The following is a 48,210-nucleotide window of genomic DNA, read 5'->3' as shown; positions in this document are numbered from 1 at the left end:
GGCGCGACGCGATCCGGCGCCGCAACCGCACGCGCGGGACCGCCCGGTGACGCCACACCCGGGTTCGCGACACTCGGGTTCGCGACACTCGGGTTCGCGACACTCGGGTTCGCAATCCCGGGGTTCGTCACACTCGGGCTCGCCACACCCGGGTTCGTGGCCCCCGGGTTCGCCACACCGGGATTCGCCACACCAGGATTCGCCACACCGGGATTCGCCACACCTGGGCTCGCGATACCGGGGCTCGCGACGGCGGGGCTCGCGACCGCAGGAGCGGCGACGGCGGGCGGAGCCACCGCGGGGGCGGAAGCCGGAACCGCGCCGGCTCGACCGCCGGTGTTCGGCGACACGTGCTCGGCCGCGTGCGCCGATGCCGCCGCGGGCGAAGTGCCCTGGGAGACGCCCGCGTGCGTGAGCACTCGAGCGACCAACAGCTCCAGCTGCAGGCGGGGCGACGTCGCCCCGGTCATCTCGTCGAGCGCCGCCACGACCAGATCGGCCGTTCGCGACAGACGCGCGACGCCGAACGCGGTGGCCTGACGCCCCATGCGCTCGAGCTCGTCGTCGGGAACGCCACGAAGAACCGCCGAGGCCCCCGCTCCGGTGGCGGCGACGACGATGAGGTCGCGCAGGCGCTCGAGCAGGTCGTCGACGAAGCGGCGGGGGTCTTGTCCGGTCTGGACGACGCGGTCCACGGCGGCGAAGGCACCCGCCCCGTCGAGCGCGGCGAACGCGTCGACGACCTCGTCGAGCAGCTCGGAGTGCGTATAGCCCAGGAGGGCGACGGCCCGCTCGTAGTTCACGAGCACGTGGCCGTCGGCATCCCGATCCGATCCGGCGATGAGCTGATCGAGCAGCGAGAGCGTGTCACGGGGCGACCCACCGCCCGCCCGCACGACCAGCGGAAGAACACCCGCCTCGACGGCGACGCCCTCGCTCTCGCACAGTTCTTGGACGTACTCGAGCATGGCCGCGGGCGGGACCAGACGGAACGGGTAGTGGTGGGTGCGCGAGCGGATCGTGCCGAGCACCTTCTCGGGCTCGGTGGTGGCGAAGATGAACTTCACGTGCGCCGGCGGCTCTTCGACGAGCTTGAGCAGCGCGTTGAAGCCCTGCTGGGTCACCATGTGCGCTTCATCGAGGATGAAGATCTTGAAGCGATCACGCGCCGGGGCGAAGATCGCCCGCTCGCGCAGGTCGCGCGCGTCGTCGACGCCGTTGTGGCTGGCGGCGTCGATCTCGACGACGTCGAGGGAGCCCCCGCCACCGCGCCCGAGCTCGACGCAGCTGTCGCACTCTCCGCAGGGGGTGTCGGTGGGGCCCTGCGCGCAGTTGAGGCAGCGCGCGAGAATACGGGCCGAGGTGGTCTTGCCGCAGCCGCGCGGCCCCGAGAAGAGATAGGCGTGGCCCACCCGGTCGCTGCGGAGGGCCGTCATCAGAGGCTCGGTCACCTGCGACTGCCCGATCATCTCGCCGAATGCCTGCGGGCGGTAGCGGCGGTAGAGGGCTGTCGTCACTCCCCCAGCCTACGGCGTGCCACCGACATCGCCGCTGCCGAGCTCCCCGTCCCGCCGTGTTCGCGTCCGGCTCGCTGCGGCGTCCGCCGCACGGCATCCGCGAGACTTCATCGCGTTGACGAACGGCACCGCCGCGTCAGGCGGGGAAGTCAGGCGTCCAAGCCCACCGCGATCGGCTCGTCGTCGCTGGATACCAGCGGGATCGCGGCCGTGACGATGGGCACGGATGCCGACAGGAGGCTCCCGTCCTCGCGGACCGACCCCTCGAGCTGACGGATCGACGGGCGACCCGGAATGATCGGCCCCTGACCGTGCAGGGCGACGCGGACGGTCTCGCCCGGCGCGACCGTGTAGTCCACACCGCGCACGGCGAACTCGACCGGCGCCCCCTCGTCACCCGCGTGCAGCGTGAGCGCGGCGGCCGTCAGGGTGATGTTCAGGCGCGTACCGTGCCAGTGCAAGACGTACGACAGCTCGGGCCAGTCCACCGGGAGACGCGGGTCGAAGGTGAGGCGACCGAAGTGGTCGCGCATGCCGCCGAAGCCGCTCACGAGCGCGGTCCACACGCCGCCCGCGGATGCCACGTGCACGCCGTCCGCGGCATTGTGATGCAGGTCGCCGAGGTCGACGAACGCCGCCTGCCGGAAGTACTCCAGCGCCAGATCCTGATAGCCGACCTCGGCCGCGAGGATCGACTGCACGACCGCCGACAGCGTCGAGTCACCCGTGGTCAGCGGGTCGTAGTACTCGAAGTCGGCGAGCTTCTCGGCATCCGTGAAGTGATTGCCCTGGAGGAACAGCGCGAGCACCACGTCGGCCTGCTTCAGCACCTGGTAGCGGTAGATCACCAGCGGGTGGAAGTGCAGCAGCAGCGGGCGCTGGTCGGGCGGGGTGTTCTCGAGATCCCAGATCTCGCGCTCCAGGAACACCGCGTCCTGCGGATGGATGCCGAGCGCCGGGCTGAACGGGATGTGCATCGCCTCGGCCGCCTTCTCCCAGCGGTCGGGCTCGGACGGGTCGAGGTTCATGCGGTCCGCCATGCGGCCGTACGCCTCGGGATCGTTCTCGGCGAGGTCACGGACCGTCCGTGCGGCGAACCGCAGGTTGAAGCGGGCCATGACGTTGGTGAAGAGGTTGTCGTTGACGACGGTGGTGTACTCGTCCGGACCGGTCACACCGTGGATGTGGAAGGCATCCTGCTCGCCGTCGTCTCCGTCGCTCGAGCGCCAGAACCCGAGCGTCGACCACAGCCGCGCGGTGTCGACGGCGATGTCCACGCCCTCGCGGGCGAGGAACTCCTCGTCGCCGGTGGCGCGGACGTACTTGGCCAGCGCGAAGGCGACGTCGGCGTTGATGTGGTACTGCGCGGTACCGGCGGCGTAGTACGCCGACGCCTCCTCGCCGTTGATCGTGCGCCACGGGAACAGCGCACCGGCCTCGTTCAGCTGGTGTGCGCGCTTGCGCGCCGCCGGGAGCATGAGGTACCGCATCCGCAGGGCGTTCCGCGCCCACTGCGGGGTCGTGTACGCCAGGAACGGGAGAACGTACACCTCGGTGTCCCAGAAGTAGTGGCCGCTGTACCCCGAGCCGGTCACGCCCTTGGCGGGCACCCCTTGCCCGTCGGCGCGCGCCGCGGCCTGCGCGAGCTGGAAAAGGCACCAGCGTGTGGCCTGCTGCAGGTCGGCCTGGCCGCCGATGCGCACGTCCGAGCGGTCCCAGAACGCCGCGAACCAGTCGATCTGACGCTTCACGAGTTCTGCGACGCCGGCGTCGCGTGCCCGGTCGAGCGTCCGGCGGCAGCGGTCGACGAGCTCGCCCGCTGGGACACCCCGAGAGGTGTGGTAGCTCACGAACTTGGTGATGGTCGTGGGAACACCGGCACGCGCCGACACCCGGAAGACGTTCTTGGCGATGTCGGGCTCGATGAGCTGGCGCGAGGTGTACGCGTTCTCGGTGTCGACCTCGTGGTCGGCGACGACGGCGAGCGTCATGCCCGACTCGGTGACTTCGTACGACAGCGCCGAGCGGGTGCCGTCCTGCCAGTACTCGCGCGGCTGCAGAACGCGGTCGGTGAGCTTCTCGGTCTTGCGGGGATCGAATCCCGAGGACGAGGATGCCATCGGCGAACCGCCGTAGATGCCCTCGCCGTCCTGACGGTTCAGCAGCTGGCACGCGACCGTGACCGGGGCGTCGGAGTTCAGCACCGTCACCGTCAGGCGCAGCACGACGAGGTGCTTCTCGTCGAACGAGACGAACCGCTCGTCCTCGATCCGCACCTCTTTGCCGGACGGGGTGACCCACAGGAGCGTTCGCCGCAGGATGCCCTGGCGCATGTCGAGAACGCGCTCGTACTCGCGCACGTCGGCGACATCGAGCGAAAGGGGCTCGTCGTCGACGTAGACGCGCATGACCTTGGCATCCGGGGCGTTGATGATCGTCTGCCCCACTTCGGCGAAGCCGTAGGCCTGCTCGGCGTGACGGATCGGGAAGGTCTCGTGGAACCCGTTGATGAAGGTGCCCTGCTCCTGCGCGAACCGTCCCTCGATGGAGTTGCCCCGCAACCCCAGGTAGCCGTTGCCCACGGCGAACAGCGTCTCGGTCACGCCGGTGTCGTCGACCGAGAATTCGGTTTCGACGAGGCGCCATTCGTCGAGGGGGAAACGATCGCGATCGATCATCGGGGGCATGCCTTCCGGTGCCGGGTTTCGGGTCAGTCGCGCGGGGCGACGGCTCAGTCTACGAAGGCCTGCAGGTCATCGACGACCACGTCGGCCCCGGCGGCGCGCAGGTGGTCCGCTCCGGCGCCGCGGTCGACCCCGACGACGAGCCCGAAACCGGCGGCCGACGCCGAGGCGACGCCGCTGGTGGCGTCCTCGACCGCCGCGGAACGCGCCGGGTCGACCCCGAGCATGCGGGCGGCCTCGGCGAACACGTCGGGTGCGGGCTTGGATGCGAGGTGGTCGCGTTCGGCGATGACGCCGTCCATGACGACGGGGAATCGTTCCCGGATGCCGGCGGCTTCGAGCACCTCGACGGCGTTCTTCGAGCTGGACACCACGGCGATCGGCGTTCCCGCCGCCTGCAGCACGTCCAGAAGAGCGACGGACCCGGGATAGGGCGCGATCCCCTCGGCACGGAGGATGCGCGAGAACACCGCGTTCTTGCGATTTCCGACGCCGCAGACGGTGTCGAGCGCGGGGTCGTCGGAGGGGTCGCCCCAGGGCACCTCGACATCGCGACTGCGCAGGAGGCTGGCCACGCCGTCGTACCGCTTCTTGCCGTCGACGTGCTCGAAGTAGTCGCGATCGGTGTACGGCGGCTCGATCCCCCACGCGGCGAACAGCTCGTCGAACATCTCTTTCCACGCGCGCATGTGCACCTCGGCGGTGGGGGTGAGCACGCCGTCGAGATCGAAGAGGACGGCCTCGAAAGAGGTCAGATCGGGCAGGGCACGGCTGTCGGTCACGGCGGGCTCCAGATCGTGAGGGCGGGACGCGCGGTCACGACGGTGCGCCGCTGTTCCAGCGTAGTGGCGGGGGACTTCGCCGGTCCGCTCACGACGCGACCGACAGGGTCTGGCGAGCGATCTCGAGCTCTTCGTTGGTCGGCACGACGAGCACCTCGACGCGCGATGCGTCGGACGAGATCCGGCGGATGCCACGCCCCCGCGCCTCGTTGCGCTCGGGGTCGAGTTCGACCCCCGCGAAGCCGAGGGTCGCGACGGCCTCGGCGCGCACGCGTGCGGCGTTCTCGCCCACACCGGCGGTGAACGAGATCACGTCGACGCCCCCCAGCTGGGCGAGGTACGCGCCGGCATACGCCCGGAGGCGATGCACGTAGACGTCGAAGGCGAGCTGCGCGGCGGGGTCTCCCGCGTCGCACCGGGCGGTCAGATCGCGCATGTCCGAGACGCCGGCGAGTCCGAGCAGACCCGAACGCTTGTTCAGCAGAGCGTCGAGGTCGCCGATCGACAGGTCGGCGCGCCGCGCCAGCTGGAGCAGCACCGCCGGGTCGAGATCGCCCGAACGCGTCCCCATGACGAGCCCCTCGAGCGGGGTGAGCCCCATCGACGTCTCGACCGACCGGCCCCCCTCGATGGCCGTCACCGATGCGCCGTTGCCCAGATGGAACACGATCTGGCGCAGCTCGGCGAGGGGTCGACCGAGGAACTGCGCCGCGGACTCGCTGACGAACTTGTGGCTCGTGCCGTGGAATCCGTACCGGCGGATGCGATGCGCCTCGGCGAGCTCTCGATCGATGGCGTACGTGTAGGCCGCAGGGGCGAGCGACTGGTGGAACGCGGTGTCGAAGACGGCGACGTGCGGCACATCGGGGAAGGCCTTCTTCGCCGCCACGATGCCGGCCAGGTTCGCCGGGTTGTGCAGGGGGGCCAGCACCGACAGCTCGTCGATGTTGATCTCGACGAGCGGCGTGATCAGGGTCGGCGCGAAGAAGCGCGCCCCACCGTGAACGACCCGATGTCCGACCGCCATCGGTGCGCGTTCCTGGAGCGAAGGTCCGTAGGCGGCGAACGCCTCGAGCATCACGGCGAAACCGGCGGTGTGGTCGGGGATCTCACGCTCGATGGTGGACGTGGCATCCGTCACCGCGGGTGCCGGACCGTCCGGATCCGTGAGGGCGCCGACGACGGTGTGCTTCGCCACTCCGCTCGGCTCGCCGATGCGCTCGACCAGCCCGGATGCGAGCACGCGTTCCTGCGCCATGTCGAGCAGCTGGTACTTGAACGACGACGACCCGCTGTTGACGACCAGCACGACGCTCACGCGGCACTCCCCTGCGCCTGGATCGCGGTGATGGCGATCGTGTTGACGATGTCGTCGACGAGAGCGCCGCGCGACAGGTCGTTGATGGGCTTGTTCAGGCCCTGCAGCACCGGGCCGATCGCCACCGCTCCGGCCGAGCGCTGGACGGCCTTGTAGGTGTTGTTGCCGGTGTTGAGGTCGGGGAAGACGAACACCGTGGCCCGGCCGGCGACCTCGGATCCGGGCATTTTGGCCTTCGCGACGGCGGCGTCGGCAGCGGCGTCGTACTGGATCGGGCCCTCCACCAGCAGCTCGGGCGCGCGCTCGCGCACGAGCGCGGTGGCCGCGCGCACCTTCTCGACGTCGGCTCCGGTGCCCGACTCGCCCGTCGAATACGACAGCATCGCCACGCGCGGTTCGATGCCGAACTGCTCGGCGGTGGCGGCGGAGGAGATGGCGATGTCGGCGAGCTGCTCGCTCGTGGGGTCGGGGATCACCGCGCAGTCGCCGTAGACGAGCACGCGGTCCGCGAGCGCCATGAGGAAGACGCTCGACACGACGGACACGCCCGGGGCGGTCTTGATGATCTCGAACGCGGGCCGGATGGTGTGCGCCGTGGTGTGCGCGGCGCCGGAGACCATGCCGTCCGCAAGCCCGAGGTGCACCATCAGCGTGCCGAAGTACGACACATCCGTCACGGTGTCGGCGGCCTGCGCGTACGTCACGCCCTTGTGCGATCGCAGCCGGGCGTACTCGGTGGCGAACTTGTCGACGTGCACCGCGTCGAAGGGGCTCAGGACCTCGGCATCCCGGATGTCGATGCCGAGCTCGATCGCCCGTCCGCGCACCTCGATGGGCTCGCCCAGGATCGTCAGGTCGGCGATGCCGCGCGCCAGCACGGTGGCGGCAGCGCGCAGGACGCGATCGTCGTTGCCTTCGGGCAGGACGATGCGGCGTCGGTCGCTGCGGGCGCGATCGACGAGGCCGTACTCGAACATCAGCGGCGTTACGACGCTCGGCCGCGCCACCCCGAGCTCCCGCGTCAGCAGCGCGGTGTCGACGTGTCGCTCGAACATGGCCAGGGCGGTGTCGTAGCGGCGCTGCGAGTCGGCGGCGAGGCGGCCGCGCGTGTTCATGATGCGCACCGCGGTGTCGTACGTGCCCAGGTCGGTGGCGATGATGGGCAGCGGCGACCCCAGACCGTCGATGAGGCGCACGATGGCATCGGGCAGCTCGAAACCGCCGTTGAGGACGACGCCCGCGAGCGACGGGAAGGTCCCCGAGGCGTTGGCCAGGAGCGTCGCGAGCAGCACCTCTGTGCGGTCGGCGGGGATGACGATGACCGCCGACTCCTTCAGGCGCGGCAGCACGTTGACCATCGACATGCCGGCCACGACCACGCCGAGCACCTCGCGGGTGAGCAGCTCGGGGTCTCCCTTGATGAGCTCTCCTTCGACCGACCGCAAGACGCCGCGCATGGAGGGGGCGATGAGGAAGCGGTCTTCGGGCAGGGCCCACACGGGCACGGTGCGGCTGCGCGGAGCGGCCGCGGCGTCGACCACGTGGCGGACCGACGACACGACCTCGTCCAGGGCATCCGGATCGGCGCGATTGACCACGACGGCGAACACTTCGGCGCGCTCGTGCAGCAGCTCCGGCATTGTCAGAGCGGCGATCTGCCCGACCTCCTGCGGGGTGCGGGCAACGGAGAGGCCCAGCGTCTCGCCCTGGCCCTGCTGCGCGCGGCCGCCGAGCACGAGGAGCACGGGCGCGCCGAGGTTGGCCGCGATGCGGGCGTTGTAGGCCAGCTCGGCGGGGCTGCCGACATCGGTGTAGTCGCTGCCGATGATTACGACGGCGTCGCACTGCGCCTCGACGGCCTTGTACCGCTCGACGATGCGCGCCAGGGCGGCGTCGGCGTCATCGCGCACGTCGTCGTAGGTGACGCCCACGCAGTCTTCGTACGCGAGGTCGACGCCGTCATGGTCGAGCAGCATCTCGAGGACGTAGTCGCGTTCGGCGGTGGAGCGGGCGATGGGGCGGAAGACGCCGACGCGCGGGGTGACGCGGCTGACGGCGTCCAGGACGCCCAGCGCCACCGTGGACTTGCCGGAATGGCCCTCGGCCGACGTGATGTAGATGCTCTGCGTCACGGCATCCAGCCTAGGCGGGGCGACCCGCGACACACCGGGGTTGCCTCGGCGTCGAGGGAATGCCTCGGCCTCCCGGGGATGCCGCTCCCGGGCATGAAAAGACTCTCCGCGCACCCGGTAGAGCCTGGTTACCCTTGCTACGTTTCCGTCCTGGGGGAGTTGGCCTGGATGCCGCCACGCGGAGAGCCGATTCGAGTCTACCCGACGCGCGTCAGGTCCGCAGCGCGAGCGCGGCGGCGCCGAGAAGCGGACCGTCGCCGTCGAGTCCCGACGGCACGACGCGGCAGCGGCGGGCGTAGTCGTGCACGGCGGCCGCCGACGCCGCCTCGCGGACCAGATCGATGTAGTCGTCGGCGACCCGCGCGAACCCGCCGGCGATCGCGACCGCCTCGAGGTCGCAGAGGGTCGCCGCCGCGGCGATGGCCTGCCCGACCGCCGCCGCCGACCGGCGGACCGCGGCGACCGCGATCCGGTCGCCGTCGCGGTACGACGCGGCCAGGTCGAGACCGGTGTCGCCGACCCACCCCTGCTCCTGCGCCCACGCCACGGACGCGGGCCCCGCGGCCACGGCCTCCAAAGTGGCCGCGGCAGCGTCGCCCTCGATCGTGCGTACGAACGTCTGCCCCAGGTGCCCCGCATTCCCGCTCGCGCCCGTGATCGGGCGACCATCGAGCACGAGCCCTCCCCCGACGCCCGTGGACACCACGATGGCCATCGCGTTGCGCGTCCCGACCAGCGCTCCCCGCCAGTGCTCCGCGAGCGCGATGCACGTCCCGTCCAGCGCGAGGGTGAGCGGACCGTCGACGAGCCCGCCGAGCACCTCGTCGATCACGAGGCCGCGAGCGTCGGGCAGGTTCAGTGGCGACACCGAGCGGGCGGGGAGGTCCACCGGGCCCGCGCTGCCGACGCCGATGGCCGCGACTCGCACGTCGGGGACCGCACCGAGCGCTGCTTCCGCAGCGGCGCGGATGTTCGCCGCAATGCCCGCGCGCGTGTTGTCCCGGCCGGTGGCGCGGCGCGCGACACTGGCACGGAGCACCTCGCCCTCTGCGGTGACCACGGCGGCATCCACCTTCGTTCCCCCGATGTCGACGGCGAGGACGGGCGCGACAGGGGACATTGTTCTCTCCTCGAATGGGCGACGATGCCCGATCCTAGAGCCGGGCGCGCCTGGGCACCTGCCGTGATCCGACCCCCGGCCGTCGCGCGCAGGTTACGATCAGGTCACGGCGGCCATGACGCTCCTCCGCCGCAGTGCGACACGAGGGATGCCATGGACGAGACGGTGACGCCCGAAGCGGCCCCGCGGTTGCGCCGACCCGACCCGCAGTCCTCGCGCGCCGACGGCGAGGCGCCCTTGACCGCCGAGTCGTTCGCCGCACTGACGGAACAGATCCTGGCATCCATGTCCCGCGTCATCGACGGGAAGCCGGACGCGGTCCGCAGCGCGCTCATCGCGCTGCTGGCCGAGGGACACCTGCTCATCGAGGACGTACCCGGCGTCGGCAAGACGATGCTCGCGCGGGCGCTGGCCGCGACGGTCGACGCCGACGTCCGCCGCATCCAGTTCACTCCCGACCTGCTCCCGGGCGACATCACCGGGGTCTCGGTGTTCAATCCCGTGCAGCGCCAGTTCGAGTTCACACCGGGCGCGGTGTTCGCGCACATCGTCATCGCGGACGAGATCAACCGCTCCTCCCCCAAGACCCAGTCGTCTCTCCTGGAGGCGATGGAGGAGCGGCAGGTCACCGTCGACGGCCGCACGCACGTGCTTCCCTCGCCCTTCCTCGTCGTCGCGACGCAGAACCCGCTCGAGATGGAGGGCACGTACGCTCTCCCCGAAGCGCAACGGGATCGGTTCCTCCTGCGCATCTCGATGGGCTACCCGGACTCGGCCGCCGAGGCGCTCATGCTGCGCCAGCGCGACACCGTGAACCCGCTCGACGCTCTCACCCCGGTGGTCACGGCGCGACAGGTGACGAGCATGATCGCGTGGGCTCGGGGAGTGCACGTCGCCCCCGCGCTCGAGGATTACGCCGTGGCCCTGGCCCAGAGCACCCGCAGCCACCCCGACATCCGGCTCGGCGCGAGCCCGCGCGCCACCCTGCAGCTCGTCCGCGCCGCGAAGGTGCGGGCGGCGCTGGACGGGCGCGCCTACGTCATCCCCGACGACCTCACCGCACTGTTGGCGCCGGTCTTCGCCCACCGTCTCATCGCGAACCGCTCGGCGGCGGGCGGCCGCGCGGGAGCGGTCGTCGTCGCCGACGCGCTCGCGGGCATCGCCGCGAGCGTCCGGGTGCCCCTGGCCCAGCGAGCGTGACCCGACCATGACGCAGCGCTGGCCGTTGACCCTTCGCGGCACCGGCGCACTCGCCCTGGCGGTCGTCTCGTTCGTCGTGGCGCAGAGGGCCGCGATCCCCGAGCTCATGTACTTCGGGACGCTCATGCTGGCGCTCGTCGTCTTCGCCGCGGCGAGCGCGCTGGTCGCGCGCCCGACGGGCGAGGTCACACGCACGCTGGCGCCCGAGGTCGCCGAAGTGGGCGGAATCACCGAGGTCCGGGTTTCGGTGACGCTCCGCACGCCCGTTCCGGTCCTGCCCGGTCGATGGTCCGACACAGTGCCGCCCGGACTGCGGGGGCGGGCCGAGGGGCCCTTCCCCGCGGCCCCGTCGACGCTGCGCCGGTCCGCCGTCCCCGTGACGTTGCGGTACGAGGTGGTGGGATCCGTTCGCGGGCCCTTCCTGATCGGCCCGCTGGTGGTGACGACCACCGACCCGTTCGGACTGATCCGTCGACGCATCCGGCTCGGTCGCGCGACGCCGGTCACCGTGGCCCCCACGATCGTCGAACTCGCCCCCCTCCCCTCGGCACCCGGCGAACCCGGCGGCACGCGTCAGAGCGCCGCCCTGCAGCTCGGCCAGGGTGCGGACAACCTCGTCGCTCGCCCGTACGCTCCCGGCGACTCCATGCGCCGTATCCACTGGCGGGCGACCGCCCACCGCGACACGCTGATGGTCCGCCAGGAGGAGCAGGAGTCGAGCCCCGCCGCGACGGTGGTGCTCGATCGCGCCCTCTCCCGGTGGTCCCCCGCGGCCGCAGACGCCCCCGGCGGCGACCCGGCGTTCGAGACAGCGGTGTCGGCGTGCGTCTCCGTCGTGGCGCGGCTCGTGCACGAGGGATACACCGTCGATGTCGTCGACAGCGATGGCGACCTCCTCGCCGAACCCGTCGAGGGCGGCGAGGATGCCGAGGTCCGCGGCCTCGCGGCATCCTTCGCCACTCTGCGCGCCCGGGTCGATCATCCGTCGCGCCGCGTCCTTCCGGCGTCGGCCGGCGCGATGCTCGGTCCCGTCGTCGTCATCACCGGACGACTGGATGCCGACGACGGGGCGAGTCTGACCGCCGGGGCCCCGCGATCGGGGCTGCCCGTGCTGCTGACGGTGGGCGACGGCCCGGCCGGCGCGACTCTGGGGAGCGCGGGCTGGCATGCGTCGATGCTGCGCCCGGGAGGCGACGTCGCCCGCGCGTGGGAAGACGCGACTCGACCGGAGACCGCTCGTGTCGGCGTCTGATCCGTCGAGCCCGTCCCCGGCTCGACGCCGGCGCGACCTGGCGCTGCTTTCGCTCGGTGTCTACGCCGGTATCGTGGCCGCCCTCCTCCCGGTCTTCTCCGTGATCGCGCCGGGTGCGTGGACCGTGGGCGCCCTCGCCGTCACGGCCGCCGTGCTCCTGTCCGGACTGGCCGTGCGCGTTCTCCGCCTCAACGCGCTCGTGGCCACCGTCGTCGAGCTCGGCGTCGGAGTGATCCTCCTGACAGCGATCTTCGGGCGCTCGACGGCCCTGTTGGGGGTGATTCCCGGCCCCGCGACGTTCGCGAGCGTCCCCTCCTTGTTCGCCGCGGCCTCCGAGGAGATCCGGCTGGGCGTCGCGCCCGTGGTGCCCGCCGCGGGGTTGGCGTTCGTCCTCGTCGCCGCGGTCGCCGGGCTCGCGGTCGTCCTCGACCACGTCGTCCTCACCGCACGGATGCCACTCCTGGCCGGGGTCGGACTCGTCGCTGTCTCTCTCATCCCGACGATCGCGATCCCTGCGGCCGTCGACGTGCCGGCGGTCCTCCTCCTCGCCGCCGCCGTGCTCTTCCTGCTGCGCATGGACGTCCGCTCCCGCACGCGCGCGGGGACGTCGGGACGCCGCGTGACAGCGCGCGCCCGGGGCGCGTCGGCCACGGCGATCGGCATCGCCGCGGTCGCCGTCATCGTGACGGTTGCAGCCGTTCCGTTGCTTCCGCAGCCCGCACTGCGGTTCGCCTCGGGAACGGGAACGGGTGCGGGCACGACCATCAACCCCAACCTCGAGCTCGGCAACGACCTGCGGCAGCCGAGGGAGGTCGACGTCCTCACCGTGACCACGACGGCGGCGACCGCACCGTACCTGCGAGCGGTCACGCTGTCGCGGTTCGACGGCGCGGTATGGGAACCCGATTCGGGCGACGCCGTGGCGGTGCCCGCCGATGGCCCCGTGTTCGACCCCGTCCCGGTCGACGGCGACATCGCCCTGGCCGACGCGACCACCACCGTCACGGTCGGTGATCTCGACAGCCCGTGGCTTCCCGTCCCCTACCCCGCCTCGACGGTGTCGGGCCTCGAGGGCGAGTGGCTGGGCATTCCCGAGAACCGCACGATCGTGTCGCGCTCGGGGTCGTCGCGCGACCAGGAGTACGCGGCCCAGGCGATCGTGCCGCGACCGACCCTCGAGCAGATCCGGACGCGCCCGGTCGGCGGCGACGAGCTGGGCGGGGCCGTGCGCGACCTGCCCGCCGATATGCCCGCGATCATCGGTGACACCGCCCGCTCCGTGACCGCGGGCGCGCAGTCGCCGTATGACGCCCTCGTCGCGCTGCAGTCGTGGTTCCGGAGCAGTCAGTTCCGCTACTCGCTCGAGGCACCGGTCGAGGCAGGGTTCGACGGCGCGGGCCTGGATGCCGTGGCGCAGTTCCTGCAGGAGCGCACCGGCTACTGCGTGCACTACGCCTCCGCGTTCGCGGTCATGGCGCGCACGCTCGACATGCCCGCACGCATCGTGGTCGGCTACCTCCCGGGCACCCGCTCGGGCAGCATCGAACAGGGGAACACCGAGTTCGTCGTGACCTCCAGCCAGCTGCACGCGTGGCCCGAGGTGTACTTCCGCGGCATCGGGTGGGTTCCGTTCGAACCCACCAACAGTCTGGGCGTGCCGACGAACTTCGTCTCGGGGACGACCGGCGGGGGCTCCGATCCGGCCGACACCCCCGATCAGCAGGATGCCGCGGCGCCCGAGGCGACGCGCACGACCGCACCGCAGCTCGACGATCCGGGCGACGCGGGTACCGTCACCGCCGGCCAGGACGGCACCGCGACCATGAGCCCGGTGACGGTGCTGCTGTGGGCGGTCGTCGTTCTCGCGCTCGGCGCCGCCGTGCTGCCGAGTGCGGTGCGCGCCGGGCAGCGCCGTTCGCGGATGCGCCGCGCCCGGGCCGGCGACGCGACCGCCGGGTGGGGCGAGCTGCGGGCCAGCGCGGTGGACCTCGGCATCCCCTCTCCCGACGTCGAGTCGCCGCGCGCGTTCGCCGCGCGGCTCATCGAGGAGCACGGCGCCGACGACACCGACGTCGATCTTCTGCGGGATGCCGTCGAGCGCGCCGTCTACGCCGAGGAGACGACCGACCCCGCGGCCGGTCCCGCGTTCGCCGACGCGGTCGCACGAGTGCGGGCGCGGTTGCGCGCGCGAGCGACACCGGCGCGCCGCGTGGCCGCCGCTGTGCTGCCGCGTTCGCTCACGATGCGGTCGGTCTCGACACCGGTCGCGACGCCCGAGCCGGTCGGGTGACGACTGCACCGACCAAAGAGCGTCGCCCCCGTCCGATGGATCGGGGGCGACGCTCTCTCTGTGGCGGAAGTGACAGGATTTGAACCTGCGAGGCGAGTTACCCCGCCTACATGGATTCCAGCCATGCTCCTTAGGCCGCTCGGACACACTTCCAACAGACGATCTTACACGGCCGCCGGCCTCGACCCGTCGGGTGCCGCCCGCGCTCAGGACAGGCGCGCCTCGAGCCCCGCTCGCACCTGCGCCCACTCGTCGCGGAGGATCGAGAAGTAGAGGGTGTCGCCGATCGAGCCGTCCGCGGCGACACGGTGCTGCCGCAGCAGCCCCTCGGGTCGGGCGCCCAAGCGTTCGATGGCGCGGGCGCTGCGCTCGTTTCGTGCGTCGCAGCGAAGGGCCACGCGACGCAGTCCCCACACGTCGAACGCGTGACGCAGGAGGAGGAGCTTCGCAGCGGGATTCGTCCGCCCGCCCTGGAAGCGGCGGCCGTACCAGGTGGTGCCGATCTCGACGCGACCCTGCGCGGGCGCATGGTCGTAGAACGTCGTCGAACCACGTGCCTCGCCCGTTCCCGCGTCACGGACCGTGAAAGCCAGAACGCCCGGCGTCGCGTTCTGCCGCTCGATATGCGCCGCGTACGCCGCGACCGAATCCGGCCAGGGCGTCGTCATGCCGCTCCACAGCTGGGGATCGGTGAGCGGCCAGAGATCACCCGCGTCGTGCGGGCGAGCCGGGGCCAGACGTACGCCGTAGTCGGTCAGCTCGGTGTCGTGGCCGGTCATCGCGCGGCCAACTGGGCCAGGAACTCGTCGGCGGCGTCGAGCTGACGGCGGAGCCCATCGCGCCGCTCGGCGGCCTCGCGACGGATTTCGCCGAACCGCGTCCTCAGGGCTGGATCGTCAGGCGAGGAGGCGAGGCCGTCGACCACGGCCAGCAGCTCGCCCATCTGCTCGAGCGAGTAGCCGAGCGGCTTCATCCGGCGGATCAGCAGCAGACGGGACTCGTCATCGGCGGTGTAGAGCCGGAATCCGCCCTCGGTACGCGCCGACGGACGCAGCAGACCGATCTCGTCGTAGTGGCGGAGCGTGCGGATCGAAAGACCCGTCCGCTCGGCGAGCTCGCCGATCTGCATGGGCCGCACCCGGTCGCTGGCATCCATGAATCGGCACGCCTCTCGTCACGATGGAGTTCCGGGCCGCGACCGCGGCCCCCTCGATTGTCCCTCATCCTCCGCCGGATTCCCGCGGCCGACGCCCTCGCGGAGCTCCTCGCGCTGCTTCTCCCGACGGCGGCCGATCGCCTCTGCACCCGGGGGCTTCGCAGGTGGTTTCGATACCCTTCGACGCAGCGATCATCCCGGCCGCGCTCGCGGCCGGGCCCTCGACACGGCGGCGCTTTCTCGCATCCTGCACCGCCGTTTCGAGCATCATCCCCAGGGAGAAGGAACCCCCGTGACCACGCAGCGGCGCACCATCGCAGCCGACGACCCCGACAGTCCGTACGCCCGGGTCAGCCCGAGCGCACCGAACCCGACCGAGAACGGCGGCACCCGCTGATGGGCGACCTCGCTCTCAACATCGCCCTCGTCCTCGTGTTCGTGCTGGTCGGCGGCGTCTTCGCCGCCACCGAGATGGCGCTGGTCACACTTCGCGAGAGTCAGATCAACACGATCGCGGCGCGCGGGCGCCGCGGGCAGAAGGTCGCCGGCCTCGCTCGCAATCCGAACACGTTCCTCTCGGCGGTTCAGATCGGTGTGACCGTCGCCGGTTTCGCTTCGGCGGCCTACGGGGCCACCTCCCTCGCACCGTCCGTCGCCCCCCTCTTCGAATCGCTCGGAGTGGCGGCACCCGTGGCGCTCACCATCTCGACGGTGTTGCTCACGCTCGTCATCGCGTACCTGTCGCTGGTGCTCGGCGAACTCGTCCCCAAACGCCTGGCGATTCAGCGCAACGCGCAGTTCGCCTACGTCGTCGCCCCCGTCCTCGACGGGTTCGCGACCATCATGCGCCCCGTGATCTGGCTGCTGTCCGTCTCCACCGACGCCCTGGTGCGGTTGTTGGGCGGCGACCCCCACAAGACCGCCGACGAGATGACCGACGACGAGCTGCGAGACATCGTGGCGACCCACCAAGGCCTCCCCGACGACGAACGGCGCATCCTCGACGACGTGCTCTCGCTGCGGGGGCGCCAGATCAGCGAGGTCATGCGACCCCGCCCCGAGGTCGTGGCGCTCGATGAGACGGCGACGGTCGGCGAGGCCGTGACGCAGGTCCACGATCTTCCGTTCTCGCGTTACCCCGTCGCCGACAAGTCGATCGATGACATCGTCGGGTTCATCCACGTCCGCGACCTGTTCGAGGCCGCGGCGGACGACGCCGGGGGTTCCATCCAGCGGCTCGTCCGGCCGATCCCGTACCTGCCCGCCACCGCGCGAGTCCTCCCGACGCTGACGCGCATGCGAGCGGACGGCCACCAGATCGGCGTCGTCGTCGACGAGTACGGCGGCACAGACGGCATCGTCACGCTCGAAGACCTCGTGGAAGAGGTCGTGGGGGAGATCTTCGACGAGTACGACACCGCTGCGGATCCCGCCGCGGGCGACGAACTGGACGGGCGCCTGAATCTCCAGGACTTCGAGGAGGCGACGGGCCTGGCGCTCCCCCGCGGCTCCTCCGACACCATCGCCGGATTCATCACGGAGCAGCTCGGGCGACTCGCGGTCGTGGGCGACACCGTGGACGTCTCCGACGCCACGATCCAGGTCACCGCGCTCGACCGTCGACGCATCGCCGCCGTCCGCGTCGCACGTCACCCGAAGGGCACAACGACGGCATCGTGAGCGGGTCGGCCCGCCGGCCCATCCTCCGCACGAGGCGTGTGCCCGGGAGCCTCCCCACACGACCCCACGTCGCCGCACGCGTAAACCTCTCGTTACGGTAGAGTTGCCCGGTCGCGACCGCGGCTCTCTCTGTCCCCCCACTCCCCGGAGTCCCCGTGACTGACGTCCCCGCGCGCCCGCGCCCGGAACCCACCGTGTTTCAGGCCCTGCGTTCGCCACGCCTTCTGACCCGCGAGGCCCTCGCCGGTCTCGTCGTGGCGATCGCGCTCATCCCCGAGGCCATCGCCTTCTCGATCATCGCGGGGGTGGACCCTCGCCTCGGACTCTTCTCGTCCTTCGTGATGGCCGTGGCCATCGCCTTCCTCGGCGGACGGCCCGCGATGATCAGCGCCGCGACCGGTGCCATCGCGCTCGTCATCGCTCCCGTGGCACGGGACCACGGCGTCGACTACCTGCTGGCGACCGTGATCCTCGGCGGCATCCTTCAGGTCGTCCTCGGACTCCTGGGAGTCGCCCGCCTCATGCGGTTCATCCCGCGCAGCGTCATGGTCGGCTTCGTCAACGCGCTGGCGATCCTCATCTTCGTCGCTCAGGTGCCGCAGCTCATCGGCGTGCCGTGGATGGTCTATCCGCTGACGGCCGCGGGCCTGGCGATCATGTACCTGCTTCCGCGCGTGACCCGCGCGGTGCCCGCTCCCCTGGTGGCGATCGTCCTGCTGACCGGAGCGGCGGTGGTGTTCGGCATCTCCGTGCCCACCGTGGGCGACCAGGGCGCCCTGCCCGAGAGTCTGCCCGCTCTCCTGCTGCCGAACGTGCCCCTGACGGGTGAGACGCTGGCGATCATCTTCCCGTTCGCCGCCGCGATGGCGATCGTCGGATTGCTCGAATCCCTGATGACCGCGGCTCTCGTCGACGACATCACCGACACCCCGTCCTCGAAGAAGCGGGAGTCCCTCGGTCAGGGCGCCGCGAACGTCCTGTCCGGTCTGTTCGGCGGGATGGGCGGCTGCGCGATGATCGGCCAGACCATGATCAACGTCCGGGCCTCCGGGGCACGCACCCGCATCTCGACCTTCCTCGCCGGCGTGTTCCTGCTCGTTCTCGTGCTGGTCTTCGGCGAGGTCGTCGCGATCATCCCGATGGCGGTGCTGGTCGCCGTCATGATCGTCGTTTCCGTCGCGACCTTCGACTGGCACAGCATCCGCCCCGCCACCCTGCGCCGGATGCCGGTGAGCGAGACGATCGTGATGGTGGCGACCGTCGCCGTGACCGTGTGGACGCACAACCTCGCCATCGGTGTCGGAGTCGGTGTGCTCGCCGCGGCGGTCCTCTTCGCCCGCCGCGTCGCGAGCCTCACCGTCGTTCACCGCGAGGTCGAGGGAGGAGTCGCCCGCTACCGGGTCGAGGGGGAGCTCTTCTTCGCCTCGAGCAACGACCTGACGACGAAGTTCGCCTACCATCGCGACCCCTCGCGCGTCGAGATCGACCTGTCCGCGTCGCACGTCTGGGATGCCTCGACGGTCGCCGCTCTCGACGCCGTGCAGACCCGCTACGCCCGGCTGGGCACGGCGGTCGAGATCACCGGCATGAACGACGCGACCTCGCGCTTCCATGAGCGCTTGAGCGGTCGACTCGACGGCGGCCATTGACCGCCGCCGAGACGTCAGGACCGCAGGGTCGTCGACGGAGTCTCTCCGAACTCACCCCGATACATCGCGGCGAAGCGCCCGAGGTTGGAGAAACCCCAGCGGGCGGCGATGGCCGCGACCGTGTCGACGGACGGGTCGGCGTGCCGCAGCTCTGCGCGGGCGGCATCCAGCCGCACTCGTCGGACGTACTGCATCGGTGTGCGCCCGGTCGCGGTACGGAACGCGTACTGCAGACCGCGCGGAGACAGTCGCGCCGCCTGCGCGATATCGGCGAGCGCGATGGGGCCGGTGGCATGCGCCTCGATGTACGCCTTCGCCCGGCGCACGGGAGCCGGGAGCGGCCGGGCCGGACGCCCCGCCGCGAGCGCCTCGGTGAAGCTGGATGGAAACGCCATCAGAGTCGCCTCGAGCAAGAGCGAACGCACCTGGTGCTCGATCAACGGCGTGCGCTCGGGGGCGCGGAGAAGGACGTCCCGCCCGTACTCCCACGTTCGCGTCCAGTAGCGCAAGCGCTGTTCCGAAAGCGGGGCGTGGCCGGTGGGACGCACGCGCAACGTGTCGTCACCGGTCAGCCGTCGTGCGGCCTCGTCCACGTCGGCACGGGCGAACGACATCACCGTCCCCGCGATGCGACCCGAGAAGGCGATCTCCACCGGCCGGTCGACCACCAGGAACGGTACCGTCGTATCGACCCGTTCCTTCCGATAGGTCGCCCGAATACGCGGACCGGCGATGCGGCCGACGATCATCTGGTCGCCCGGGTCGGTGTCGACCACCATCATCGAACCGATCGTGTAGTCGCAGAATCCGAAGCCGGTGTCGGCAACACCGTGGAAGACGAACGCCGGTTGGATGCCGTCCGCGCGAGAGATACGGGTGCCCGGGAGAACGGTCTGCCACATCTCCTCTACTGTCGCGACGTCTCTGGTCTCCACATGCGTATGCTCCACGCAGGATTTCTAGATTCGCGTTGCGATTTGCGGATAGACCATTGCGCCGTGCGGTGATCTGTGGCATGGAATCGGTTCCATGCGCGGCGAAGATGCGTTCCCCGCTCGTGGGACCCATAATCGAAAAGCCTCCGCCGCCCCCGCGGCACGACCGATGGGACATTCCATGCCCTACCGCACGATGACGACGCTCCAGTCGTGGATCGATGACTTCCGCGCGCTCGGATACGACGACGCCGGGATCCTCCGTGTGATCCCGCAGGACGGCGAGGACGAGTCGGACACCGGCCTGATCGCCGCGCAGCTGCGCAGCGTCTCGACCACGTTCTATGTCGCGCCGGAGACCGAAGCGGGATCGACCGGCTGGGCGGTGACCTTCGAACCGCGCGAGAACGCCGCCCCCCTGGGCTCGGCGCGCGTCCTGGCGCTCTCGGGCGAGCTGGCGATGCTCTCGGCGTTGTGCACATTCCTCCAGGCGCGCGCCGAGGCGTTCGTCCACTCGCGCGCCTGAGCGCTCGCCGCAGGGGCGGAGGGGCGCTCGCCGCTGACGCGGGTCAGCGGGATGCCGCGCCGGCCGCTGTGAGACGTTCCAACGCCGCGGCCACGATGCGCGCCTCACCGGGGTCCATCGTCGCGATCGCCGACTCGACCGCGCCGTCGAAAGCCCGCAGGGCCGACCACGGTGGCGCGTCCAGATCCACGGTCGCCGTGATGTGGTTCACCCGCCGGTCCACCACGTCCAGTTCGCGCTTCACCGCACCGCGCTGGACAAGACGGTCGATGAGGGTCGTCACTCCCGCGGATGTGATGCCCAGATGGTCGCGCACGTGCGACGGACGGGCTCCGGGGTTCTGGGCGACGAAGAGCAACGCCTTGGCGTCGAGTTCGTTCAGCGACAGAGCTCGACGAGCCTCCGCGGCAGCGGCGCGACGCGCCTCGTCGTAGGCCAGAAGCGCACGACCCAGCTCGGAATCCGCGTCGGACGACGTCGGGGCGTCGAAGGAATTCTGCACGAGCCCTGATCGTACTCATGCCGTGACACCACCGTTGGCGCGCACGGCCGCGATCCGCACTTTCTCCGGCCTGAGAGCGCGCAATGACGGCCGATGCGCGCGTTGCACGCAGGATCGCCGTGCGCAAGGGTCGCGCGCCGCGGGCCGGATCGGGCCTAGACCGGGGAGCCCAACAGCACGACGGAAGGAGCGACCATGTCGCAGTTCAGCGCGTCGCACGACGGAGGCGCAGACGCGGGCGCGAAAGCGCAGACCGCCGCGCACGAAGCAGCCGGGGTCACGACGACAGCCCGGGACGAAGCCGCCGGGGTCGCACGGACCGGCAAAGAGGAAGCCGTCGCCGTGGCCAGTGAGGCCAAAGCCCAGTTCTCAGAGATCCTCAGCCAGACCGGGCGCGAACTGTCCGATCAAGCGGCGAGCCAGCAGCAGCGCCTCGCGGCGGGCGCGTCGACTTTCGGCGACGATCTGTCGCGGATGGCCGACGCGGACGAGGGGTCCGGTCTCGCCGGTGATCTTGTGCGCCGCGTCGCCGCGCACGCCTCGAGCGCCGGTGAGTGGCTGGCCGATCGAGAGCCGCAGGAGCTTCTGCGGGAGGTGCAGTCGTTCGCGCGGCGCCGTCCCGGAGCGTTCATCCTCGGCGCGGCCGTCGCGGGTCTCGTCGTCGGCCGACTGAGCCGGGCACTCGCGGCCGGGGCGACCTCGACCGCATCGACCTCCGGCGCGTCCGGTTCCGCCACGGGCACCCCGCCGAGCGGTCCGCGGTTCGCCGACGCCGATGCCGACGCGCGCGTCTCGGAGGGCATCGCGGGCGACACGCCCGTCTACAGCCGCTCGGCGCACCTCATCGACGGAAGCGGAGACGAGGTGCGCGATGACCGACCCGACACCGTCTGAGCAGCGCGCCGCGACTTCGTCTCTCGGCGAGCTCGTCGGCGAAGTCACGCGGGACATGTCGACCCTCATGCGCCAGGAGCTCACGCTCGCCAAGGCGGAGCTGAAGGATTCGGCATCCAAGTCCGCGAAGGGAGCCGGTCTCCTCGGTGGCGCCGGGTACGCCGCGGGGATGATCGTGCTCTTCCTGTCGCTCGCCCTCTGGGCGGCACTGGCCCAGTTGATGGGCTATGCCTGGGCCGGGGTCGTCGTGGCCGTGGTGTGGGCGATCGTGGCCGGCATCCTGTTCGCGGTCGGTCGCAGCGAGTTGAAGAAGGTCGAGGGTGCCCCGGTCACGGCCGAAACCCTCCGAGAGATCCCGGACGCATTCACCAGAAACGAGGAGAACCGATGACCGATTCACCGGAAGCCATCCGCGCCGACATCGAGCGCACCCGCGAGACACTCGGCTCGGACGTCGACGCCCTCGCCGACAAGGTGACGCCGTCGAAGATCGTGGACCGGCAGAAGAACAAGGTCCACCGCGCCATCGGCGACCTGAAGGACCGTCTCATGGGAGCGGCCGACGACACCGCCTCGGGCGCATCAGGCCTCGCCCACGGCGCGACCGACGCCGTCCACGGCGCCGCGCACGACGCGAAGGCGAAGGCCAAGGGCAACCCCCTGGCCGTCGGCCTGGTCGCGTTCGGCGTGGGTCTGGTCGTGGCCTCGCTCATCCCGCCGACGCGGGCGGAGCGTGACGCCGCGGCGACCGTCAAGGAGAAGGCACAGCCGGTCGTCGACCAGGCCAAGGATGTCGCCCACGAGATCGTCGACGACCTGAAGGAACCCGCGACCGAAGCGGCCACGGCCGTCAAGGACCGGGCCACCGAGGCCGTGCAGCATGTCAAGGACGAATCCTCCTCGGCGGCGGAGACGGTGCGCGACCAGGCTCAGGAGGCCGGCGACAACGTGCGCCAGTCCTGATAGACACCGCGGGACGGGGCACCGGGCTCGTTCCGTCCCGCGGTCCTGATCCGACGCGTCGGTCCTTCCCCCGAGGACCGGCGCGTCGGTGTCGTTTTCGAGACGTACGCGTTCACGCAATGGTCTTCGCGGCGTAACCCGTTACCGGGGGTGGACGCCTCAGCATGGGGAAACCGCATCCGCGGTGAACGATCCGGCACCGCACCGCGGCGCCCCTCCCCGGAAAGCGACCGCGATGACCCGACCCGTGCGTGTGTTGTCCCTCTACGAGGGGTTCTTCGCCGGAGGAGCCCGCATCCTCCACTCCGACGTGGTGGCCGGCCTTGCCGCCGGCGGGGGCCAGGAACACCGGGTGCTCTCGCTCACCTCCGCCGCCCGCCGGGACGCCTCGTTGCAGGACGCGCGAGACGACGCGCGGTTTCGGGCGCTTCGCGCCGCCGGAGTGACCATCGACATGTTCGATCGCGTGGCCGGCGACCAGCCGATGACCCCCGAGTCCTTCAGCCGGGCCGAGCTCGAGCACGCCGCCGCCGTCATCGCGGATGCCGACATCGTGCTCTCTCTGAAGGAGCAGCCGTTGAGTCTCATCGTCGCGCTGGACCGGGCCGGGATGCTCCCCGACCGCCCGACCGCCGCGTGCCTGCACCGCTCGGACCCCACCCACTCCGGCCCGGCCCTCGGCTGGCTCGTCGACGCGGGCGCGTCGGGAGCGGTGTCGGCGACGATCTCGTGCGCGGCGTCGACCTCGCACGCGTACGCGCGCGCGGGGGTGTCGACGACCCACGCGTGGGTGATCGACAACGGCATCGACACGCGGCGGTTCCGCCCGGGAACCCGGGCGGAGCGACGCCGCATCCGGCTCGGCCTCGGCATCCCCGAGTCGGCACCGGTGGTGATGCTTGCGGCGCGCTTCGATGCGATGAAGGACCCCGGGCTGTTCCTGGACACCGTCGCACGGCATTCGCGGCGACACCCCGGGTCCCACTACGTCCTGTGCGGTTCGGGCATGACATACGGCAACCCGGGGTTTGCGAGCCTCGTGGCGCAAGCGGGAATCGACGCGAGCGTGCCGGTGCACGCGCTCGGTCTGCGCGAGGACATGCCCGCGCTCTATCGCATCGCCGACGTCGTGGCCCTGACCAGCGCCTTCGGAGAGGCCTCGCCCCTGTGTCTCGCCGAGGGGGCCGCCTCCGGTGCGATCCCGGTGACCACCGATGTGGGCGACGCGGCGCGCGTCGTCGCGGGCTTCGGCATCGTGACTCCGCGGGATGCCGACGCGGTCTGCGCCGCGTGGCAGGAGGCCCTCTCCCATCGCCCGCGGCTGCGCTCGGCAGCCATCGCGGCGCGGGGTCGCCTGGATCGTCGGCGGATGATCGCCGACTACCGGGGCGCGATCGAAGGGCTCGTCCTCCCCGAGGTGATCGCCGCCTGACACCCCGCGTGCAGGCGCCTCCTCGCGACGCGGAGGCTGTCAACCCTCGTGCGTGTTCGCGCCGGAGCGGGTGAAGTCGGAAGACCCCACCCCCCAGGAGGACGATATGGCTCAGCAGCCCGCTCAGCAGCAGGACGTGCCCGGTACGGACCGGGCGATGGATCCCCGACCCGACTACGGCGAGGACAGCTATCGCGGGTCCGGACGACTGGAGGGCAAGGTCGCCCTCATCACCGGCGGCGACAGCGGCATCGGCAAGGCCGTCGCCCTCGCCTTCGCCCGCGAAGGAGCCGACGTCGCGATCGCCTACCTGAACGAGCACGAGGATGCCGAAGAGGCCCGCCGGTTCGTGGAGGACGCGGGTCGTCGCGCCATCCTCCTTCCGGGTGACGTCTCGGATCCGCAGCACTGCCGCGACCTCGTCGCCCACACCGTCGACCAGCTCGGCGGGCTCGACGTTCTCGTGAGCAACGCGGCGTTCCAGATGAGCCACGAGACCCTCGAGGAGGTGTCGGACGACGAGTGGGACTACACCTGGGCCACCAACGTCAGCGCGTACTTCCACCTCGTCAAGGCGGCACTCCCTCATCTGAAGGAAGGGGCCTCGATCATCGGGTCCAGCTCGGTGAACTCCGACATGCCGAACCCGACGCTCCTGCCGTACGCCGCCACGAAGGCTGCGATCGCCAACATGACCGCCTCACTCGCGCAGCTCCTCGGCGAGCGCGGCATCCGGGCCAACAGCGTTGCCCCGGGGCCGGTGTGGACGCCGCTCATCCCGGCCACCATGCCCGAGGAGGCCGTCGAGAGCTTCGGCGAGCAGACGCCGATGGGCCGGGCCGGGCAGCCGGCCGAACTGGCGCCCGTCTACGTCCTGCTCGCCTCCGACGAGGGCAGCTACGTTTCGGGAGCACGCGTCGCCGTGACCGGCGGCAAGCCGATCCTCTGACCTCGACCGCGGGCGTCCCTCGCTCAGCCGAGGGGCGCCCACGCGGCGACGGCGATGACCACCATGACCAGCAGCGCCACCGCGGCTTGCACGCACATCAGCACCGCGAAGATGTAGCCCTGGTACGAGCCGCGGCGCCCGGTCAGCCCGTTGACGGCGATCGCCGCGAAGATCGCGACCTGGAAGGCGATCCCGATCCACGCCCACGCGGCGACGACCGGGATCGAGAACGCGAAGAGGACGACGGCCACGAGCGCCAGGAGCCCGGATGCCACGATCCACACGCGCGGCGTCGGTCGGCGAACGGCATCCTGATGGGTCACGCGGGCGGGGTCGACATCGCTCATGGGGGCCTTCCGGTCGGTGGCGAACGGCCACCGTACGGTCGATGCGCCCTCAGACCCGACGGGGTTGACACCCGGGACGACGGTCTCGGCACCATAGACGGCAGGGGCGGGTGACACCATCCCCGCCACCGACCGGCCGAAGCATGCCTACAGTGAGGCATGACCGCGAGCATCCTCTCGATCGGCACGGCCCTGCCCCGCACCCGTGTCGCCCAGTCGGCGCTGCGCGACCTGTTCGCCGCCCAGCCCGGATTCGATCGGCGCAGCCAGCGCCTGGTGGGCGCCGCGTTCGACGCCGCGGCCATCGACACCCGCCACACCGTGCTGCCGCAGCTGGCCGGCGCGGAGTCGGAGGGAGGACTCGCCGCACGAGACGGCGACGCGCTGCTGATGCCCCCGACCGGCGCGCGCAACGACGAGTACCGCCGCACCGCCCCCGCCCTCTTCGCCGAGGCCGCCCGCGGCGCGATCGCCGGGTCGGGGCGCGACGCGGCGGCCGTCACGCACGTCGTGACCGTCTCGTGCACCGGCATGTTCGCGCCCGGGCCGGACTACCTTCTCGTCCGCGATCTGGATCTCTCGCCGAGCGTCGAGCGCTATCACCTGGGCTTCATCGGATGCGCCGCCGCGATTCCCGCCCTGCGCCTGGCGGCCCGTATCGTCGCCGCCGACCCCGACGCCGTGGTCCTCGTCGCGGCAGCGGAACTGTGCTCCCTGCACTGGCAGACGTCGTCGCATCCGGATCAGATCGTCGCCGCGTCGGTGTTCGCCGACGGGGCCGCCGCGGCCGTCGTCGCCGCCGCGGAGGACGGCCGCGCTGGTCTCGACCTGGAGGATTTCGCCACGTTCGTCACCGACGAGGGCGAGAAGGACATGGCGTGGACGGTCGGCGACTCGGGATTCGAGATGACGCTCACCCCCGAGGTGCCGCGGATCATCGGGCGCGAGATCGCCGCGATCGCCGCCGACGTCCTGGGCGATCTCGCCGAGGTCGACGCGTGGGCCGTGCATCCCGGCGGGCGGAGCATCCTCGACCGCGTCGAGTCGGCGCTCGCCCTGGATGCCGCGGCGCTCGCCCCCTCGCGGGAGGTGCTGCGCGCCCACGGCAACATGTCCAGCGCCACCCTGCTGTTCATCCTGCGCGATCTCCTCGCCGACGCGGACCGCGTCCACGGAGACAGGGTGGCGGCGTTGGCCTTCGGACCCGGTCTGACGGTGGAGGCGGCGCGCCTCGTGCTGCGTCGCCCGGTGGCATGAGCCGCGGGGCCTGGCGAGGCCTGGCGCATCGCGACACCGGTCTGACCGAGCTGATGGACGACCCCGCGTGCGACCCCGGTATGCTCGCGGCGACCTATCGCCGATTCGACGTCGTCAATCGCGCGGTGTCGGCGTGGGGCGCGGTGTATCGGACCCGGCTGCGTCCGCGCCTGCGGGCCCTGGACCGCCCGGCGCGCGTGCTCGACCTCGGGTGCGGTGGGGGCGACGTCGTCGTGCGCCTCGCGACGCTGGCCGCACGCGACGGTCTCAGCGTGGAATGGGTCGGCGCCGACCCCGACCCGCGAGCACTCGTGTCCGCGCGCGAGCGCGAACGGCCGGGGGTGCGGTTCGTCTCGCGCGGTTCGAGTGAGCTGCTGGCCGCGGGCGAGCGTTTCGACATCGTGCTCTCGAACCACGTGCTCCACCACCTCGACCCCGACCAGCTGCGGGCATTCGCCGACGATTCGCGGGCCCTCGCCCGCTCCGCCGTGCTGCACGCCGACATCGCGCGCGGGCGACTGGCGTACGCGCTGTACGCGGTGGGGATCACCCCGCTCGCATCGGGCACCTTCCTGCGCACCGACGGTCTGCGCTCGATCCGTCGCAGCTACCGGGCCGACGAACTCGCGTCCGCCCTCGGGGCGCCGTGGCGCGTGGAGACCCCGGCGCCGTTCCGCGTGCTCGCGCTCGCGCCGGGAACGGCGGACGCGCCGTGATCGACGCGCTGGTGGTGGGAGCGGGTCCGGTCGGCCTCGCGCTGTCCGCCGACCTTCGTGCGCGGGGGGTGGAGGTGGAGATCGTCGAGAAGCGGCCCACCGCGGACGGGGGAACCCGGGCCATCGGCATCCACTCCCCCGCCCTCGCTCTGCTCGAGAATTCCGGAGCCACCGAGGAGCTGCTGCGGCACGCCGTCCGGATCCGCCGGGGCGAGGCTCGCGCCGACGGCCGGACGTTGGCGGCGATCCGGTTCGATCGGCTGCGGGTGCGGCATCCGTATGTCGCGGCGCTGCCCCAAGCGGACACCGTGGACGTCCTGACGCGCCTGGCACCGCCGGTGCGCCGGGGCGTGCGGGTGACCGCCATCCTCCAGGACGGTGCGGCGGTGCGCGTACGCACCGCGGGACCCGACGGCGACGACGAACGGCGCGCGCGCGTGGTGATCGTGGCCTCGGGCTGGGCGGGCCGAGACCTCGTCTTCCGGCCCGGCGCGGTCCGAACGCACCACTACCCCGACCGGTACGCGATGGTCGACGTCGCCGCCCCGGGCGAAGCCACGGCGCTGGTGCATCTCGAGCGCGCCGGCGTGGTGGAGTCGTTCCCGCTCCCCGGCGGGCGGCGGCGACTCGTGGCGTGGGCCGGGACGAGCGAACTCGCGGATGCCGCCGGCTTCCTGCACACCGCGCTCCGAGAACGCGTCGGCGTCGAGGTGGATACGACGGGAGCGACGACCTTCCGCGTCCGGCGGGCGGTGGCGCCCGCGCTGCGGCGGGGGCGAGTGATCGTGGTCGGCGACGCCGCGCACGAGGTGAGCCCGATCGGCGGTCAAGGGATGAACCTGGGCCTTCTCGACGCGCTGACCCTCGCACCTCTGCTGGTGCGGTGGATGCGAGGCGGCGAGCCCGAGGGCCTCGCGGCGTGGGAGCGAGGACGGCTGGCCTCGGCGCGGCACGCGGCTCGGTTGGCGTTCCTGAACACGATGCTCGGCCGCGGAGCGTCCGTCGCCGCACACGCGGCGCGCTCCACAGCGCTGCGCGCCGTGCTCAGCGGGCCGGGCGGCGGGGTGTTCACCCGCGCGTACGCGATGGGCTTCGACGCGGCAGCGCGCCGAGGCGGCGAGTCGGGACGCCCCGGCCAGGGCTGATCACGTCACGACGAGCTGGGCCGCCAGCAGCAGGGCCGCGAGCATGGTGAGCCGGAACACCGCGCGCCCCGGTGTGCGCGACAGGGCCAGAACGATCGTGACGCCGGCGACCGCCACCACCGCGACGAAGAACACCGCGGCCACGACGCCCCCGCCCGCGCCGAGGAACACCGCGACGCCGCCGACGACGATGCCGGCCGCCGCAAGGACGACGCTCGCGCGGGCCCCGAGGCGGTGAGGGAGCCCCCGGACGCCGGTCGCTCGATCGTCGTCGAGGTCGCGCACGACGTTCGTCAGGTGCACCGCGGCCCCCAAGGCCGCACCCGCGAGGGATGCCCAGGGCGCGGCGAGGGCGGGCTGAGGCAGCGACAGCGGCGCGAACGACGGGAACAGCCCGAAGCTGAGGAGGAAGGGCGCGATCGAGAACGGCGTCGACTTCATCCCGGCGTTGTACGCCCACGCCGAGGCCAGGGCGATGGCGTGGGCGGCGACCAGGCCCGCACCCAACGGCGCTGACAGGACGACAGCCAGGACCACGGATGCCACCGCCACCGCCAGCGCACGCTCCGGGGTGAGCGCTCCCCCGGCGACCGGCTTGTCGGTGCGGCCCACGGCGAGGTCGCGGGCGGCGTCGATCGCGTCGTTGGAGAGACCCACCGAGACCTGCCCGGCGAAGACGGCGACCACGAGCAGCCCCAGCCGGCCGGGCTCCAGTCCTGCCGCGACGCCGAGAGCGAGCGACAGGGTGGTGACCACGAGCGTGGGCCCGGGGTGGGTTGCGCCCCACAAGGACCGCACCAGGGAGGGTTTCGCGGACGCGTCGGACACGATCCGACGGTATCGCCTCGAGAGCGCACCACGGCGGACCGGCGCCCCGCCGCCGGAGTACCGCAGGGTCACTGCGGACCGGCCGCCCGCGCCTCCGCCACGGCGCGTTCGATCCCCCGTGTCCAGGCGTCACCGTGCCCGGGAAGCACCGTCTCCGCCCCGGTCTCGGCGAGGGCGGCGAGCACGGCGAGCGCGCCCGCGCTGTCCGCCGTGGCCGCGCGGGCGACGGTGCGCGGCCCCCGCCGGCCCGTGTAGGGGTCGAGGGTGACGAGGGCGTCCCCGGTGAACAGAACCCCGCGATCGGGCAGATGGAATGCCACGTGTCCGTGGGTGTGCCCGGGCGTAGGGATCGGGACGAGTCCGCCGAGCACCGGTGTCTGCGCGCGGATGTCACCGCGCACCTCCGCCCCGCGCACGCGGAGGGCGCCCGCCCGCGCCATCCGGAACAGGTGAGGCAGTCCCCTCGGGTGCCTCAGGGGGTACAGCAGACGTGACGCCTCGCGGTCGTACCGGTAGGGATGGCGCACGAGGCTCGCGTCGGCGGGGTGCACATGGACCGGGACGTGATGATCCGTCTGCAGCCGTGTCACCACGCCCACGTGGTCGAAGTGCCCGTGGGTGAGATAGACCGAGATGAGATCGTCGGGCGAGAGCCGCCTCGAACGCAGCGCGTCCAGCACGAGCGGCCACATCCGCGGCAGTCCGGCATCCACGAGCACCGCGCCGTCGTCGGTGTCGACGAGGTAGCAGTTCGTCACCGCACGGGTGATCTTGAGCACCCCGTCGGCGACCTCGGAGATCCCGTCGTGCGACGTCGTGTCGGTGGGTGCAGTGTCGTCGTCGGCCATGCGGTCACTGTGGGTCGTGGCGGAGTCGGCGCCCACGGGGTTGCGCGCCTCACGGAGGCCCTGTACCCGGGCGACGGACCGAAGCAGCGCGCACCGGGTCCTCGGTGGTGGCACGTCAACCCCGGGGGCACCGGGTGCACCCGCGCCTATGGTCGCGGCATCCCGCACATCGTGCGCACCCGAGCTCGAGGAGCCCCATGAACCAGGTCGTCGTCATCACCGGAGGGTCGCGCGGCATCGGGCGGGCCACCGCTATGCGATATGCGCGCCGCGGTGCCCGGCTCGTGCTGATCGCGCGGGATCCCCTCGCGCTCGACACTGCGGCCGCTGACTGCCGCCGGCTCGGAGCAGACGTCCTGACCCTCGCGCTGGACCTGTCCCGACCGGGGAGCGCCGAGCGAGCCGTGGATGCCGCGATCCTCCGGTTCGGGCGGATCGATGTCTGGGTCTCGGCGGCGTCGGTGTTCTCGTACGGGTCGACCGAGGACACCCCCGATGACGTACGCGATCGTGTGATCGAGACGAACCTGCTCGGCCCGATGCGCGACGCCCGGGCGGTGATCCCGCATTTCCGCGCGCGGAGCGCGGGGACGATCGTGTTCGTCGGATCCCTCTTCTCCCAGGTCGCGGGAGCATACGTCGGCCCGTACGTCGCGGCCAAGCACGGGCTGCTCGGTTTCGCGCGTGCCCTACGTCAAGAGATGCTCGGGCACCGTGGCATCCGGGTGCGCATCGTGCTGCCCGCGAGCATCGACACCCCGATCTATCGGCGCGCGGCCAACGTCACCGGCCGCACCCCGTACCCGCTCCCGCCGGTCGTGTCGGCGAAGCGGGTCGCGCACGCGATCGAACGCGCCGCCCGCGGTCACCGTCGGGAGGTCTCGGTGGGAGCGGCGCAGTTCGTGGCGCGCCCCCTGCGGTTTCTCGCTCCCCGGCTGTACGACCGGGCGATGCGTCTGTTGCAGCGCGCGCTCGGATTGCGTCGCCGTCCCGCGCCCGTGACCACCGGTGCCGTGCTGGTGCCCCTGCAGGACGCCGGTGCGGTCAGCGGCGGATGGCGGCGGTTCCCGCGCGGCAGACGGTGACCGGTGGGACGCGCGCGAGCGCCCGCCCCACCCGGTCCCGTCAGGCCGTCTCGAAGCCCTCGCGCTGCGTCTGCTCGTCGGCGACGCGCACACCCCAGCGGTAGGAGAGCTTGCCGCCGAGCCACCCCGACACCGACAGTCCCGCCGCCGCGATCAGGCTCAGCAGGAAGGCGACGAGGGGGATGCGTCCGGCGTCGAGCAGGCGCACGACCAGACCCAGCGTGAACAGCACGATCGCGGTGGTGTTCAGCACGAGGTGGGCGAGCGCGGTGCGGTGCGCCGCCGTGCGCTTCTCGATCCGCGACATGTCGAGGAGTCCGAGCACCGCCGCGGCCACGGCCCCGACGAGGCCGATCGCAATGAGCAACCGCGAGCCGGCGGCGAACGCGGCGGGCTCGTCGGCGGCGAGGCCGACGAGGTCGAACACGAGGCTCGACGACCACGCCCCGATGGGGATCGTGACCGCGATCGGATGGAACGGGTGCCCGTAGGGGCCGGCGACGATCGAGCGCGGCCGTTTGGCCGCCCGCATCGCCGGAAAGCTCGCTCCGGTGCGCTCGTGCCCGGCACCGAGACGCTGGTCGGCGTCGGCGCCGGGCTGTTCCGGCCCGCTCATTCCTTGTGGAGCGCGTCCTGCGCGCGGCCGGCGAGCTTCTCCACGGTGTTGGGGAGCTCGGTGGTGCCGTAGAACCGCACATCGGGGTGCGTGGGCGGCGGCATCGGCACGCCGGGTTCGGGAGACGCGAGGTAGGTGAACTCGCCCTTTCCGTCGGGCGTCGGTCCCGAAGCCCAGCGCCCCTCGGCGGCCGCAGCCCCGTCGGAGAAGTTGATGTACTGGTACGACACGTCGCGATCCTCCTTCTCGAGCGGGAAATTGCTCGGCACCGGGAGGCTCTCGTACCCCTCCTCCTGCAGCTCGGCCGCAGCAGCCGCCCACTGGTTCTGGTGCATGGTGTCGCGGGCGAGCAGGAAGGCGAGCAGGTCCTTCACGCCGTGGTCGTCGGTCTGGTGGTAGAGGCGCGCGACCTGCACGCGTCCCTGCATTTCGGCGTTCGCGTTGGCCGTGAAATCCGCGAGCAGGTTGCCGCTGGCCGTGATGAAGCTGCCCTGCCACGGGTTACCCATCGAATCGACCGGCCGAGCGCCGGCACCCGCGACGATGCCGTGCTGGATGTCGGTACCGCCGACGACGGCGGCCACCGTCGGGTCCGCCTGAACGGCCTCCTCGGTGATGCCGAGCGGCGATTTCTCGAGCAGCTGCGCGATCATGATCGCGAGCATCTCGACGTGCCCCATCTCTTCCGCACCGATCCCGAACACGAGGTCGCGGTACTTGCCGGGCATGTGCATGTTCCACGCCTGGAACTGGTACTGCATCGCGACGGAGATCTCGCCGTACTGTCCGCCGAGCACCTCCTGAAGCTTGCGCGCGTAGACCGCATCCGGCTTGTCGGGGGTGGCCTTGTGCTGGAGTTCTTGCCGGTGGAAGTACATCGCTCTCCTTCGTCGTCTCCGGATGCCGTCCAGGGGCCGCAGCATCCGGGGCCCACCACACCGCGGTGCGCGGGGGTCCGGCACGGGGGTTGCGGCGGCGGTCCGACGGGAGCACAATCGCGCGACGAACTCTTGGCACTCTCCCTACGAGAGTGCTAATCTGATCGCAAGTTGAGTCACACAGACTCAACCTATGACCACCTCCGGATCCGACATCCGGACCGATCGAAAAGGAGAAACGACCATGGCCGCTTACGACCCATTCCGCGACCTCGACCGCCTCGCGTCGACGCTCCTCGACGCCCGACGCGGAGGACCCCGCCGCATGCCGATGGACCTCTATCGCGACGGCGATCACTACGTGCTGTCCGCCGATCTCCCGGGCGTGGACCCCGGCTCGGTCGACATCGATGTCGACGGCCAGCTGCTCACGATCCGGGCCGAGCGGACGCTCGCCGCCGGGGAAGGTGTGAAGTGGATCACGCGCGAGCGCGAGACCGCCTCGTTCGTTCGCCAGCTGAACCTCGGCCAGGGCATCGACACGGATCGAATCAGCGCGTCGTACCGCAACGGAGTGCTGTCCGTGACGATCCCGGTGAGCGAGAAGGCCAAGCCGCGCCGTATCGCGGTGTCCACCGACGACTCCGACGACGTGATCGCTGCGCACGAGAGCGCTCCGCACCCGATCGAGCAGTGAGCACGAACGACGAGGGGGCACCCGACACGGGTGGCCCTCTCGTCGCGTGCGCGTCCTTGTCAAGGGTCTCGGTGATCGCGCCCCTCGCCGCCAGAGTGCCGGGGTGTCCGTCACCTCCTCCTCCCCCGTTCTCTCCGACGCGGAAGGGGCGGACGATTCACCACCCTTCCCGCCACGCGGCCCGGTGAGCGCCGCGATCCTCCAGCACCTGTGCGGCGGCATGCCGACGGCCCACACCGCCCTCGCCGACGCCGCCGTGGAGGCCTCGCCCGACGTCGCCGCCGACGACGATCTGCAGCTCGCCCTCTTCGCGCTCTACGCCTCGGCCTACGGATCGATCCCGGCGTTCGCTCCCGATCTCGAATGGGACCCGTCGCTCGTCGCGACCCGTCGCGTCATCGAGCGGGCCTTCGAAGCGACACTCCGCGATCGCGTGGCCGTCCCCGAGACGCCGGCGGCGACGGCGGACGCCGTGGCCCGCTGCCTCTTCGCCCTGACCGCCGCCGACACCGGCCCGAGCCTCTCGCGCTACCTCGCGAAAAAGGCCACCCTCGACCAGGCGCACGAGCTCCTCGTGCATCGCACGGTCTACACCCTGCGGGAAGCCGACCCCCATTCATGGGCTATCCCGCGGCTGACGGGGCGACCCAAGGCGGCGCTCGTGGAGATCCAGTCCGACGAGTACGGCGGCGGCAACCCGGAGCGCGTGCACGCCGAACTGTTCGCGCGCGCGGTCCGCGGCGCCGGACTCTCCGACGCCTACGGGGCCTACATCGACGACGTTCCCGCCGTCACCCTCGCCTCCCACAACACGATGTCGATGTTCGGGCTCAATCGCCGGCTGCTGGGAGCGATCGTCGGTCATCTCGCGGCCTTCGAGATGACGTCGTCGATCCCCAATCGCCTCTACGCCGAGGGGTTGCGGCGCCTCGGTTTCGGCGACGACGTGTGCGCGTACTTCGACGAGCACGTCGAAGCCGACGCGGTGCACGAGCAGATCGCCGCGCGCGACCTGGCCGGCGCACTCGCGGAGGATCGCCCCGACCTGCTCCCCGACATCCTCTTCGGCGCCGCCGCGTGCCTCGACGTCGATGGCAGGGTCGGCCGTCATCTGCTCGACGCGTGGTCGCGCGGGGAGTCGTCCCTGCGGCCCGAAGAGGGTCGATGATGGCGGATCCGGCCCGCATCACCGCCTATCCCGACGGCCCGCTCCTCGTGCGCGGAGAGGTCGACCTCCGCGACGCCGCGGGCCGGCCCATCCCCCAGAACCGTCGCACGGTCGCGCTGTGCCGGTGCGGCCTGTCGACGATCAAGCCCTTCTGCGACGGGACGCACAAAGCCGCAGGATTCCGCACGGACGACTGATGCGCCTCGCGGCGGAGTACGTCCTGCCGCTTCGGTGGAGCGACGACGACGCGATCGGCGACCTCACGGACTACCTCGGCGAACTGGCGGGCTGGATCGACGTCACGGTGGTGGACGGGTCCGACGCGCCGCTCTTCGCCGCCCATGCCCGCGCCTTTCCGGGACTCGTCCGACACGTGCGCCCCGCCCTCGCGCACGGCGCCAATGGCAAGGTGCGCGGCGTCCTGACGGGTGTGGCCGTGGCCCGGCACGAGCGGATCGTCCTCGCCGACGACGACGTCCGCTACGACCGGGCGGGCCTGGATGCCGTGGTGTCGGCACTCGCGGATGCGCACCTGGTCGCTCCGCAGAACGTGTTCGATCCGCTGCCCTGGCACGCGCGATGGGACACCGGCCGCACGCTGCTCAACCGCGCTTTCCACCGCGATTACTCGGGCACGTACGGCATCCGGCGCTCCGTGCTGGAACGCACGGGCGGGTACGACCCCGATTGCTTGTTCGAGAACCTCGAGCTCGAACGCACCGTCCGCGCCGCCGGGGGCGTCGTGCGGCTTCGCCGTGACGTGTTCGTCGCGCGGCGCCCGCCCACGCTGTCGCACTTCCTCGGACAACGGGTGCGGCAGGCGTACGACAGTCTCGCGCAGCCACCTCGTCTGCTCCTCGAGCTGACCCTGCTCCCGACCATCGTGGCCCTGCGCCGCCGACGCGGGGTTCTTCTGCTGATCGCGCTCGGCGTCGTGGCCGCGGCGGAGGGCGGGCGCCGACGCGCGGGCGGTCGGGGCGTCTTCCGCCCCTCCGCGGCCCTGTGGGCGCCGGTGTGGGCGATCGAGCGGTCGGTGACGAGCTGGATCGCCGTCGGCGCGCGCGTACGGGGAGGGGTGCGTTACGCCGGAACGCGTGTCGCGCGCGCGGCGACGCCGCTGCGCGTCCTCCGCCGCCGCCACTCCCCCGGCGGCCCGTCCCGGAACGCAGGGCCGGTCAAGAGCGGGATCGCGGCGGACGGCGGCTAGATCGCACTCAGAGGTCTTCGGGGGCGAGGTCGCCCTGACCTTCTTCGCCCAGCTCCACGACGCCGGGGTCCTCCCCCTGCGAGTCCGTCCCCGTGGACTCGGGGTGGACATCCGCGAGGGGGATGTCGCTGTCGTCGGCGGGGATCTCCGCCGGGTCCGCTCCTGTCGCCGTGGCGGGATCAAGGTCCGCGGGGTCCGCACCCTCGTCGAGCGCGGTCGTGGCATCCCACTCCGCTTGCGCCGGATCCAGCGACGGGTCCGGCTCGATGGACGTGTCGCCGTCGCGGAGGGGCTGCACGCCGGTCACCGCATCCGGAGCCTGCGGAACGGTCGGGTCCGAGGAGACGGGGTCGATCGAAGCGTCGCTCATGGCGGAATCCTTTCGTCGTCCGCGATGCGGTATCGCGGGTCGCCGCGTCGGCGACTCCTCCATCCAACGGCGGTACTCGCAGCGTTCCCGCCCCCTTGACACCGCCTGGACCCGCCCCGTACTCCCGTGCTTTCGCTCCGAGGCCGAACCCTGGCGCGCGGCGTCCGACCGCACGTTGGACCCGCGAGCCGGAGGCAAGATATCCCGGATGCCACGGCGGTCGAGGCCGTGGAGGAGGGTCATATGGGGGAAGTCCTCACCGTACGCGCGACGGGCGCGAACGATGTCGAAGCGGTGTGGCGGCAGTTCGTTCCGGGCGCACGTCTGGATCACGTCGACCCCGACCGGGTGCGCTTCGACTGGTCGTCGATCGACTCCGGAACGTTCTCGCTCGTCCAGTACTCCCTCCGGGCCGACGTCCGCTCGTCGGTGCAGCTGGACGATCAGATCATGGCCTGCCAGCTCGCCGCCCTCGATGCCCGCTTGCGGGCGGAAGGTCGCGACATCGATCCGCGGCAGCCCTGGCTCACCGGCGACGGGCCGATGCGCGCCCGCTGGAGCGGCACCGGCAAGGTGCGCGCATTCCTGTTCGACCGCACGTCCGCCGAGCGAGTGGCTCGCGCCGTATCGGGCGACGACCGTCTCGTGCTGCGGACGCTCGACTCGGTCGCGCGGGACCGGATGCTCGCGTCGCAGTGGGAACGCAGCTTCGGGTACGTGGCATCCGCCCTCGTCGCCGGTCACGAGCATCCGCTCGTCGCGGCGGAACTCGAGCGGCACGCGCTGCTGTCCACCCTCTCGGTCTTCTCGACCACCTACGGGGAAGCCCTCGATCACGCGACCCAGCGGGCCGCCGCACCGCGCACGGTGCGTCGGGCCCTCGCCTTCATCGATTCGCACGCGCATCGACCGATCACCATCGACGACGTCGCGACGGCGGCGGGGATCTCCACGCGCGGCCTTCAGCACGCCTTCCGCCGAGCCTTGGGCACGACGCCGTCCACCCATTTGCGAACGGTGCGCCTGACCGCGGCTCATCGCGACCTCGTGAGCGGCACCGACAGCGTCGGCGACGTCGCCCGCCGGTGGGGCTTTTCCAGTCCGTCACGATTCGCGAAGTTCTACCGCGACATGTACGGCCGAAACCCGGGCCAGACGGCACGGATGTTCTGACTCTCTTCGCATTCGGTGCCGTCGTGACGCACGGCGTCTGCGAAGTCGCTCCGGGATGCGAACGCCGGGCACAGTGACGAAGACCGCCAACGAGGAGACCGCGCCATGGGGAAGTTCATCTACGAGGGCACCGTTCGTACAGACTTCGACGATCGCCTTCTCGCCCACCTGCAGATCGTGGTGGGCAACAAGCTGCGCCGCGGAGAACCCTTCTACTTCCAGTGGAAGGACGATGTCAGCACCGGGGGCGGCCGCACGGCGGTCTGGATCCACCCGCGATCGAACATCGTGTTCAAGTTCCACGGGGGCCGCCCGCCCGCGCTGAACCGCAGTTGGCTGGAAGCGCTCATGACGATGGCGAACTCCCCGAGCGGGCTCTACGTCGTCCCCGAGCCGCCGGAGGATGCGGGATCCGCCGACTCGTTCGCCTGAGCCGCTGTCAACCCGGTCGCCGGTGCGGCGCGGGCGGGGTTGGCTGAGACAAACGGAAGGATGCCGCATGCCGCACTCGCCCACCTCGGGTCCGCACATCGTGGTGATCGGGGGCGGCAACGCCGGGCTCTCGATCGCTGGGCGCCTCACTCGCGCACGGCTCGGTCACGTCACGGTCGTCGAACCCCGCACGCAGCACGTGTACGCGCCGCTGCAGTCGCACATCGCCGGAGGCACGGCACGCGCATCGCTCGCCGTCCGCCCGCAGGGCGACGTCACGCCCCCGGGCGTGCGATGGCTGCGTGACGAGGCGTTCACGGTCGATCCGGAGGCCCGACGGGTTCACCTGGTGTCGGGCGGGCACCTCGACTACGACCAGCTGATCGTCGCGGCGGGTCTGCGGCTGGCCTGGGAACAGGTGCCCGGTCTGCCCGAGGCGATGGATCGCCCCGAGGGCGTGTCGAACTACACGCTCGATCTCGCCACCCGGGCGTCGGCGGTGCTGCGCGACCTGCGCCGCGGCACGGTGGTCTTCACGCAGCCCGCCGAGCCGGCCTCGTGCGGCGCGGCCGCACAGAAGCCCCTCTACCTCGCGTGCGACTGGTGGAGGTCGCTCGGCGTGCTCGACGACATCCGAAAAGTGCTCGTCCTTCCAGACCCGGTGCCCTTCGGTGTTCCCGACGTGGACCGCGAGCTCCACCGCGTGCTCGACCGGTACGGCGTCGAGGTGAGGTACTCCCGCGAAGTGCGCAGCGTGGACGCCGACGCTCGCACCGTCACCATCGGCCAGGGCGATGACGAGGAGACCCTCTCCTACGACGTCCTCCACGCCGTACCGCCACAGCGGGCGCCCGAGTGGATCGCGGGCAGCGGCCTGTCCGCGGACGACGACCCCCACGGTTTCGTCGACGTCGATCCCGAGACCCTGCGGCATCGCCGCTACGCGGACATCTGGTCGCTCGGCGATGCGGCCCGCGTCGCGACGCGCCCGTCGGGAGGAGCGATCCGTCCGCAAGCCAAGGTGCTGACGAAGAACCTGCGCTCCGCGCTCCGCGGTCAGGCGCCCAGCGCCCGCTACGACGGGTACAGCGTCGTCCCCTTCACCGTCTCACGCGGGACCGTCGTCTTCGCCGAGTTCGACCGGTGGGGTCGCCCGCGACCGACGATCCCCTTCTGGCGCTCCCTCTCGCGCGAGCGGCGCTCGACCTGGATCGCCGATCGCCGCATTCTGCCGTGGGTGTACTGGCACCTGATCCTGCGCGGACGCGCCTGAGCGACGCGGGGCCTATAGGCCACTCGGGCCGATCCCTCAACCCCCGGGGGTTACCGGGTCAGACGCGCGAAGACTGGGGGCAGCCCCGGATCACACGAAAGAGGAGATCATGGCCCAGGTCATCGAAACCATCGACGTCAACGTCCCCGTTCGCGTCGCGTACAACCAGTGGACGCAGTTCGAGGAGTTCCCGCACTTCATGAGCTTCGTCGAGTCCATCACGCAGAAGACCGACACCCTCACGCACTGGAAGGTCAAGATCGCCGGCGCCGAGCGCGAGTTCGACGCCGAGATCACCGAGCAGCACCCCGACGAGCGCGTCGCGTGGAACAGCGTCGGCGGCGAGGAGAACCACGCCGGCGTCGTCACCTTCCACCGCCTATCCGACGATGAGACCCGCGTCACGGTGCAGATCGACTGGGACCCCACGGGCCTGCTCGAGAAGGCCGGCGCCGTCTTCGGGGCCGACGACCACTCGGTCAAGAAGGATCTCGCCAACTTCAAGGAGTACATCGAGTCGCGCGGCGCCGAGTCCGGCGCGTGGCGCGGCGACGTCAGCTGACGCCGACCTCCTCGAGAGCCGGGTCCGCCCTTCGGGGCGGGCCCGGCTCTTTCGCTGTCAACCCCCTCGGATTATCCGAGAAGCGGTTCTTACCTTCCTCCGTTGCCCACTTCTCGGTGGGTCGAGAGAAAGGTCTCGCCATGGCATCCCCCCGACGCCTTCTGCTCCCCCTCGCCTTCGCGTGCGTCCTCGCCCTCGGCGGCTGCGCCGTCGGCACCGGTGGCGCCGACGACTCCGGCGCCGACTACGACTCCGGTGCGGAGCTCGACGGGACACTCACCGTCATGGGATTCGGCGGCGTCGACGAAGTCGCCACCACCCGCATGGACCTCGCCAAAGAGGCCCTGAGCGGCGTCGAGGTCTCCCTGGTCGAGGGCGAACTCGACATCCAACAGTTCCTGTCCGCCATCGCCAGCGGCCAGCCGCCGGAGATCATCTACGCCGATCGCAACCAGATCGGTTCGCTCGCCGCGCGCGGGGCGATCATCCCCCTGGACGCCTGCATCGAGGGTGAGGGCATCGACACGTCGCAGTACGTGCCCTCGGCGATCGCGCAGGTCACCCTCGACGACCGCATCTACGGCATCCCCGAGTTCAACGGCATCCAGATCACCATGGCGAACGCGGACCTGCTCGCGGGCGCGGGGCTCGACATCTCCGCGGTCAACGGCTCGGACCGGGATGCCATGACCGCCGCCAACCAGGCCCTGATGCGCCGCGAGGGCGGACGGCTCGATGTCATCGGCGTCGACAGCAAACTGCCGGAGTTCCTTCCCCTGTGGGCCAAGGCCGGCGGCGCCGATCTGATCTCGGAGGACGGCCGCACGGCGCAGCTGGACGACCCCGCCGTGGTGCAGGCGCTGGAGTGGGCCGTGGGCATCTATGACGCGCAGGGCGGGTTCAGCGCCGTGAAGGCGTTCCGAGACTCGGCCGACTTCTTCGGGGCGGGCAACCAGTTCGCCACCGGCGTTCTCGGCGCGATGCCGATGGAGCAGTGGTACGTCAACATCCTCAACGACGTCTCACCCGACGCCCCCCTCGTGTTCGACACGGTTCGCGACAGCGAGGGAGAACCGCTCGCCTACGCCTCCGGCTCCACGTGGGCCATCCCCGCCGGCAGCGACAACCCCGAGGCCGCGTGCCGCTGGGCCCGCGTGATGACCTCCGTCGACGCGTGGCAGGCCGCCGCCGACGCCCGCTTGGCCGCACGCGAGGCCGAGGGCAAGCCCTTCACCGGCATCCTCACCGGAAACGCCACCGCCGACGCCCTCGTGCGCGAGAAGGTCACGGCGACCACGGCCCCCTGGAGCGACGCGGTCGACGCGATGTACGAGGCGAACGACCACACCTTCTCGCTCCCGGCGAACCCCGCCGACGCCGAGTTCACCCAGGCCTGGCAGGACGCCGTCAACGCGGTGCTCAACGGGCAATCCACGCCCGAGGATGCTCTCGCGAGCGCGCAGCAGACGGCGCAGAAGGCGCTGGACGATGCGTGGGCCGAGATCGAGAACCGCTGAGGTGGCCACGACCGCCCCGGCCGCCCGCGACCTGACGCGCGAGCGGTCCCGCCGGCGGGCCGCTCGCCGGAACCTGCGCTCGGCCCTGCTGTTCCTCTCGCCGTGGATCGTCGGCTTCTCGGTCTTCACGGCGTGGCCACTGCTCTACAGCGTCTACCTCTCGCTCACCGACTACGACGTGATCCGAAACCCGCGCTTCGTCGGCCTGGACAACTACGCCCAGCTCGCCGAAGACCCCAAGGTGCTGCAGTCGCTCGGCAACACCGCGTTCTACACGCTGGTGCAGATCCCGCTGTACATCGCCGTCGCGCTGGCTCTCGCCCTGCTGCTGAACCGGGCGGGTCGCCGGGCGGGCCTGTTCCGCACGCTGTTCTTCCTGCCGAAGATGACGCCGCCGGTGGCCGTCGGCATCCTGTTCCTGCTGCTGTTCAACGGGCAGAACGGGCTCATCAACAGCGCTCTGCGGGTCGTCGGGATCGACGGGCCCGCGTGGACGACCGATCCCGCGTGGATCAAGCCGGGGCTCATCCTCATGAGCCTGTGGACGGTGGGGTCGTCGGTGCTGATCCTGCTCGCCGCACTGCAGAACGTCCCCGTCGAGCTCTACGAGTCTGCACGCCTGGACGGCGCCGGCTTCTGGCGACAGTCCTGGAGCGTCACGCTGCCCCTCATCAGTCCCGCCCTGTTCTTCATCGTGGTGGTCAACACCATCGCGGGTCTGCAGACCTTCGACGAGGCCTACACCGCGTTCTTCGGCGCCGGGAACGGCACCTACAGCAATGACGCCGCACTCTTCTACGTCATCTACCTGTTCCAGCAGGCGTTCGAATTCCTCCACATGGGGTACGCCTCGGCGATGGCGTGGCTGCTTTTCGCCCTGATCCTTGTGGTCACCGGCATCCAGCTGCTCGTCTCGCGCCGCCTGGTCTACTACGAAGGGGGCCAGCGATGAGCCGGACCGTCCCGATCACCGCCCCGGGAGACCTCCACGAGCCCGAGCGGCCGGCGGCGCACGCGCCGCGCGCGATCGTTCGCAGCAACCCGTCGGCGTCGGCGCGACGCCGTGCCCGCGTCGTGCGCGTCCTGGTCATCGCTGCACTCTCGGTGCTGGGCGTGGTGTTCACGTATCCGTTCGTGTGGCTCGTGAGCGCGTCCTTCAAACCGCGCGGCGAGGTGTTCGACAATCGCCTCATCCCCGAGACGTTCACGCTGGGCAACTACGCGGCCGTCTGGCAAGAGGCCCCGCTCGCGCTGTGGTTCGCCAACACCGCGATCGTCACGGTTCTCGCAGCGGTGACCGTCACGCTCTCCAGCGCCATGGTCGCGTGGGGGTTCACGTGGTTCCGGTTCCGCGGCCGAGGGGTGCTGTTCGGTTTCGTGCTGGCGAGCATGATGCTCCCGGGGGCGGTGACCATGATCCCGACGTTCCTGATCTGGAACTCGCTCGGGTTCGTCGGCACGCTCGTACCGCTGTGGGCGCAGAACCTCTTCGCGAGCGCGTTCTACGTCTTCCTGTTGCGGCAGTTCTTCCTGGGCCTTCCGCGGGACTTCTTCGACGCCGCGCGGGTGGACGGGGCGTCCCAGTGGGCGGTGTTCTGGCGGATCGCGCTCCCGATGGCCCGCCCCGCCCTCGCGGTGACCCTCGTGTTCGAGGTGCAAGCGGTCTGGACCGACCTCATGCGCGCGCTCATCTACCTGCGTGACTCGTCGACCTTCACGATCCCGCGGGGCCTGAAAGCGATGGTGGATGCCTTCGGCTTCAGCGGCCAGTGGAACTGGGAGATCATCGTGACCGCGAGCGTCATCGCCACGGTGCCGATGATCCTCGTCTTCTTCGTCGCGCAGAAGCAGATCATCCAGGGCGTCGCGTCGACGGGTCTGCGATGACGCCGCGCCCGGTCAAGCCGAGGCGCGGCGTCGACTCACCACTGCGGGTGGATCTCGGCGCGCAGACGACGGTCGTACACGTCGCGCACGAGCGTGTCGAAGGCGTCGAGGTCGAAGCCCGCCTCGAGCAGATCGGCCGCGGCGGCATTCGCGGAAGCCTGCTCCGCCGACCGGGCGCCGGGGATGACGGAGGTGACGCCCTCGCGCGACGCGATCCAGGCGAGGGTCGCCGCCGGCAGCGAAACGCCCTCGGGAAGAGCCGCCTTCAGTTCGTCGGCCGCCGCGACACCCTCGGGGAACGGCACGCCCGAGAACGTCTCACCCTTGTCGAACGCCTCGCCGTTGCGGTTGTAGGTGCGGTGGTCGTCTTTGTCGAACGTCGTCTGGGCGGTGTACTTCCCGGACAGCAGGCCGCTGGCGAGCGGGACGCGCGCGAAGACCGCGACGCCCTTCTCGGCAGCAGCCGGCAGCACCTCGTCCAGGGGCTTCAACCGGAACGGGTTGAAGATGATCTGGAGGTTGGTCAGGTTCGGCCGCCGCAGCGCCGACATCGCCTGGTCCATCGTCTCGACGGACACGCCGTACGCGGCGATCACGCCCTCGGACACCAGCTGGTCGAGCGCGTCCCAGGTCGCGTCGTCGTCGATGACCGCCGACGGGGGACAGTGGAGCTGAACCAGGTCGAGCGTGTCCTGCGTGAGCAGACGACGCGATCGTTCGGTCCACGCCCGGAAGTTCTCCATCGTGTAGTTCTCGGGCACCTGGTCTTCGCGGCGACCCATCTTCGTCGCGACGGTGATGCCGCCCGCCCCGGACTGCTGCAGGAACGCCCCGATGAGCTCCTCGGAGCGGCCGTCGCCGTAGACGTCGGCGGTGTCGAACAGCGTGACGCCCGCGTCGGCGGAGACCCCGAGAACCCGCAGGGCGTCGTCTTCGCTCACCCCGCCCCAATCCGGACCGAGCTGCCAGGTGCCGAGACCGATCGCGGAGATCTCGCGGCCGGTACGAGAGAGGGGGCGCTGCTGCATGGCGGTTCCTTTCGGGGATCGCACCGAGCCTATCCAGACCGTCCCCCCTCGGGGGCGATGAGCCCCGCAGAGCGAAAGGACACCCCATGAGCGACACCTCTCTCGACGAGGCCGTGACGAACCTGGCCGCGGATCTCACCGAGCGCCGGGCCCGTCTCGCCGTCGCCGAATCCCTCACGAGCGGCGCCGTCGGCACCGCCCTCGGCCGGGGGCCGGACACGCAGCAATGGTTCGCCGGCTCGGTCGTGGCCTACCAGATGGCGACGAAGACACACGTGCTCGGAGTCGACGCCGACATCGATCCGTGCTCCGCCGAATGCGCGATCCAGCTCGCCACCGGGGTGCGCCGCCTCGTGGACACCGACTACGCGGTGGCCGTCACCGGCGTCGGCGGCCCTGACGCGGACGACGCCGGCCATCCGGCCGGCACGGTGTACATCGCCGCGGTGTCGGACGATGCCTCGACGTGGCGCCTTCACGAATTCGACGGTGATCCGGCCGCGGTCATCGCGCAGAGCGTGGAGGCGGCCGTCGCCCTTCTCCGCGAGGTCGTCAACCCCGTCTCCGGAGCCCGACGCGACGCCTAGCGTGGGGCCACACCCACCGGAAGGACCACCGTGAACACTCCCCCCGACGACCTCCCCGGCGCCGACCACGAGAAGACCGTCTCCGATGCCGAAGGCCTGACCGCCGACGTCCCCGCCGGGGGCGCGGGAGCGGACACCGGCGCGGTGTCCGCGACCGAGATCGACGACGCCGACGAGGCGCGCGTGCAGAACGTCTCGAGCCAGAACGACGTGCCGGGCGTCGGCACCCGTGCGGCCGACGGCGACATGGAACGCGGCACCGACGATGCCCGCGGCGAGAGCGGCTCGACGTCGCGTCACGCCCCTCACGAGACTCCCGCGTCGCCGCCCCCCTCCGCGGACGGCGGCGAGGACCACGTGGATGCCGACTCCCTCATCGCGCAGTACGAGCCGGGCGTCGGTCGCGGCTCGGCGGAATCGAGCAAGATCGCGCAGAACCTCCCCGATTCCGACGACGCCTGACCCCGCGGTCGTAGTCTGAGCGGATGACGCCCGAGCCCCGCGCCTCCGTCCCCCGCCGAGTCGTGATCGCCGGAGCGAGCGGCTTCGTCGGCCGGGCGCTGACCGCCGCGTTCCGTGCCGATGGCGACGAGGTGGCGACGGTAGGGCGCGCCGGGACCGTCACGTGGGACGACCCGGCCGGGATCGCGCGCCTCGTCGACGGCGCCGATGTGCTGATCAACCTCGCGGGCAGGATCGTGTCGTGCCGCTACACCGACGACAGTCGCGATGAGATCCTGCGCTCACGCCTCGATACGACGCGCGCCCTGCACCGGGCGGTCCGGGATGCCGAGCACCCCCCGCGCGTGTGGATGAACGCCTCGACCGCCACCATCTACCGGCACGAGACCGAGCGAGGCAACGACGAGACCACCGGCGTGATCGGCGAGGGCTTCTCGGTCGACGTCGCGACGAGCTGGGAGCGAGCCTTCTTCGCCGACGACCTCCCCGCCACCCGGCGCGTAGCGCTGCGCATGGCGATCGTGCTCGGCGACGGGCCGGCGACCCGTCTGCTATTCGCCCTCGGCAGGCTCGGTCTCGGCGGCCCGCAGATCGACAGCTGGTGGTTCCCGCATCGCCGCTACCGTGGCATCGGCGCCCACCCCACCGGCGCGGTCATGTCCTCGTGGCATCGCACCCGCGGCCGCCAGCGCTTCAGTTGGATCCACATCGACGACGTCGTGGCATCCGTCCGATTCCTCCGTGATCGGGAAGACCTCGCCGGTCCCGTCAACCTGGCCGCGCCCGGCGTCGCGGACAATCGCACGCTGATGCGCGAGGTGCGACGTGTGGCGGGCGCCCCCTTCGGGCTGCCCGCGTTCCGATGGATGCTCGACCCGGCGATGGCGGTGCTCCGCAACGAACCCGAGCTGGTGCTGAAGAGTCGATGGGCCACCCCGGCCGTACTGACGGCGGCGGGCTTCCAGTTCGCGTACGACGAGCTGGGGCCGGCGCTGGACGCTGTGGCATCCGTACGCCGGCCCCGGGCCCGCGATCTGTTCGCGGCCTGAGCAGTCGAGGTCAGGTGTTGCGGCGGACGAACCGCATCAGCGCGGCGATCACGCCGATGATCAGGATGATGATGCCGATCCACAGGAGGAACTTCACGGCCTCGACGAAAATGCCGAGGAAAAGGAAGACGAGACCGACGACGATGAGGAGAATGGCGAGAGCTGGCATGGCATCCACTCTCCTCCCCCGCGGAACGCGGACGGGTGCCCTTGACACCCGGGCGGCGACAGAGCAAGCGGGTGTCAAGCACCCGTGGCCCGTTCCTTCTCGGGGCTAGCCTCGGAACCACCACGACGAGAAAGGCGCATCATGGGCGATCGCGACACCACCGGCCACGGCACGGGGCCGGACGAGGGCGAGTACACCGAAGTCGAACTCCCCGACGGCGAAGAGGCGGGTCGCAACCTCGACGCCCCCGGTGAGTACGTCGACAACGAGCGCGCCGACGGCACCGAAGCACGACCCCGCGCCGACGAGGCCGGCTCCTACACCGACGTGGAGCTGCCTTCCGGCGACGAGTCGCGAGACGACACGGAGCGTCCGGGCGAGTACACCGACCGCGATCGCTGAGTCAGCGATCGAGGGTCGCCTGCGGGTCGCTCCCGTACGCGTCACGGTAGGCGGCGGCGAAACCCGCCGCATCGGCGAACCCCCAGCGCAGCGCGATCTGGGCGATCGTCGACCCGGTGGGATCGGATGCTACGAGGTCGGCGTGCGCGGCGCTGATGCGCGCCTGAGCGAGATACCCCTCCGGCGTACGGGCGAGGGTGCCGTTGGCGACGAACGCGCGGCGCAGACCCGCAGCCGAGGTACCCGCCGCGCGAGCCGCGTCAGCGGCGGTCACGGGGAGAGACGCGTGGTCGTCCATCCAGGCCGTCGCGGCGGCGTAGATCGCCGCTTGCTCGAGAGCCGAGGCGCGGCGCTCACGCGGATCCCCGGCCAGCGGGAAGGCCTCGAGCGTCGCAGACGCGAGAGCGCGGTACACGTGAGCGCGGACGAGCGGTTCGCCGAGCACGGGCAGCTGCGTCAGCGACCAGCGCACCGTGGCGAGCCAGTAGTCCCGCATGCGCGGCGAGACCGGCCCCGTCCCGTCGAAGCGCACCGAAAGACTGTCGTCGCCGTAGATGGCCTGTGCGGTCTCGGTCAGGTGCCCGGCGTCGAACGCGACCAGCTGCACGGAGCTGTCGTCGGCGTGGCCGACCAACTCGTGGCCGGGCTGCACGATGCCCGGTTCGACGCTGTACTCGCCCTCCGCCGAACCGATGCGCCACGCGTAGCCGGGCGTCGACGTCGCGAAGTAGAAGCGGTCGGCCTCGTAGTGCACCTCCGCGCGGCACTTCCAGAGGAGGCGTCTGAGCGCGAAGCCGCAGTCGCCGACGGCGTGCTCGGCGAACGATCCGTCTTCGACCTGGATGTCGACGCGGCCGTAATGCTCCTGCAACCAGGCCAGGGCTTCCGACGGCTCCGCTGTCATCATTTGCGTGTCGAAGTAGTCGCCCATAGCTCGCGGCACTCCGTTTCCGCTTTCCTGCGCCACCGCCATAGTAGTTAACCCTGAGCCGCACCAGGCGCACCGTGCCGCCGCCGATAGTTCACCGACACAGGAGATTGCCCCCATGACCGACTCGCCCGTCATCCGAGACATCCGCCCCGAGGACGCCGGAGAGGTGCTGACCATCCAACGCGCGGCATTCGCCAGCGAGGCCATCATCTACGGCAACGCGGACATGCCGCCGCTCACCCAGACGCTCGAAGAACTCGAGGCGGAACTGGTCGAAAACCTCGGCTGCGTGGCGATCGCCGGACACCGCCTCGTGGGGGCGGTTCGCGCCCGGCTCGACGGGACCCTGCTGCTGATCGGGCGCCTCGCGATCGCCCCCGACCAACAGGGCGGCGGGCTGGGCTCGATGCTGCTCGCCGCGGTCGAGGAGCGCGGTCGCCGCGCCGGCGCCACCGAGGCGGAGCTGTTCACCGGCGGCCTCAGCGAGGCCAATCAGCGCCTCTACGAGCGCGAGGGCTACCACCGCACGGAGACGACCGACGACGGCGAAATCTACTACCGTAAGCCGCTGGCCTGACCCCGTCCCGCCCCGTCC

50 protein-coding genes, 1 tRNA gene and 1 other RNA gene are annotated in these 48,210 nt (G+C 71.2%); 31 read left to right on the top strand and 21 right to left on the bottom strand.

Going from position 1 to position 48,210, the window contains the following annotated elements; genetic code table 11:
• The 7 genes from MHY30_RS11020 to MHY30_RS10990 form a co-directional block, all read right to left on the bottom strand.
• Positions 1 to 1,517 (bottom strand): DNA polymerase III subunit gamma and tau (locus tag MHY30_RS11020; RefSeq protein ID WP_239276966.1); only part of this gene is annotated, 1,517 nt, incomplete at its 3' end.
• A gap of 149 nt (positions 1,518 to 1,666) precedes the next feature.
• The gene (locus tag MHY30_RS11015; protein WP_239276965.1) at positions 1,667 to 4,195 is read right to left on the bottom strand and encodes a glycoside hydrolase family 65 protein; all 2,529 of its coding nucleotides are present in this window, start codon (positions 4,193 to 4,195) and stop codon (positions 1,667 to 1,669) included.
• A gap of 53 nt (positions 4,196 to 4,248) precedes the next feature.
• Positions 4,249 to 4,983 (bottom strand): HAD family phosphatase, encoded by a 735-nt coding sequence (locus MHY30_RS11010; protein WP_239276964.1) that lies wholly within the window; start codon positions 4,981 to 4,983, stop codon positions 4,249 to 4,251.
• A gap of 88 nt (positions 4,984 to 5,071) precedes the next feature.
• Positions 5,072 to 6,301 (bottom strand): acetate/propionate family kinase, encoded by a 1,230-nt coding sequence (locus tag MHY30_RS11005; protein WP_239276963.1) that lies wholly within the window; start codon positions 6,299 to 6,301, stop codon positions 5,072 to 5,074.
• A complete protein-coding gene (gene pta, locus MHY30_RS11000; protein ID WP_239276962.1) occupies positions 6,298 to 8,433 on the bottom strand; it encodes a phosphate acetyltransferase in 2,136 nt (711 codons plus the stop codon). The genes MHY30_RS11005 and pta overlap by 4 nt, the downstream gene beginning before the upstream one ends.
• Before the next feature lie 94 nt (positions 8,434 to 8,527).
• Positions 8,528 to 8,624: signal recognition particle sRNA small type (gene ffs, locus MHY30_RS10995), an RNA gene on the bottom strand.
• A 20-nt stretch (positions 8,625 to 8,644) separates the two neighbouring features.
• Positions 8,645 to 9,553 (bottom strand): ROK family protein, encoded by a 909-nt coding sequence (locus MHY30_RS10990; RefSeq protein WP_239276961.1) that lies wholly within the window; start codon positions 9,551 to 9,553, stop codon positions 8,645 to 8,647.
• Between the two features lie 153 nt (positions 9,554 to 9,706).
• Between MHY30_RS10990 and MHY30_RS10985 the strand changes: the two genes are divergently transcribed.
• From MHY30_RS10985 to MHY30_RS10975, 3 genes are all read left to right on the top strand, one after another.
• Entirely contained in the window at positions 9,707 to 10,753 is a 1,047-nt protein-coding gene (locus tag MHY30_RS10985) for an AAA family ATPase (protein WP_374204604.1), read from the top strand.
• A gap of 7 nt (positions 10,754 to 10,760) precedes the next feature.
• Positions 10,761 to 12,005, top strand: a complete 1,245-nt coding sequence (locus tag MHY30_RS10980; protein WP_239276960.1) for a DUF58 domain-containing protein — start codon at positions 10,761 to 10,763, stop codon at positions 12,003 to 12,005.
• A 73-nt stretch (positions 12,006 to 12,078) separates the two neighbouring features.
• Positions 12,079 to 14,295, top strand: a complete 2,217-nt coding sequence (locus tag MHY30_RS10975; protein WP_239276959.1) for a DUF3488 and transglutaminase-like domain-containing protein — start codon at positions 12,079 to 12,081, stop codon at positions 14,293 to 14,295.
• Positions 14,296 to 14,356: 61 nt separating this feature from the next.
• Here the strand turns inward: MHY30_RS10975 and MHY30_RS10970 are convergent.
• The 3 genes from MHY30_RS10970 to MHY30_RS10960 all read right to left on the bottom strand — a co-directional run bounded on the left by MHY30_RS10970 (position 14,357) and on the right by MHY30_RS10960 (position 15,451).
• A tRNA-Ser gene (locus MHY30_RS10970) sits at positions 14,357 to 14,448 on the bottom strand.
• 53 nt (positions 14,449 to 14,501) lie between these two features.
• Positions 14,502 to 15,074, bottom strand: a complete 573-nt coding sequence (locus MHY30_RS10965; protein WP_239276958.1) for a GNAT family N-acetyltransferase — start codon at positions 15,072 to 15,074, stop codon at positions 14,502 to 14,504.
• Positions 15,071 to 15,451 carry a MerR family transcriptional regulator gene (locus tag MHY30_RS10960; protein WP_239276957.1) on the bottom strand — a complete coding sequence of 127 codons (381 nt, stop codon included), beginning with the start codon at positions 15,449 to 15,451 and terminating at the stop codon, positions 15,071 to 15,073. Before MHY30_RS10960 ends, MHY30_RS10965 begins: the two co-directional genes overlap by 4 nt.
• A gap of 396 nt (positions 15,452 to 15,847) precedes the next feature.
• Between MHY30_RS10960 and MHY30_RS10955 the strand changes: the two genes are divergently transcribed.
• Positions 15,848 to 17,131, top strand: coding sequence for a hemolysin family protein (locus MHY30_RS10955; protein WP_239276956.1), 1,284 nt, complete (start codon positions 15,848 to 15,850; stop codon positions 17,129 to 17,131).
• 155 nt (positions 17,132 to 17,286) lie between these two features.
• Complete coding sequence (locus MHY30_RS10950) at positions 17,287 to 18,780, top strand: SulP family inorganic anion transporter (RefSeq protein WP_239276955.1); 1,494 nt, start codon at positions 17,287 to 17,289, stop codon at positions 18,778 to 18,780.
• A 14-nt stretch (positions 18,781 to 18,794) separates the two neighbouring features.
• Here the strand turns inward: MHY30_RS10950 and MHY30_RS15375 are convergent, their stop codons facing one another.
• The gene (locus tag MHY30_RS15375; protein WP_239276954.1) at positions 18,795 to 19,715 is read right to left on the bottom strand and encodes an AraC family transcriptional regulator; all 921 of its coding nucleotides are present in this window, start codon (positions 19,713 to 19,715) and stop codon (positions 18,795 to 18,797) included.
• 181 nt (positions 19,716 to 19,896) lie between these two features.
• Between MHY30_RS15375 and MHY30_RS10940 the strand changes: the two genes are divergently transcribed.
• Positions 19,897 to 20,241 (top strand): hypothetical protein, encoded by a 345-nt coding sequence (locus MHY30_RS10940; protein ID WP_239276953.1) that lies wholly within the window; start codon positions 19,897 to 19,899, stop codon positions 20,239 to 20,241.
• 43 nt (positions 20,242 to 20,284) lie between these two features.
• Here the strand turns inward: MHY30_RS10940 and MHY30_RS10935 are convergent, their stop codons facing one another.
• The gene (locus MHY30_RS10935; RefSeq protein WP_239276952.1) at positions 20,285 to 20,743 is read right to left on the bottom strand and encodes a MarR family winged helix-turn-helix transcriptional regulator; all 459 of its coding nucleotides are present in this window, start codon (positions 20,741 to 20,743) and stop codon (positions 20,285 to 20,287) included.
• A gap of 195 nt (positions 20,744 to 20,938) precedes the next feature.
• On the opposite strand from MHY30_RS10935, the gene MHY30_RS10930 reads away from it, so the two are divergent.
• The 5 genes from MHY30_RS10930 (at position 20,939) to MHY30_RS10910 (ending at position 24,981) form a co-directional block, all read left to right on the top strand.
• Positions 20,939 to 21,637 carry a hypothetical protein gene (locus MHY30_RS10930; RefSeq protein ID WP_239276951.1) on the top strand — a complete coding sequence of 233 codons (699 nt, stop codon included), beginning with the start codon at positions 20,939 to 20,941 and terminating at the stop codon, positions 21,635 to 21,637.
• A complete protein-coding gene (locus MHY30_RS10925; protein WP_239276950.1) occupies positions 21,615 to 22,028 on the top strand; it encodes a phage holin family protein in 414 nt (137 codons plus the stop codon). Before MHY30_RS10930 ends, MHY30_RS10925 begins: the two co-directional genes overlap by 23 nt.
• Positions 22,025 to 22,600 carry a DUF3618 domain-containing protein gene (locus MHY30_RS10920; protein ID WP_239276949.1) on the top strand — a complete coding sequence of 192 codons (576 nt, stop codon included), beginning with the start codon at positions 22,025 to 22,027 and terminating at the stop codon, positions 22,598 to 22,600. The genes MHY30_RS10925 and MHY30_RS10920 overlap by 4 nt, the downstream gene beginning before the upstream one ends.
• A 235-nt stretch (positions 22,601 to 22,835) precedes the next feature.
• Positions 22,836 to 24,032, top strand: a complete 1,197-nt coding sequence (locus MHY30_RS10915) for a glycosyltransferase (protein ID WP_239276948.1) — start codon at positions 22,836 to 22,838, stop codon at positions 24,030 to 24,032.
• A gap of 106 nt (positions 24,033 to 24,138) precedes the next feature.
• Positions 24,139 to 24,981 carry an SDR family oxidoreductase gene (locus MHY30_RS10910; protein ID WP_239276947.1) on the top strand — a complete coding sequence of 281 codons (843 nt, stop codon included), beginning with the start codon at positions 24,139 to 24,141 and terminating at the stop codon, positions 24,979 to 24,981.
• Between the two features lie 23 nt (positions 24,982 to 25,004).
• On the opposite strand, the gene MHY30_RS10905 is transcribed toward MHY30_RS10910, so the two are convergent.
• The gene (locus MHY30_RS10905; protein ID WP_239276946.1) at positions 25,005 to 25,328 is read right to left on the bottom strand and encodes a hypothetical protein; all 324 of its coding nucleotides are present in this window, start codon (positions 25,326 to 25,328) and stop codon (positions 25,005 to 25,007) included.
• Between the two features lie 159 nt (positions 25,329 to 25,487).
• On the opposite strand from MHY30_RS10905, the gene MHY30_RS10900 reads away from it, so the two are divergent.
• The 3 genes from MHY30_RS10900 to MHY30_RS10890 are packed head-to-tail and all read left to right on the top strand — an operon-like array spanning position 25,488 to position 28,446.
• Positions 25,488 to 26,585, top strand: coding sequence for a type III polyketide synthase (locus MHY30_RS10900; protein WP_239276945.1), 1,098 nt, complete (start codon positions 25,488 to 25,490; stop codon positions 26,583 to 26,585).
• Complete coding sequence (locus MHY30_RS10895) at positions 26,582 to 27,301, top strand: methyltransferase domain-containing protein (protein ID WP_239276944.1); 720 nt, start codon at positions 26,582 to 26,584, stop codon at positions 27,299 to 27,301. The genes MHY30_RS10900 and MHY30_RS10895 overlap by 4 nt, the downstream gene beginning before the upstream one ends.
• On the top strand, positions 27,298 to 28,446 hold the full coding sequence (locus MHY30_RS10890; RefSeq protein ID WP_239276943.1) for an NAD(P)/FAD-dependent oxidoreductase: 1,149 nt from the start codon (positions 27,298 to 27,300) through the stop codon (positions 28,444 to 28,446). The genes MHY30_RS10895 and MHY30_RS10890 overlap by 4 nt, the downstream gene beginning before the upstream one ends.
• On the opposite strand, the gene MHY30_RS10885 is transcribed toward MHY30_RS10890, so the two are convergent.
• Together MHY30_RS10885 and MHY30_RS10880 are read right to left on the bottom strand one after the other, a co-directional pair.
• The gene (locus MHY30_RS10885) at positions 28,447 to 29,274 is read right to left on the bottom strand and encodes a UbiA family prenyltransferase (protein WP_239276942.1); all 828 of its coding nucleotides are present in this window, start codon (positions 29,272 to 29,274) and stop codon (positions 28,447 to 28,449) included.
• A gap of 68 nt (positions 29,275 to 29,342) precedes the next feature.
• Positions 29,343 to 30,122 carry an MBL fold metallo-hydrolase gene (locus tag MHY30_RS10880; protein WP_239276941.1) on the bottom strand — a complete coding sequence of 260 codons (780 nt, stop codon included), beginning with the start codon at positions 30,120 to 30,122 and terminating at the stop codon, positions 29,343 to 29,345.
• 197 nt (positions 30,123 to 30,319) lie between these two features.
• Here MHY30_RS10880 and MHY30_RS10875 point away from each other — a divergent pair, with 197 nt between their 5' ends.
• Positions 30,320 to 31,207, top strand: a complete 888-nt coding sequence (locus MHY30_RS10875; RefSeq protein ID WP_239276940.1) for an SDR family oxidoreductase — start codon at positions 30,320 to 30,322, stop codon at positions 31,205 to 31,207.
• A 40-nt stretch (positions 31,208 to 31,247) separates the two neighbouring features.
• On the opposite strand, the gene MHY30_RS10870 is transcribed toward MHY30_RS10875, so the two are convergent.
• Positions 31,248 to 31,823, bottom strand: a complete 576-nt coding sequence (locus MHY30_RS10870) for a DUF2231 domain-containing protein (RefSeq protein ID WP_239276939.1) — start codon at positions 31,821 to 31,823, stop codon at positions 31,248 to 31,250.
• Entirely contained in the window at positions 31,820 to 32,701 is an 882-nt protein-coding gene (locus MHY30_RS10865) for a manganese catalase family protein (protein WP_239276968.1), read from the bottom strand. The genes MHY30_RS10870 and MHY30_RS10865 overlap by 4 nt, the downstream gene beginning before the upstream one ends.
• A gap of 244 nt (positions 32,702 to 32,945) precedes the next feature.
• Here MHY30_RS10865 and MHY30_RS10860 point away from each other — a divergent pair, with 244 nt between their 5' ends.
• The 4 genes from MHY30_RS10860 (at position 32,946) to MHY30_RS10845 (ending at position 35,773) form a co-directional block, all read left to right on the top strand.
• Entirely contained in the window at positions 32,946 to 33,398 is a 453-nt protein-coding gene (locus MHY30_RS10860) for an Hsp20/alpha crystallin family protein (RefSeq protein WP_239276938.1), read from the top strand.
• 103 nt (positions 33,399 to 33,501) lie between these two features.
• Positions 33,502 to 34,566 (top strand): iron-containing redox enzyme family protein, encoded by a 1,065-nt coding sequence (locus MHY30_RS10855; protein ID WP_374204603.1) that lies wholly within the window; start codon positions 33,502 to 33,504, stop codon positions 34,564 to 34,566.
• Positions 34,566 to 34,763 (top strand): CDGSH iron-sulfur domain-containing protein, encoded by a 198-nt coding sequence (locus tag MHY30_RS10850; protein ID WP_239276937.1) that lies wholly within the window; start codon positions 34,566 to 34,568, stop codon positions 34,761 to 34,763. Before MHY30_RS10855 ends, MHY30_RS10850 begins: the two co-directional genes overlap by 1 nt.
• Entirely contained in the window at positions 34,763 to 35,773 is a 1,011-nt protein-coding gene (locus MHY30_RS10845) for a glycosyltransferase family 2 protein (RefSeq protein WP_239276936.1), read from the top strand. Before MHY30_RS10850 ends, MHY30_RS10845 begins: the two co-directional genes overlap by 1 nt.
• Before the next feature lie 7 nt (positions 35,774 to 35,780).
• Here MHY30_RS10845 and MHY30_RS10840 read toward each other — a convergent pair whose 3' ends face one another.
• Positions 35,781 to 36,143, bottom strand: a complete 363-nt coding sequence (locus MHY30_RS10840) for a sugar ABC transporter ATPase (protein ID WP_239276935.1) — start codon at positions 36,141 to 36,143, stop codon at positions 35,781 to 35,783.
• Positions 36,144 to 36,386: 243 nt separating this feature from the next.
• Here MHY30_RS10840 and MHY30_RS10835 point away from each other — a divergent pair, with 243 nt between their 5' ends.
• The 7 genes from MHY30_RS10835 to MHY30_RS10805 all read left to right on the top strand — a co-directional run bounded on the left by MHY30_RS10835 (position 36,387) and on the right by MHY30_RS10805 (position 42,987).
• Positions 36,387 to 37,316 carry a helix-turn-helix transcriptional regulator gene (locus tag MHY30_RS10835; protein WP_239276934.1) on the top strand — a complete coding sequence of 310 codons (930 nt, stop codon included), beginning with the start codon at positions 36,387 to 36,389 and terminating at the stop codon, positions 37,314 to 37,316.
• Positions 37,317 to 37,421: 105 nt separating this feature from the next.
• A complete protein-coding gene (locus MHY30_RS10830; RefSeq protein ID WP_239276933.1) occupies positions 37,422 to 37,748 on the top strand; it encodes an ATP-dependent DNA ligase in 327 nt (108 codons plus the stop codon).
• 67 nt (positions 37,749 to 37,815) lie between these two features.
• On the top strand, positions 37,816 to 39,021 hold the full coding sequence (locus MHY30_RS10825; RefSeq protein WP_239276932.1) for an NAD(P)/FAD-dependent oxidoreductase: 1,206 nt from the start codon (positions 37,816 to 37,818) through the stop codon (positions 39,019 to 39,021).
• A 109-nt stretch (positions 39,022 to 39,130) separates the two neighbouring features.
• Positions 39,131 to 39,583 carry an SRPBCC family protein gene (locus MHY30_RS10820; protein ID WP_239276931.1) on the top strand — a complete coding sequence of 151 codons (453 nt, stop codon included), beginning with the start codon at positions 39,131 to 39,133 and terminating at the stop codon, positions 39,581 to 39,583.
• Positions 39,584 to 39,723: 140 nt separating this feature from the next.
• Positions 39,724 to 41,100 (top strand): ABC transporter substrate-binding protein, encoded by a 1,377-nt coding sequence (locus tag MHY30_RS10815; RefSeq protein WP_239276930.1) that lies wholly within the window; start codon positions 39,724 to 39,726, stop codon positions 41,098 to 41,100.
• Between the two features lies 1 nt (position 41,101).
• Positions 41,102 to 42,052 carry a carbohydrate ABC transporter permease gene (locus tag MHY30_RS10810; protein ID WP_239276929.1) on the top strand — a complete coding sequence of 317 codons (951 nt, stop codon included), beginning with the start codon at positions 41,102 to 41,104 and terminating at the stop codon, positions 42,050 to 42,052.
• On the top strand, positions 42,049 to 42,987 hold the full coding sequence (locus tag MHY30_RS10805) for a carbohydrate ABC transporter permease (protein ID WP_239276928.1): 939 nt from the start codon (positions 42,049 to 42,051) through the stop codon (positions 42,985 to 42,987). Before MHY30_RS10810 ends, MHY30_RS10805 begins: the two co-directional genes overlap by 4 nt.
• 35 nt (positions 42,988 to 43,022) lie before the next feature.
• Here MHY30_RS10805 and MHY30_RS10800 read toward each other — a convergent pair whose 3' ends face one another.
• The gene (locus MHY30_RS10800; protein WP_239276927.1) at positions 43,023 to 44,015 is read right to left on the bottom strand and encodes an aldo/keto reductase; all 993 of its coding nucleotides are present in this window, start codon (positions 44,013 to 44,015) and stop codon (positions 43,023 to 43,025) included.
• An 86-nt stretch (positions 44,016 to 44,101) separates the two neighbouring features.
• On the opposite strand from MHY30_RS10800, the gene MHY30_RS10795 reads away from it, so the two are divergent.
• The 3 genes from MHY30_RS10795 to MHY30_RS10785 are packed head-to-tail and all read left to right on the top strand — an operon-like array spanning position 44,102 to position 46,113.
• Complete coding sequence (locus MHY30_RS10795; protein WP_239276926.1) at positions 44,102 to 44,602, top strand: CinA family protein; 501 nt, start codon at positions 44,102 to 44,104, stop codon at positions 44,600 to 44,602.
• 30 nt (positions 44,603 to 44,632) lie between these two features.
• The gene (locus MHY30_RS10790; protein WP_239276925.1) at positions 44,633 to 45,064 is read left to right on the top strand and encodes a hypothetical protein; all 432 of its coding nucleotides are present in this window, start codon (positions 44,633 to 44,635) and stop codon (positions 45,062 to 45,064) included.
• Positions 45,065 to 45,087: 23 nt separating this feature from the next.
• Positions 45,088 to 46,113, top strand: coding sequence for an epimerase (locus MHY30_RS10785; RefSeq protein ID WP_239276924.1), 1,026 nt, complete (start codon positions 45,088 to 45,090; stop codon positions 46,111 to 46,113).
• 10 nt (positions 46,114 to 46,123) lie between these two features.
• Here the strand turns inward: MHY30_RS10785 and MHY30_RS10780 are convergent, their stop codons facing one another.
• On the bottom strand, positions 46,124 to 46,282 hold the full coding sequence (locus MHY30_RS10780) for a hypothetical protein (RefSeq protein WP_228164282.1): 159 nt from the start codon (positions 46,280 to 46,282) through the stop codon (positions 46,124 to 46,126).
• A gap of 141 nt (positions 46,283 to 46,423) precedes the next feature.
• Between MHY30_RS10780 and MHY30_RS10775 the strand changes: the two genes are divergently transcribed.
• Complete coding sequence (locus tag MHY30_RS10775) at positions 46,424 to 46,684, top strand: hypothetical protein (protein WP_239276923.1); 261 nt, start codon at positions 46,424 to 46,426, stop codon at positions 46,682 to 46,684.
• A gap of 1 nt (position 46,685) precedes the next feature.
• Here the strand turns inward: MHY30_RS10775 and MHY30_RS10770 are convergent, their stop codons facing one another.
• Positions 46,686 to 47,615 carry a helix-turn-helix domain-containing protein gene (locus MHY30_RS10770; RefSeq protein WP_239276922.1) on the bottom strand — a complete coding sequence of 310 codons (930 nt, stop codon included), beginning with the start codon at positions 47,613 to 47,615 and terminating at the stop codon, positions 46,686 to 46,688.
• Positions 47,616 to 47,730: 115 nt separating this feature from the next.
• On the opposite strand from MHY30_RS10770, the gene MHY30_RS10765 reads away from it, so the two are divergent.
• Positions 47,731 to 48,192, top strand: a complete 462-nt coding sequence (locus MHY30_RS10765; RefSeq protein WP_239276921.1) for a GNAT family N-acetyltransferase — start codon at positions 47,731 to 47,733, stop codon at positions 48,190 to 48,192.
• Positions 48,193 to 48,210 lie beyond the last annotated feature (18 nt).

It is taken from the genome of Microbacterium sp. ACRRU (assembly GCF_022346945.1).
Classification (GTDB): domain Bacteria; phylum Actinomycetota; class Actinomycetes; order Actinomycetales; family Microbacteriaceae; genus Microbacterium; species Microbacterium mcarthurae.
The sequence above is the reverse complement of the archived record's forward strand: the minus strand, read 5'-3'. Positions and strand labels throughout refer to the sequence as shown.

Coding starts and splice junctions, on each gene's coding strand:
- MHY30_RS11015 (WP_239276965.1), bottom strand. CDS start 4,195: ATGATCGATCGCGATCGTTTCCCCCTCGACGAATGGCGCCTCGTCGAA.
- MHY30_RS10990 (WP_239276961.1), bottom strand. CDS start 9,553: ATGTCCCCTGTCGCGCCCGTCCTCGCCGTCGACATCGGGGGAACGAAG.
- MHY30_RS10985 (WP_374204604.1), top strand. CDS start 9,707: ATGGACGAGACGGTGACGCCCGAAGCGGCCCCGCGGTTGCGCCGACCC.
- MHY30_RS10980 (WP_239276960.1), top strand. CDS start 10,761: ATGACGCAGCGCTGGCCGTTGACCCTTCGCGGCACCGGCGCACTCGCC.
- MHY30_RS10965 (WP_239276958.1), bottom strand. CDS start 15,074: ATGACCGGCCACGACACCGAGCTGACCGACTACGGCGTACGTCTGGCC.
- MHY30_RS10960 (WP_239276957.1), bottom strand. CDS start 15,451: ATGGATGCCAGCGACCGGGTGCGGCCCATGCAGATCGGCGAGCTCGCC.
- MHY30_RS10955 (WP_239276956.1), top strand. CDS start 15,848: ATGGGCGACCTCGCTCTCAACATCGCCCTCGTCCTCGTGTTCGTGCTG.
- MHY30_RS10940 (WP_239276953.1), top strand. CDS start 19,897: ATGCCCTACCGCACGATGACGACGCTCCAGTCGTGGATCGATGACTTC.
- MHY30_RS10930 (WP_239276951.1), top strand. CDS start 20,939: ATGTCGCAGTTCAGCGCGTCGCACGACGGAGGCGCAGACGCGGGCGCG.
- MHY30_RS10925 (WP_239276950.1), top strand. CDS start 21,615: ATGACCGACCCGACACCGTCTGAGCAGCGCGCCGCGACTTCGTCTCTC.
- MHY30_RS10920 (WP_239276949.1), top strand. CDS start 22,025: ATGACCGATTCACCGGAAGCCATCCGCGCCGACATCGAGCGCACCCGC.
- MHY30_RS10915 (WP_239276948.1), top strand. CDS start 22,836: ATGACCCGACCCGTGCGTGTGTTGTCCCTCTACGAGGGGTTCTTCGCC.
- MHY30_RS10910 (WP_239276947.1), top strand. CDS start 24,139: ATGGCTCAGCAGCCCGCTCAGCAGCAGGACGTGCCCGGTACGGACCGG.
- MHY30_RS10905 (WP_239276946.1), bottom strand. CDS start 25,328: ATGAGCGATGTCGACCCCGCCCGCGTGACCCATCAGGATGCCGTTCGC.
- MHY30_RS10900 (WP_239276945.1), top strand. CDS start 25,488: ATGACCGCGAGCATCCTCTCGATCGGCACGGCCCTGCCCCGCACCCGT.
- MHY30_RS10895 (WP_239276944.1), top strand. CDS start 26,582: ATGAGCCGCGGGGCCTGGCGAGGCCTGGCGCATCGCGACACCGGTCTG.
- MHY30_RS10880 (WP_239276941.1), bottom strand. CDS start 30,122: ATGGCCGACGACGACACTGCACCCACCGACACGACGTCGCACGACGGG.
- MHY30_RS10875 (WP_239276940.1), top strand. CDS start 30,320: ATGAACCAGGTCGTCGTCATCACCGGAGGGTCGCGCGGCATCGGGCGG.
- MHY30_RS10870 (WP_239276939.1), bottom strand. CDS start 31,823: ATGAGCGGGCCGGAACAGCCCGGCGCCGACGCCGACCAGCGTCTCGGT.
- MHY30_RS10865 (WP_239276968.1), bottom strand. CDS start 32,701: ATGTACTTCCACCGGCAAGAACTCCAGCACAAGGCCACCCCCGACAAG.
- MHY30_RS10860 (WP_239276938.1), top strand. CDS start 32,946: ATGGCCGCTTACGACCCATTCCGCGACCTCGACCGCCTCGCGTCGACG.
- MHY30_RS10850 (WP_239276937.1), top strand. CDS start 34,566: ATGGCGGATCCGGCCCGCATCACCGCCTATCCCGACGGCCCGCTCCTC.
- MHY30_RS10845 (WP_239276936.1), top strand. CDS start 34,763: ATGCGCCTCGCGGCGGAGTACGTCCTGCCGCTTCGGTGGAGCGACGAC.
- MHY30_RS10840 (WP_239276935.1), bottom strand. CDS start 36,143: ATGAGCGACGCTTCGATCGACCCCGTCTCCTCGGACCCGACCGTTCCG.
- MHY30_RS10835 (WP_239276934.1), top strand. CDS start 36,387: ATGGGGGAAGTCCTCACCGTACGCGCGACGGGCGCGAACGATGTCGAA.
- MHY30_RS10830 (WP_239276933.1), top strand. CDS start 37,422: ATGGGGAAGTTCATCTACGAGGGCACCGTTCGTACAGACTTCGACGAT.
- MHY30_RS10825 (WP_239276932.1), top strand. CDS start 37,816: ATGCCGCACTCGCCCACCTCGGGTCCGCACATCGTGGTGATCGGGGGC.
- MHY30_RS10820 (WP_239276931.1), top strand. CDS start 39,131: ATGGCCCAGGTCATCGAAACCATCGACGTCAACGTCCCCGTTCGCGTC.
- MHY30_RS10815 (WP_239276930.1), top strand. CDS start 39,724: ATGGCATCCCCCCGACGCCTTCTGCTCCCCCTCGCCTTCGCGTGCGTC.
- MHY30_RS10805 (WP_239276928.1), top strand. CDS start 42,049: ATGAGCCGGACCGTCCCGATCACCGCCCCGGGAGACCTCCACGAGCCC.
- MHY30_RS10800 (WP_239276927.1), bottom strand. CDS start 44,015: ATGCAGCAGCGCCCCCTCTCTCGTACCGGCCGCGAGATCTCCGCGATC.
- MHY30_RS10795 (WP_239276926.1), top strand. CDS start 44,102: ATGAGCGACACCTCTCTCGACGAGGCCGTGACGAACCTGGCCGCGGAT.
- MHY30_RS10785 (WP_239276924.1), top strand. CDS start 45,088: ATGACGCCCGAGCCCCGCGCCTCCGTCCCCCGCCGAGTCGTGATCGCC.
- MHY30_RS10780 (WP_228164282.1), bottom strand. CDS start 46,282: ATGCCAGCTCTCGCCATTCTCCTCATCGTCGTCGGTCTCGTCTTCCTT.
- MHY30_RS10775 (WP_239276923.1), top strand. CDS start 46,424: ATGGGCGATCGCGACACCACCGGCCACGGCACGGGGCCGGACGAGGGC.
- MHY30_RS10770 (WP_239276922.1), bottom strand. CDS start 47,615: ATGGGCGACTACTTCGACACGCAAATGATGACAGCGGAGCCGTCGGAA.
- MHY30_RS10765 (WP_239276921.1), top strand. CDS start 47,731: ATGACCGACTCGCCCGTCATCCGAGACATCCGCCCCGAGGACGCCGGA.